48 protein-coding genes and 1 pseudogene (1 of these 49 cut by a window edge) are annotated in these 48711 nt (G+C 37.6%); 27 read left to right on the plus strand and 22 right to left on the minus strand.

Annotated features, from left to right (window positions below; translation table 11 throughout):
* Positions 1–12, minus strand: partial view of a divergent PAP2 family protein gene (locus tag ACQKOF_RS15005; RefSeq protein WP_427558483.1) — the 5' portion only. Its footprint begins 471 nt before the window's first position; 12 of the gene's 483 nt are visible here — the first part of the coding sequence; it begins with the start codon at positions 10–12; the stop codon falls past the left edge of the window.
* Between the two features lie 113 nt (positions 13–125).
* Between ACQKOF_RS15005 and ACQKOF_RS15010 the strand changes: the two genes are divergently transcribed.
* The 7 genes from ACQKOF_RS15010 to cysI all read left to right on the plus strand — a co-directional run bounded on the left by ACQKOF_RS15010 (position 126) and on the right by cysI (position 7748).
* Complete coding sequence (locus ACQKOF_RS15010) at positions 126–1634, plus strand: leucyl aminopeptidase (protein ID WP_427558485.1); 1509 nt, start codon at positions 126–128, stop codon at positions 1632–1634.
* Between the two features lie 68 nt (positions 1635–1702).
* Positions 1703–1909: a hypothetical protein gene (locus ACQKOF_RS15015; protein ID WP_427558487.1), complete on the plus strand. Its 207-nt coding sequence runs from the start codon at positions 1703–1705 to the stop codon at positions 1907–1909.
* A 268-nt stretch (positions 1910–2177) separates the two neighbouring features.
* Complete coding sequence (gene cobA / locus ACQKOF_RS15020) at positions 2178–2954, plus strand: uroporphyrinogen-III C-methyltransferase (protein ID WP_427558490.1); 777 nt, start codon at positions 2178–2180, stop codon at positions 2952–2954.
* A 12-nt stretch (positions 2955–2966) separates the two neighbouring features.
* Positions 2967–3707 (plus strand): sirohydrochlorin chelatase, encoded by a 741-nt coding sequence (locus ACQKOF_RS15025; protein WP_427558493.1) that lies wholly within the window; start codon positions 2967–2969, stop codon positions 3705–3707.
* Positions 3707–3856, plus strand: a complete 150-nt coding sequence (locus tag ACQKOF_RS15030) for a YezD family protein (RefSeq protein ID WP_370042262.1) — start codon at positions 3707–3709, stop codon at positions 3854–3856. The genes ACQKOF_RS15025 and ACQKOF_RS15030 overlap by 1 nt, the downstream gene beginning before the upstream one ends.
* A gap of 74 nt (positions 3857–3930) precedes the next feature.
* Positions 3931–5718: an assimilatory sulfite reductase (NADPH) flavoprotein subunit gene (locus ACQKOF_RS15035; protein ID WP_427558495.1), complete on the plus strand. Its 1788-nt coding sequence runs from the start codon at positions 3931–3933 to the stop codon at positions 5716–5718.
* Between the two features lie 308 nt (positions 5719–6026).
* Positions 6027–7748, plus strand: a complete 1722-nt coding sequence (cysI, locus tag ACQKOF_RS15040; protein WP_427558498.1) for an assimilatory sulfite reductase (NADPH) hemoprotein subunit — start codon at positions 6027–6029, stop codon at positions 7746–7748.
* A gap of 41 nt (positions 7749–7789) precedes the next feature.
* Here cysI and ACQKOF_RS15045 read toward each other — a convergent pair whose 3' ends face one another.
* Genes ACQKOF_RS15045 through ACQKOF_RS15060 form a run of 4 tightly spaced genes read right to left on the minus strand, consistent with a single transcriptional unit; the run spans position 7790 to position 11659 of the window.
* On the minus strand, positions 7790–8860 hold the full coding sequence (locus ACQKOF_RS15045) for a sulfate/molybdate ABC transporter ATP-binding protein (RefSeq protein ID WP_427558501.1): 1071 nt from the start codon (positions 8858–8860) through the stop codon (positions 7790–7792).
* A gap of 16 nt (positions 8861–8876) precedes the next feature.
* Complete coding sequence (cysW, locus tag ACQKOF_RS15050; protein ID WP_427558504.1) at positions 8877–9755, minus strand: sulfate ABC transporter permease subunit CysW; 879 nt, start codon at positions 9753–9755, stop codon at positions 8877–8879.
* A gap of 9 nt (positions 9756–9764) precedes the next feature.
* Positions 9765–10598 carry a sulfate ABC transporter permease subunit CysT gene (cysT, locus tag ACQKOF_RS15055; RefSeq protein WP_427558507.1) on the minus strand — a complete coding sequence of 278 codons (834 nt, stop codon included), beginning with the start codon at positions 10596–10598 and terminating at the stop codon, positions 9765–9767.
* 11 nt (positions 10599–10609) lie between these two features.
* Positions 10610–11659 (minus strand): sulfate ABC transporter substrate-binding protein, encoded by a 1050-nt coding sequence (locus ACQKOF_RS15060; protein WP_427558509.1) that lies wholly within the window; start codon positions 11657–11659, stop codon positions 10610–10612.
* Between the two features lie 582 nt (positions 11660–12241).
* On the opposite strand from ACQKOF_RS15060, the gene ACQKOF_RS15065 reads away from it, so the two are divergent.
* The 5 genes from ACQKOF_RS15065 to ACQKOF_RS15085 all read left to right on the plus strand — a co-directional run bounded on the left by ACQKOF_RS15065 (position 12242) and on the right by ACQKOF_RS15085 (position 16536).
* Positions 12242–12943 (plus strand): phosphoadenylyl-sulfate reductase, encoded by a 702-nt coding sequence (locus ACQKOF_RS15065; protein WP_427558511.1) that lies wholly within the window; start codon positions 12242–12244, stop codon positions 12941–12943.
* Between the two features lie 12 nt (positions 12944–12955).
* Positions 12956–14020 (plus strand): inorganic phosphate transporter, encoded by a 1065-nt coding sequence (locus tag ACQKOF_RS15070; protein WP_427558514.1) that lies wholly within the window; start codon positions 12956–12958, stop codon positions 14018–14020.
* A 140-nt stretch (positions 14021–14160) separates the two neighbouring features.
* Positions 14161–15300: a sulfate adenylyltransferase gene (gene sat, locus ACQKOF_RS15075; RefSeq protein ID WP_427558517.1), complete on the plus strand. Its 1140-nt coding sequence runs from the start codon at positions 14161–14163 to the stop codon at positions 15298–15300.
* Positions 15297–15890 (plus strand): adenylyl-sulfate kinase, encoded by a 594-nt coding sequence (gene cysC / locus ACQKOF_RS15080; protein ID WP_427558520.1) that lies wholly within the window; start codon positions 15297–15299, stop codon positions 15888–15890. The genes sat and cysC overlap by 4 nt, the downstream gene beginning before the upstream one ends.
* A gap of 175 nt (positions 15891–16065) precedes the next feature.
* Positions 16066–16536: a GNAT family N-acetyltransferase gene (locus ACQKOF_RS15085; RefSeq protein WP_427558523.1), complete on the plus strand. Its 471-nt coding sequence runs from the start codon at positions 16066–16068 to the stop codon at positions 16534–16536.
* A 46-nt stretch (positions 16537–16582) separates the two neighbouring features.
* On the opposite strand, the gene mnhG is transcribed toward ACQKOF_RS15085, so the two are convergent.
* The 7 genes from mnhG to ACQKOF_RS15120 are packed head-to-tail and all read right to left on the minus strand — an operon-like array spanning position 16583 to position 22341.
* Positions 16583–16951 (minus strand): monovalent cation/H(+) antiporter subunit G, encoded by a 369-nt coding sequence (mnhG, locus tag ACQKOF_RS15090; protein WP_049669147.1) that lies wholly within the window; start codon positions 16949–16951, stop codon positions 16583–16585.
* Positions 16935–17216: a Na(+)/H(+) antiporter subunit F1 gene (locus ACQKOF_RS15095; protein WP_049669148.1), complete on the minus strand. Its 282-nt coding sequence runs from the start codon at positions 17214–17216 to the stop codon at positions 16935–16937. Before ACQKOF_RS15095 ends, mnhG begins: the two co-directional genes overlap by 17 nt.
* Positions 17213–17692, minus strand: a complete 480-nt coding sequence (locus ACQKOF_RS15100) for a Na+/H+ antiporter subunit E (RefSeq protein ID WP_427558525.1) — start codon at positions 17690–17692, stop codon at positions 17213–17215. The genes ACQKOF_RS15095 and ACQKOF_RS15100 overlap by 4 nt, the downstream gene beginning before the upstream one ends.
* A gap of 4 nt (positions 17693–17696) precedes the next feature.
* Entirely contained in the window at positions 17697–19184 is a 1488-nt protein-coding gene (locus ACQKOF_RS15105; protein ID WP_427558528.1) for a Na+/H+ antiporter subunit D, read from the minus strand.
* Positions 19177–19518, minus strand: a complete 342-nt coding sequence (locus ACQKOF_RS15110) for a Na(+)/H(+) antiporter subunit C (protein ID WP_053593262.1) — start codon at positions 19516–19518, stop codon at positions 19177–19179. The genes ACQKOF_RS15105 and ACQKOF_RS15110 overlap by 8 nt, the downstream gene beginning before the upstream one ends.
* Complete coding sequence (locus ACQKOF_RS15115; protein ID WP_376074882.1) at positions 19518–19940, minus strand: Na(+)/H(+) antiporter subunit B; 423 nt, start codon at positions 19938–19940, stop codon at positions 19518–19520. Before ACQKOF_RS15115 ends, ACQKOF_RS15110 begins: the two co-directional genes overlap by 1 nt.
* Positions 19927–22341, minus strand: coding sequence for a Na+/H+ antiporter subunit A (locus ACQKOF_RS15120; protein WP_427558531.1), 2415 nt, complete (start codon positions 22339–22341; stop codon positions 19927–19929). Before ACQKOF_RS15120 ends, ACQKOF_RS15115 begins: the two co-directional genes overlap by 14 nt.
* Positions 22342–22494: 153 nt before the next feature.
* On the opposite strand from ACQKOF_RS15120, the gene ACQKOF_RS15125 reads away from it, so the two are divergent.
* Positions 22495–23058, plus strand: a complete 564-nt coding sequence (locus ACQKOF_RS15125; RefSeq protein WP_427558534.1) for a DUF5366 family protein — start codon at positions 22495–22497, stop codon at positions 23056–23058.
* A 342-nt stretch (positions 23059–23400) separates the two neighbouring features.
* On the opposite strand, the gene ACQKOF_RS15130 is transcribed toward ACQKOF_RS15125, so the two are convergent.
* Entirely contained in the window at positions 23401–25251 is a 1851-nt protein-coding gene (locus ACQKOF_RS15130) for a transglycosylase domain-containing protein (protein WP_427558537.1), read from the minus strand.
* Between the two features lie 202 nt (positions 25252–25453).
* Positions 25454–26161 carry a hypothetical protein gene (locus ACQKOF_RS15135; protein WP_427558540.1) on the minus strand — a complete coding sequence of 236 codons (708 nt, stop codon included), beginning with the start codon at positions 26159–26161 and terminating at the stop codon, positions 25454–25456.
* Between the two features lie 478 nt (positions 26162–26639).
* On the opposite strand from ACQKOF_RS15135, the gene ACQKOF_RS15140 reads away from it, so the two are divergent.
* A complete protein-coding gene (locus ACQKOF_RS15140; RefSeq protein WP_370078011.1) occupies positions 26640–27227 on the plus strand; it encodes a peptidylprolyl isomerase in 588 nt (195 codons plus the stop codon).
* Positions 27228–27249: 22 nt separating this feature from the next.
* Entirely contained in the window at positions 27250–27462 is a 213-nt protein-coding gene (locus ACQKOF_RS15145) for a hypothetical protein (RefSeq protein ID WP_053484185.1), read from the plus strand.
* A gap of 227 nt (positions 27463–27689) precedes the next feature.
* Here ACQKOF_RS15145 and ACQKOF_RS15150 read toward each other — a convergent pair whose 3' ends face one another.
* Entirely contained in the window at positions 27690–28445 is a 756-nt protein-coding gene (locus tag ACQKOF_RS15150; protein ID WP_427558543.1) for an SDR family NAD(P)-dependent oxidoreductase, read from the minus strand.
* 54 nt (positions 28446–28499) lie between these two features.
* Complete coding sequence (locus ACQKOF_RS15155; RefSeq protein WP_427558546.1) at positions 28500–29285, minus strand: MerR family transcriptional regulator; 786 nt, start codon at positions 29283–29285, stop codon at positions 28500–28502.
* A 74-nt stretch (positions 29286–29359) separates the two neighbouring features.
* Here ACQKOF_RS15155 and ACQKOF_RS15160 point away from each other — a divergent pair.
* Positions 29360–29607: pseudogene (locus ACQKOF_RS15160) on the plus strand (IS3 family transposase); the annotation flags it as partial.
* 72 nt (positions 29608–29679) lie between these two features.
* Here the strand turns inward: ACQKOF_RS15160 and ACQKOF_RS15165 are convergent.
* Positions 29680–30852, minus strand: coding sequence for a MalY/PatB family protein (locus ACQKOF_RS15165; RefSeq protein WP_427558548.1), 1173 nt, complete (start codon positions 30850–30852; stop codon positions 29680–29682).
* A 72-nt stretch (positions 30853–30924) separates the two neighbouring features.
* Here ACQKOF_RS15165 and ACQKOF_RS15170 point away from each other — a divergent pair, with 72 nt between their 5' ends.
* Positions 30925–31185: a DUF1871 family protein gene (locus ACQKOF_RS15170; RefSeq protein ID WP_082337499.1), complete on the plus strand. Its 261-nt coding sequence runs from the start codon at positions 30925–30927 to the stop codon at positions 31183–31185.
* A gap of 262 nt (positions 31186–31447) precedes the next feature.
* Here the strand turns inward: ACQKOF_RS15170 and ACQKOF_RS15175 are convergent, their stop codons facing one another.
* On the minus strand, positions 31448–32782 hold the full coding sequence (locus tag ACQKOF_RS15175; protein ID WP_427558553.1) for a sodium-dependent transporter: 1335 nt from the start codon (positions 32780–32782) through the stop codon (positions 31448–31450).
* A gap of 230 nt (positions 32783–33012) precedes the next feature.
* Here ACQKOF_RS15175 and ACQKOF_RS15180 point away from each other — a divergent pair, with 230 nt between their 5' ends.
* The 3 genes from ACQKOF_RS15180 (at position 33013) to yugI (ending at position 35678) form a co-directional block, all read left to right on the plus strand.
* Positions 33013–33561 carry an RNA polymerase sigma factor gene (locus tag ACQKOF_RS15180; RefSeq protein ID WP_427558556.1) on the plus strand — a complete coding sequence of 183 codons (549 nt, stop codon included), beginning with the start codon at positions 33013–33015 and terminating at the stop codon, positions 33559–33561.
* Positions 33554–35215, plus strand: coding sequence for a hypothetical protein (locus ACQKOF_RS15185; protein WP_427558559.1), 1662 nt, complete (start codon positions 33554–33556; stop codon positions 35213–35215). Before ACQKOF_RS15180 ends, ACQKOF_RS15185 begins: the two co-directional genes overlap by 8 nt.
* An 85-nt stretch (positions 35216–35300) precedes the next feature.
* A complete protein-coding gene (yugI, locus tag ACQKOF_RS15190) occupies positions 35301–35678 on the plus strand; it encodes a S1 domain-containing post-transcriptional regulator GSP13 (RefSeq protein WP_427558562.1) in 378 nt (125 codons plus the stop codon).
* Between the two features lie 239 nt (positions 35679–35917).
* On the opposite strand, the gene ACQKOF_RS15195 is transcribed toward yugI, so the two are convergent.
* Positions 35918–37225 carry a sigma 54-interacting transcriptional regulator gene (locus tag ACQKOF_RS15195; RefSeq protein ID WP_427558565.1) on the minus strand — a complete coding sequence of 436 codons (1308 nt, stop codon included), beginning with the start codon at positions 37223–37225 and terminating at the stop codon, positions 35918–35920.
* Positions 37226–37370: 145 nt separating this feature from the next.
* Between ACQKOF_RS15195 and pruA the strand changes: the two genes are divergently transcribed.
* The 3 genes from pruA to ACQKOF_RS15210 all read left to right on the plus strand — a co-directional run bounded on the left by pruA (position 37371) and on the right by ACQKOF_RS15210 (position 41702).
* Positions 37371–38915: an L-glutamate gamma-semialdehyde dehydrogenase gene (gene pruA / locus ACQKOF_RS15200; RefSeq protein WP_427558568.1), complete on the plus strand. Its 1545-nt coding sequence runs from the start codon at positions 37371–37373 to the stop codon at positions 38913–38915.
* Between the two features lie 265 nt (positions 38916–39180).
* Entirely contained in the window at positions 39181–40374 is a 1194-nt protein-coding gene (locus tag ACQKOF_RS15205; protein WP_427558571.1) for an ornithine--oxo-acid transaminase, read from the plus strand.
* 83 nt (positions 40375–40457) lie between these two features.
* On the plus strand, positions 40458–41702 hold the full coding sequence (locus tag ACQKOF_RS15210) for a Glu/Leu/Phe/Val family dehydrogenase (protein ID WP_427558573.1): 1245 nt from the start codon (positions 40458–40460) through the stop codon (positions 41700–41702).
* 255 nt (positions 41703–41957) lie between these two features.
* On the opposite strand, the gene ACQKOF_RS15215 is transcribed toward ACQKOF_RS15210, so the two are convergent.
* A complete protein-coding gene (locus ACQKOF_RS15215) occupies positions 41958–42140 on the minus strand; it encodes a hypothetical protein (protein ID WP_427558576.1) in 183 nt (60 codons plus the stop codon).
* Between the two features lie 166 nt (positions 42141–42306).
* Between ACQKOF_RS15215 and ACQKOF_RS15220 the strand changes: the two genes are divergently transcribed.
* The 3 genes from ACQKOF_RS15220 to ACQKOF_RS15230 all read left to right on the plus strand — a co-directional run bounded on the left by ACQKOF_RS15220 (position 42307) and on the right by ACQKOF_RS15230 (position 45243).
* The gene (locus ACQKOF_RS15220) at positions 42307–42981 is read left to right on the plus strand and encodes a BTAD domain-containing putative transcriptional regulator (protein WP_427558578.1); all 675 of its coding nucleotides are present in this window, start codon (positions 42307–42309) and stop codon (positions 42979–42981) included.
* 66 nt (positions 42982–43047) lie between these two features.
* Entirely contained in the window at positions 43048–44211 is a 1164-nt protein-coding gene (locus ACQKOF_RS15225) for an iron-containing alcohol dehydrogenase (protein WP_427558581.1), read from the plus strand.
* 294 nt (positions 44212–44505) lie between these two features.
* The gene (locus ACQKOF_RS15230; RefSeq protein WP_427558584.1) at positions 44506–45243 is read left to right on the plus strand and encodes a hypothetical protein; all 738 of its coding nucleotides are present in this window, start codon (positions 44506–44508) and stop codon (positions 45241–45243) included.
* A gap of 73 nt (positions 45244–45316) precedes the next feature.
* Here the strand turns inward: ACQKOF_RS15230 and ACQKOF_RS15235 are convergent, their stop codons facing one another.
* On the minus strand, positions 45317–46309 hold the full coding sequence (locus ACQKOF_RS15235; RefSeq protein WP_427558587.1) for a cation diffusion facilitator family transporter: 993 nt from the start codon (positions 46307–46309) through the stop codon (positions 45317–45319).
* A 15-nt stretch (positions 46310–46324) separates the two neighbouring features.
* Entirely contained in the window at positions 46325–47041 is a 717-nt protein-coding gene (locus ACQKOF_RS15240; RefSeq protein WP_427558590.1) for an MgtC/SapB family protein, read from the minus strand.
* A gap of 495 nt (positions 47042–47536) precedes the next feature.
* Between ACQKOF_RS15240 and ACQKOF_RS15245 the strand changes: the two genes are divergently transcribed.
* Positions 47537–48442: a DMT family transporter gene (locus ACQKOF_RS15245; RefSeq protein ID WP_427558593.1), complete on the plus strand. Its 906-nt coding sequence runs from the start codon at positions 47537–47539 to the stop codon at positions 48440–48442.
* The last annotated feature ends 269 nt before the right edge of the window (positions 48443–48711 follow it).

Here is a 48711-nt window from a genome sequence, read left to right on the forward strand (position 1 = left end):
ACTCATAATCATCACAACCTTCACTTATAATTGCTTTTATTATAACATTCATTATTTTCTAAAAGCCAAATATTACGCGTTTTCTGAAACTTAGGTATAATAGAAAATTGAATGGAGGAATTTACATGCATATTGTAAAAGAAGCAAAAACATTTGAAATGATTTCTACTGAAGTGTTAGTAGTGGGAGTCACTAAACATCGTGAGCAAATGCAGGATTGGGCAAGCTTTTCATCATTTTACGGAGAATCCCTTGATGCGTGGATTGGTACAGGGGATGTATCTACTGAGCTAAAAAATATGACGAAATTGCCATTCTTGAAGGAACACGCAAGTCTTAAACGCATTTTATTTGTTGGTTTAGATGAACGTAAAAATTTAACAGAAGGCGATGTTCGTGCAGTATTTGGATTGCTTGGCAAGGAACTAAGAGCGTTAAAGGTTAAAGAATATTCAATTTGGCTTGAATCGTTTACGACAGAGTCGATTACAGTAACAGATGTTGCATTTTTAGCTGGTGAAGGAACAAGTCTTGGTTATTATTCAATTCCTCATTACAAAACAACATCAAATGAAGTAGATAAACGTATTGACGCTGTTCACCTTGTGACTACTGCTAATGATTTAGATGAAGTGGTGGCAAGCTTTGAGGTTGGCGCTATTTATGCAAATGCAGTAAATGAAGCGCGTAGCTTAATTAATTTACCACCAAACTTACTAACATCAACAGACTTAGCCAATTACGCAGAGTCCCTTGCTGTAGAGTACGATTTTGAAGTGGAAATTTTAGATAAAGCACAATTAGAGGAGCTTGGTATGGGTGGTATTTTATGTGTCAATCAAGGCTCCCATGAAGAACCTCGTTTAATCACATTAAAATATAAAGCGACTGAAGATTTTGATGATCCAATTGGCCTTGTCGGCAAAGGGGTTACGTATGATACAGGTGGTTATTCCTTAAAGCCAAAAGATGCAATGGTAGGCATGAAGGGTGATATGGGCGGTGCGGCAGCAGTGCTAGGTGCCATGAAAATTATCGGTGAAATACGTCCTAATAAAAATGTAGTAGCAGTTATTGGTTCTACCGATAATATGGTATCTGGCACAGCATTTAAGCCGGATGATGTTATTACGACATATAGTGGTAAGTCGGTAGAAGTTTTAAATACCGATGCAGAAGGACGTTTAGTATTAGCAGACGCTACTACATATGCTAAACAACAAGGAGCTACTTCCCTAATCGATGTTGCAACGTTAACAGGTGGAGTGATTACAGCACTTGGTATGGATAAAACAGGTGCACTTTCTAATGACGATGAATTCTTTGCTGCTTTTATGGAAGCTGCACAGGAGACTGATGAATTTGTGTGGCGCATGCCGTTAACAGAAAATGATAAAAAACGAATTCGTAAATCAGACGTCGCCGATTTAAATAACTCTCCTGGTCGTGATGGACATATGATCTTTGGTGGAGGCTTCGTTGGGGAGTTCGTTGGTGACACACCATGGATTCACCTAGATATAGCAGGAACGTCAGATGCGATTGCTGTTCATGACTTAGGCCCAAAAGGTGGCACAGGTGTAATGGTACGTACACTAGCAAATTTTGTGCAACGTTTAGGAGAAGAAAAATAGAGTAGGCAATAGACATGTGATAAATGCATCCTCCTACATAAGATAGAATAAAAAAAGGGAGGAAGCTTATGACATTCTTCGGAGGTTTTCCAGGAGGCTTTGGGCCAGTCGGTGGGCCGTTTTTCCGACCATTTCCGCCGTTTTTCGGACCGCCGTTTTTCGGACCACCATTTTTCGGACCACCATTTTTCGGACCGCCGTTTTTCGGACCACCGTTCTTCAGACCACCGTTTTTCAGACCGGGTCCACCATTTAGAGGTCCTCGTAGATTTTAATTCAAACAAGATAGATCTCAAAAAAACCAGATGTCAGCAAGTGACACCTGGTTTTTCTTTAATAGGTTAAAGTAAATAAAAATCATTATCTAGGCACAAAATAAACTGTTGACAGAATATACTATATTGTATATTATTCTTATTATATTACTAAGAATTAAATGCGTAGCTGACTAGCAAACTAGAGGCTCAAATTATTCACAGACATTGCTCTGCCTATGAATGATTTGAGTCTTTTTTTCTATCTGACAAGAGGGAGTGAAATCAAGTGGGAAAAGTTTTTATAGTGGGTGCTGGTCCTGGCGATGTGGATCTTATCACGGTAAAAGGATTGCGGTGTATCGAATGTGCAGATGTCATCCTGTATGACAGACTTATCAATAAGAATCTACTATCCTATGCTAAAAGAGAGGCTAAGCTCATCTTTTGCGGTAAGCTACCTCAGCAGCACGCCATGATTCAAGAGCAAATTAATCAATCACTTGTCAGCTATGCGCAGCAAGGATTGATTGTGACGAGATTAAAGGGAGGCGACCCATTCGTGTTTGGAAGGGGGGCTGAGGAAGCGGAGGTGCTAGCTCAGCATAATATTCCATTTGAAATTGTGCCTGGCATTACTTCAGGGATAGCAGCGCCTGCTTATGCAGGAATTCCTGTTACACATCGTGACTTAAGCTCAAGTTTTGCTATGGTCACTGGGCATATGAGAGAGGGCAAGGATGATACCATTCGATGGGAAAGTCTAGCAAAAGGGATTGATACGATTGCTATTTATATGGGGGTTGGTAACCTTCCCTATATCCGTCAGCAACTGCTTAAGTATGGGCGTGATAAAGAAACACCAATAGCGCTCATCCATTGGGGTACATTTTCTCAACAAAAAACAGTTACAGGTACTTTAGCTAATATTGAAGAACTAGTGCAGCGAGAAAATATTCAAAATCCAAGCATAATTGTAGTAGGAAAAGTTGTGACTTTGAGGGAAACAATTCAATGGTTCGAGCAAAACATTCCACAGCCACAGTTAACAGAAATTTCTGTGTAAGGATGTGGATTCATGCAAGCCATTTTATATATCGCTCATGGAAGTAGAGTAAAGGCAGGAGTAGAGCAAGCCGTAACCTTTCTAAAGAGCGTACAACAGGAGATTGAAATACCGATTCAAGAAATTAGTTTTTTAGAACTCGCGACGCCAACAATTGCTGAAGGTATAGCAAGCTGTATTAACCAAGGGGCTACAGCTATAGCCATCGTGCCTATTTTATTGCTAGCTGCTCAGCATGCAAAGCATGATATTCCAAGTGAGATTGATCAAGCAAAAAAACAGCACCCACAAGTGCGATTTACATACGGTGAACCACTTGGTGTCCATGAACTATTAATAGATACACTACAGACTAGAATTTTAGAGGCAAGGATAACTTTTAGAAATGCAAGTGTTTTACTTATAGGTCGTGGAAGTAGTGATCCTGAAGTAAAGAGTGATTTAGCCAAAATTGCGGCAAGATTACGTGATAAATATGCTTATGAAGCTGTAGACACATGTTTTTTATATGGAATGGGTCCTACGTTTGAAGAGTGGCTACAGCAAGAGAAGAATAGGACCAATCAAGTATTTATAGTGCCGTATTTGTTGTTTACAGGGATTTTGCGTCAACGTATAACAAGGCGATTACAAGATTATGAGAATAAGAACGTTATGTTATGTGAAAGTTTAGGCTATGACGACAATGTAAGGAAAGTTTTAGTGGAACGTATTTATCAATTATTAAGATTTACTAAGGAAGGTGTTTTGTAATGATAGATAAAAGGACTGAAAATGTAAATCTAGCATTAGATAATGTTCGCCAAATTTTAAATACTGTGAACCACGGATCAATTACATTGATTGTGCAAAATTCCTATGTGGTCCAAATTGAAAAGAAGGAAAAAATACGACTTCGATAACGTTTTTCAGCAATTGTTTTAGTCAGACAAATTAGCAAGAGTAGAAAATGATACGAATACGTGAGGTGGCATGATTGAAACTGCAAGTAGTAAATAGTCCATTTAATGAGGAGCAGGTAAAGCTGTTAAATGAGCTGCTTCCTAAACTAACAGGAGAACAGAGGGTGTGGTTAAACGGCTATTTAAGTGCACCACTAGCAACTATTAATTCTGTTGTCGAAGAAGCAACGCCGATAGTAAAAACAAGCACTAAGACAGTGACGATTTTATATGGTTCACAAACAGGTAATAGCCAGGGATTAGCTGAAAAATATGCCTCAGCCTTGAAAGACAACGATATGGACGTAACGATTTCGTCGTTAGCAACGTTTAAACCAAATAATTTAAAAAAGGTAACAAATCTTTTACTCATTGTTAGTACACACGGGGAAGGGGATCCACCTGATCAAGCGATACAGTTCTACGGATTTTTGCATAGCAAGCGTGCTCCTAAGTTAGAGCATCTTCATTATTCGGTTCTAGCCTTAGGAGATAGCTCCTATGAATTTTTCTGTAAAACTGGAAAGGATTTTGATGAGCAATTTGCAAAATTAGGAGCAAGTCAAATCGTTTCTCGCACAGATTGTGATGTTGATTATGATGACACTGCAGCACAATGGTTCTCTGTTGTTCAGCAGGAGTTGTTGCAACAGACCGATATAGCTGCTACATCGACTACACAAAATCAGATAGCACAAGGAGACACTACATATTCTCGTAAAAATCCGTTTTATGCAGAAGTACTTGAAAACATTAATTTAAACGGCCACGGATCAAACAAAGAAACACGCCATATTGAATTATCCATTGAAGGTGCAAGTTTCCATTTCGAACCAGGAGATAGTATCGGTATTCAACCAGATAATGATGAAAAGCTAGTAGATGCTTTAATCACAGCGTTACAGTTTGATCCACAAACTGATGTAAACGTCTTCGAAGAAACGCTACCATTAAAGGATGCATTACAAAAAAAGCTAGAAATTACAGTACTGTCTAAGCCATTGTTACAAAAAATTGGTGCCTATACGGTCCATCAGGAATTGACAAAGCTATTTGAAGACTCTAATTCCTGGAAGGACTATGCAAAAGGAAGAGATTTACTTGACGTTGTGCAAGACTTTGCACCATTTATATGGGATGCGCAGCAATTTGTAGATTTACTACGTAAAATTCCAGCACGTCTATATTCCATTGCTAGTAGTCAAAAGGCAAATAGTGAAGAAGTACATTTAACAATTGGGAAAGTAAGCTATGAGACGAATGGACGACAACGTCTTGGTGTTTGCTCCGGAAGTTTAGCAGAGCGTATTCAAATTGGAGATACATTACCGATATATGTTCATAAAAATCCGAACTTTAGATTGTCAGAGCATGAGGATATACCAATTATTATGATTGGTGCTGGTACAGGTGTCGCACCATATCGTGCATTTTTGGAGGAGCGTGAGGAATTAGGCGTTATAGGGAAAACGTGGCTAATTTTTGGTGATCAACATTTTGTCACAGACTTTCTTTATCAAACGGATTGGCAGCGGTGGCTCGCTTCAGGCACGCTAAGTCAAATGCATGTCGCCTTCTCACGTGATACAGATAGAAAAATATATGTTCAACATAAAATTGAGGAAAATGCTGCCGCCTTTTATGAATGGCTAGAGCAAGGAGCTGTCATTTACGTCTGTGGCGATAAAAAATCGATGGCTGCTGATGTTGATGCAACAATACTTCGCGTTATTGAACAACAGGGACAAAAAACGCCAGAGGAAGCGAAAGCCTTTGTCCAAGAGCTAAAACAGCAGAAACGCTATCAACGTGACGTCTATTAACTTCTTTCAGCAAATGTCTTATGTAGCGAAAGCAAAGCGTCAGGTACAGAAGTCTCCTACCTCTATAGGTGAAGGGATGAATGCAGTTTTAAGTCACTTTTCAGAGGGTGTCCAAACATCGGCTGAAAGAAGTTAAAAGCCTCTGGCGGATGTCACGGAATCGGAAAGGAATTCACATAGGATGTTAGCCTAAAATCATCGCATCCATGCGATAACGGCTAACTGACCTGCATCCTGCAGGCCTAAGCACAAAGCCGATTCCGGACGCAATTATGCCGAGGCATAATTGAATAAAGGAGCGATAACAAATGACAGGAAAAATTATTCTACCTCCACAACCAGGGAAGCCTAGTGATGTAGAACGTATTAAAACCGACAGTAATTATCTACGCGGAACATTAGAGCGTACGATGAATAATCCATTAAGCTCAGGTATTCCAGAGGATGATAATCGTCTAATGAAGTTCCATGGTAGTTATTTACAAGACGACCGCGATCTTCGTAATGAACGCCAGCGTCAAAAGCTTGAGCCTGCCTATCAATTTATGGTGCGCGTACGTACACCGGGCGGAGCAGCTACTCCAGCACAATGGCTAGTAATGGATGACATGGCGAGAAAGTATGGTAACGGCTCCTTAAAATTAACGACACGGCAGGCATTCCAAGTGCATGGCATTTTAAAATGGAATGTTAAAAAATATATGCAGGAAATTAATGAGGTGTTATTAGATTCTCTTGCAGCCTGCGGAGATGTCAATCGTAATGTCATGTGTAATGTGAATCCAAACCAATCCGCATTACATGAGGAAATCTATAATTGGTCTGCCAAATTAAGTGAGCACTTACTACCTAGAACACGAGCTTACCATGAACTATGGCTAGATGGTGAAAAGGTAGTTGATAGTCAGGATGAAGAAGTTGAACCTATATACGGTGCGCAATATTTACCTCGTAAATTTAAAATTGGTATTGCGGTTCCGCCAAGTAATGATGTGGACGTATTCTCACAAGATATAGGTTTAATAGCAATTGTTGAGGAGGATAAGCTAGTAGGCTTTAACGTAGCCGTTGGTGGAGGAATGGGCATGACACATGGCGATCATGAAACATACCCACAGCTTGCTCGCATAATTGGCTTTATCACACCTGATAAACTACTGGAAACAGCGGAGAAAATTATTACGATTCAGCGCGATTATGGGAATCGTTCGGTTCGTAAAAATGCACGTTTTAAATATACAATCGATGCAAGAGGGCTTGAATGGTTTAACGAAGAACTAACTCGTCGTCTAGGTTGGAATATCCAAGAAGTTCGTCCATTTACTTTTAATCGCACGGGTGATGAGTTTGGCTGGATTAAAGGTGCAGAAGGTCAATGGCATTATACATTATTTATTCAAAATGGACGTATTAAGGACTTTGAAAATTATGAGCTTCTAACGGGATTACGTGAAATTGCGAAGGTGCATACGGGTGATTTCCGCTTAACGCCAAACCAAAATTTAATGATTAGTAATGTAACGCCGCAAAAGAAGAAAAAAATTGCTGCTATTATCGAGCAATATAACCTTACAGATGGAGCGCACTATTCTGCATTGCGCCGAAATTCGATTGCTTGTGTATCGTTACCAACATGTGGTTTAGCTATGGCAGAAGCCGAGCGTTACCTGCCTTCTCTTATTACAAAAATAGAAACAATTATTGATGAAGCGGGCTTAAATGATACAGAAATCGTTATTCGCATGTCAGGCTGTCCGAATGGTTGCTCGCGTGCAGCAATGGCTGAGATTGGCTTTATCGGTAAAGGTCCAGGGAAATATAATATGTATTTAGGAGCAAGCTTTACTGGTAATCGTCTCAATAAAATCTATCGTGAAAATATAGGTGAGGATGAGATATTAGCGGAACTTCGTCCAATCCTACTCCACTATGCGAAGGAACGTCTAGATGGCGAACATTTCGGTGATTTTGTTATTCGTGCCGGTTATGTAACAGCTGTTCACGACGGACGAAATTTTCATCATAAATAAAATAAAAGCCTTGTAGCAAATTTCTTTGCTACAGGGCCTTTTTATATGGAAAAATCCTCGGGGATAAAGACTTTTAATTGCTTTGGTTTGATAAATACATGTTCACCAACCTTAAGCTGAAGATTAGTAAATTGTTCTTTAGTTAGTTCTGCCTCTAAAAATTCATCCATATCTTCACGACGTAGCTCAACCTGCACGATAGGTCCAAGCAAGTGGACATGGCTTACTTTGACAGGGACAGTGCCAGATACATTTGTTCTCTCAATATGAATATCATGGGGACGTACATAGCCTACTGCTTGATCCTCTGTATGTACCTGTACGTCAGGTACATCAATCGCAATTTCACCCTGCAGGAGCTTACCATTATGTAACCGTCCTTTAAAGAGATTCACATTACCTAAAAAATCATAAACAAAAGGGCTCTTTGGATTTGTGTATACGTCGTCTGGGCTACCAATTTGCTCTATCTTGCCGTTGTTCATCACGACAATTCGGTCTGCAACATCAAGTGCCTCTTCCTGATCGTGTGTGACAAAAATGCTTGTAATATGAAAATCGTCGTGAAGCTTTCGTAACCAACGACGCAATTCCTTGCGCACTTTAGCATCCAGTGCTCCAAAAGGTTCATCTAATAAAAGCACCTTGGGCTCCACGGCGAGAGCTCTAGCAAGTGCAACTCGCTGACGTTGCCCTCCTGAAAGCTGTGTTGGGTAACGATCAGAAAAATTTTCTAGTTTGACGAGTCTTAGAAGCTCCATCACTTTGTTCTTTATTTCTAATTTAGATGGTCTTGTTTTACGAGGGCGTACTTTAAGACCGTAAGCGACATTATCAAAAACTGTCATATGGCGAAAAAGCGCATAATGCTGGAACACAAAGCCTACATTGCGCTCCTTTGGATGGCGATCTATCATCGATTGACCGTCAAATAAAATCTCGCCAACATCTGACGTTTCAAGCCCAGCAATAACGCGTAATAAAGAAGTCTTGCCAGAACCAGATGGGCCGAGAAGGGCAACCAGTTCCCCTGATTGAATATGAAGAGAAACATCTTCTAAAGCTTGAAAGGAACCAAATTTTTTAGAAACATTATTAATTTGAATGCTCATGTTGACAATACCTCCTTTAAACAGATGATTTGGATTTCCAAGCAACAATATCTTTAACGATAAGTGTAATAATGGCGATCACGCTCATCAGTGAAGCAACGGCGAAGGCTGCTGCAAATTGGTACTCATTGTATAAAATTTCAATATGAAGGGGCATTGTATTTGTCATCCCTCTAATATGCCCTGATACAACAGAAACGGCACCAAATTCACCAATTGCCCGAGCATTACATAGTACAAGGCCATACAATAAGCCCCATTTGATATTTGGCAATGTCACATGCCAAAATGTTTTAAAACCATTGGCACCAAGTGAAATGGACGCCTCCTCCTCGGAAGAACCTTGTGTCTGCATAAGAGGAATGAGCTCCCTTGCAACAAAGGGCAACGTGACAAAGACAGTAGCGAGGACAATACCAGGTAGCGCAAAAACAATTTTAATGTCATGTTCAAATAGCCAATCCCCAAATAGTCCCTGTGAGCCAAATAACAAAATAAATACTAAACCTGCAATAACAGGAGATACTGCAAAAGGAAGATCGACAATCGTAAGTAATAGATTTTTCCCTTTAAAGTGGAACTTTGTTAAAGCCCAAGCAGCCATAACTCCAAAGATTGCGTTTATTGGTACTGCAATCGCGACGACAGTTAAGGTTAACTTAATAGCCGCCAATGCATCTGGATGTGTGATAGCTGCTACATATACGTCTACTCCTTTTTGAAAGGCAGTGGCAAAAATTGATACTAGCGGAAGCACGATGAAAAATGCTAAAAAAGCTAGCGCAATAAATATAAGCGTATATCGGACAAAACGTGGCTCTTGTAAGGCAGCAGACTTTGTCACTGCATTATTTTTTTCAGAAACAACTTGCTGAATAAATGTAGACTGTTCCATAAATACCTCCTAATGTACAAAGCGACGATTTGCCAACCATTGTATTAAATTAATGCTAAATAATAGGATGAAGGACGTGACAAGCATGATCACTGCAATAGCAGTTGCACCAGCGTAGTCATATTGTTCGAGCTTTGTCATAATAATTAAAGGTGTAATTTCAGTCTTCATCGGCATATTCCCGGCGATAAAAACAACAGAACCATACTCTCCTAGTGCACGTGCAAATGCTAATGAAAAACCTGTTAAAATGGCAGGAGCAAGCTCTGGAAAAATCACTTTACGAAAGGTTTGTAGACGAGTTGCTCCAAGGCTTGCAGAGGCTTCCTCAACCTCAGCACTAATATTTTGTAAGACAGGCTGCACAGTACGAACGACAAATGGTAGCCCGATAAATGTAAGGGTAATGATAATGCCGAGTGGTGTAAAGGCAATTTTAAAATTGAAAAATTGACCAATCCAACCATTTGGAGCATAGAGTGACGTTAAGGCAATCCCTGCTACAGCAGTAGGTAAAGCAAATGGTAAATCGACAAGTCCATCGATGATTCGTTTAAAAGGAAAGCGGTAGCGTACAAGCACCCAAGCAATGGTTGTTCCAAAAATAACATTTAGTAAACCAGAAGTGAGTGCAGTACTGAAACTTACCTTATAGGAAGCGACAGCACGAGGAGCGGTCACAATATTAACAAACTCTGTCCAGCTTAGAGACATTGTATGAATAAAAATCATCGATAGCGGCAATAGAACTAGCAAGCTAACATATAACATGGTGTAGCCAAGAGAAAGGTGGAAACCTGGAATAATGCGGCGTGTCTTTTTATTAACAGTTAAACTTCTCATGCCATGCCTCCTTATTGAGGTACATAAATTTCATCGAATGTACCATCATCTTTAAAATGCTTCGCTTGTGCTTCTGCCCAACCACCGAAATCATCGATTGAAACGAGTTCAAGTTTTGGGAATTGCTCTTGATATTTTGCTAGAATTTTTTCATTTCGTGGTCTATAGAAATTTTTCGCAGCAATTTCTTGACCACTGTCACTATATAAATGCTTTAAATAAGCCTCTGCTACTTTGCGTGTATCTTTTTTATCAACAATTTTGTCAACAATTGCCACAGGTGGTTCAGCTAAAATACTTAAAGAGGGTGTAATGATATCAAATTCGTCACCCAATTCTTTGAGCGTTAAATAGGCTTCGTTTTCCCATGCAATTAAGACGTCACCAATTTTACGTTCAACAAATGTTGTTGTAGCACCGCGTGCACCAGAATCCAGTACCTCTACATTGCTATATAGAGCTTTCATAAATTCTTTTATTTTTGCCTCATCGTTTTTATATAATTTCCCTGCATAAGCCCAAGCGGCTAAATAATTCCAACGTGCACCACCAGATGTTTTAGGATTTGGTGTGATGACGGATACATCGTCTTTAATTAAATCATTCCAGTCTTTAATACCCTTTGGATTGCCCTTGCGTACTAAAAAGACAATCGTCGATGTATAAGGTGTAGAGTTGTTTTCAAATTCTGTTTGCCAATCCTTATTTAATAGGCCTCGAGCTTGTGCAATCTCATCAATATCGTAGGCTAGTGCTAGTGTCACAACATCTGCCTCTAGACCATCAATTACAGCTCGACCCTGTTTACCAGAGCCCCCATGTGATTGTTTTATAGTTAAATCCTGACCGGTTTCATCCTTCCATTTTTTTATAAAATCTTTGTTGAATTCATCGTAAAGTTCACGTGTTGGATCATAGGATACGTTTAATAGTTCCACAGATTTTTTGGTATCCTGAGCACCTGTATCTTTTTCAGAAGAACTGCTACCACAACCTGTTAATGTCAGTGTTAATGCAGATATAAGTGCTAACGATTGGAAAAGATGTTTCCTTTTTTTCATAAAATATCGCTCCTTTTTTTGTCTAGAGAATACAAAAGGCCACCTACCAGTACGATTTATAATCGTCATAAGTAGATGGCCTTCAGATCCTCTGATCAGCATTTTATCTTCATTCAGCAAACATTTTTTTATTAAAGCGCAACGGTAATTGCAGCAGAATCCCACCTGTTCCTTTTCAAAGGGTGTTCAAACACCTGCTGAATGAAGATATAGCCTCCGGACGCAATTACGCCAAGGTGAAATTGATTGGTTTGGTTCAAAGCTTAGTTATACATTAAACATATATTTCCTATTAGTCAACAAGGAATTAAGAAAATATTGCTTTTGACTATCATCATATGCAAGAATACAGTATAAAAACTTGGGCTCATTGAAATAAATTTTTTGTAAAAAGCCTAGTTGACTACTAGGTGTACTTTAGTATATATTTGGTAATAAGAAAAAATGATTGTAGAACGAGGTAGCCAATACTAGTGAACAATCATTACATAAGCTGGCTAGTCAAACTAGAGGCGTTTTAACAAAGGCATGTTTGTATATGTCTTTCGTTAGAGCGCCTTTTTTCGTTACGAGGGGGATTATATGTTAACATATGCAACTTGGCATGAGCCAACATTGAATTTTCAGGTAGATGAAACTTATAAGGCAGCACTGGAGGTTTTACAGTGGAGTTATGCTGAATATGGCGAGGATATCGTCTATGCATGTAGCTTTGGGATTGAGGGAATTGTCTTGATTGACCTTATTTCAAAGGTGAAGCCCGATGCTATGATTATCTTTTTAGATACAGATGTTCATTTTAAGGAAACATATGAAACGATTGATAAAGTAAAAGAAAAATATCCGCAGCTTAACATTATTATGCAAAAACCAGCACTTTCACTCGAACAACAAGCAACTGAATTTGGTGATGAATTATGGAAGTCTAATCCAAATAAATGCTGTGAAATTCGCAAGATTGTGCCGTTACATGAAGCGTTAGCGGGCGCAAAGGCTTGGATTTCAGGCTTGCGTCGTGAACAATCACCAACCCGACAAAATATGAACTTTATCAATCCTGACGATAAATTTAAATCTATAAAAATTTGTCCACTCATTCATTGGACATGGAAGGATGTCTGGCGGTATGTTTCAAAGCATAATTTGCCGTACAATCCATTGCATGATAAAGGTTATCCAAGCATTGGCTGCGAGCATTGTACAAAACCAGCATTTACAATGGATGATTTACGTTCAGGCAGATGGCAGGGGTCTGGTAAAACTGAGTGTGGATTACATGAGTAAAGGAGTTTTGCCATGCTTGAATATGTAGCAATAGCGATTAGTTTATTTTTTGCGATGAATATTGGTGCTAGTGGAGCGGCAGCCTCAATGGGTGTCGCTTACGGAGCAGGTGCCATCAAAAAAGCTTGGCAAGCACTGCTCATTTGCTCAGTGGGTGTTTTTACAGGGGCAGTTCTTGGAGGTGGGGAGGTAGTAAAAACAATTAGCTCCGGTATAATGCCAAAGGAGTACATAACAGTAAAGATTGTCATAATTATTTTAATTTCTGCGACAAGCTCACTATTTATCGCTAATCTTTTAGGTATTCCATTATCGACGAGTGAAGTGACAGTCGGAGCAGTTGTAGGTGTAGGGATTGCCTATAAAGCGCTATATATTAAATCAGTGCTTGTCATCGCATCATTTTGGGTAATAGTGCCAATCATAGCGTTTGTCATTGCATTTGTCTTTGGGAAGTGGCTGTATAAATTACGAGTTAAGGGCTTGTTAAAAGATCATCCAATATTAACGATTCTCCTTGTGTTTGCTGGATTTTTCGAAGCCTTTTCAGCAGGGATGAATAACGTTGCAAATGCAGTTGGGCCTCTTGTTGGTGCAGGAATGATGAGTGTAACAACTGGAATATTGCTTGGTGGGGCATTTGTGGCGCTTGGCGCGATGCTACTAGGAAAACGAGTGCTTGAAACAAACGGTAAAAAAATTATGCGCTTTGAGAAGGCAGAAGGGATACTAATATCGAGTACAGGTGCACTCCTAGTCAGTATAAGCTCTATCTTTGGGCTTCCCGTGCCTTTAACACAAGTAACATCCTCTTCGATTATCGGAATGGGGGTGGCCAAAGACGGGAAACAAATTTTCCATAAGCATATTGTGAAAAAAATAATCCGTATTTGGATTGTCTCGCCAATCCTTTCTTTAGCCATCTCCTATTTTTTAGTACAGCTATTTTTAGAGAAAGATTTCTATGCCATCGTATTAATTGGCAGTATTATTGTTGGAACACTTGGTGTCATTAGCTTAATGCGAACAATGCGTGAAGAAGAGCGCTCAATATACGATGCGGGTGAAGGAATTTAAATACCCGGATTACTTTTGAGGGAAGGCCGATCAAATCAGAGGAGAACCTGATCACATTTTGAACCCAGTCTATCCAATCAATATGCAAATAAACTTAAATATAAAACAAAGTATTTCAATAAAAATAGGGGGAGATTTTGATGAGTTTACAACCACATGGTGGACTATTAGTGCAAGCCTTTAATCCAGAGAAGGATGTAACGCATATAAATAAAGTTATCGAGCTTGATGCCATTGCACTTAGTGATCTAGAGTTAATTGCTATCGGTGGTTACAGTCCGATTGAAGGTTTTTTAACGCAGGAAGATTATGAGTCAGTTGTTGAACATACACGTTTAGCGTCAGGCGTGGTGTGGAGTATTCCGATTACATTACCTGTTGCAACGGATGAAGCGGCAACATTGCAGCCGGGTGATGAGGCAAAATTAGTATACGGTGATGCTGTTTATGGCGCTATCGAAATTGTCGATATTTATGAGCCAAATAAACGGAAAGAGGCATTGTTAATATACGGCACGGAGGATTTACAGCATCCAGGTGTTAAAAAGTTGCATGAACGTCCAAGTATTTATGTGGGCGGAAAAATTACATTAGTAAAACGTCTAGAGCAAAAGTTCCCTGCCTATTCATTCGATCCGCTTGAAACCCGTCAGCTTTTTGCTGAAAAGGGTTGGAAAACAATTGTTGGCTTCCAAACACGGAATCCTGTGCATCGAGCACATGAATATATTCAAAAGGCTGCACTTGAAACAATTGATGGATTATTTTTAAATCCGCTAGTTGGGGAAACGAAGTCAGACGATGTTTCAGCTGCAATTCGCATGGAAAGTTACGAAGTTTTACTACAAAATTATTATCCTGAAAATCGCGTGCAATTAGGCGTGTTTCCAGCTGCAATGCGTTATGCAGGGCCAAAGGAAGCTATCTTCCATGCACTTGTACGAAAAAATTATGGCTGTACGCACTTTATTGTTGGGCGTGACCATGCAGGTGTTGGTGATTACTATGGCACATACGATGCACAAAAAATCTTTGAACAATTTACGGAAGATGAATTAGGAATTGTTCCATTAAAATTTGAGCATAGCTTCTATTGCAACATATGTGAGGGCATGGCAACGACGAAAACTTGTGCACATGATAGCTCAGCACATGTCATTTTATCGGGTACTAAGGTTCGTGAAATGTTACGTAATGGCGAAGTACCTCCAAGTACATTTAGTCGTAAAGAGGTTGTAGATGTACTAATTAAAGGAATGCGTAAGGAGGTTTTAAAGTGAGTTCAAACATCGTTTGGCACGAAGCGTCCATTACGAAAGAGGAGCGTCGTACACAAAACAAGCATCATAGCTTTATTTTATGGTTCACTGGATTATCAGCTTCAGGAAAATCTTCTGTGGCGAATGCCTTCGCACGCCGACTCTTTGAACGTGGCAATCAAGCATTTGTCTTAGATGGTGATAATGTTCGCCATGGCTTAAATAAGGATTTAGGATTTGATGAAGCTGGTCGAAAGGAAAATATACGACGTATTGGAGAGGTCTCTAAGCTTTTTGTGGAAAATGGCCAAATTGTTCTGACTGCCTTTATTTCACCTTACCGAGAAGATCGTCAAGTTGTCCGTGAGCTTGTGGAAGCAGGGGAATTTATAGAGGTCTATGTGAAGTGTTCAGTTGAAACGTGTGAGAAGCGTGATCCAAAAGGTCTTTATAAAAAAGCACGTAATGCGGAAATTCCTAACTTTACGGGTATTAGTGCTCCATATGAGGAACCAGAACATCCAGAAATAATTTTAGATACAGAACTCAATTCTATCGAAGAATGCGTAGACCTGCTCACAGACATATTAATTTCAAAAGGATATATTTAGGCTTATCAACCACACGTTATCGTGAGGAGCTTATATTTAATAAATTTGCTTTCATAAAGAATCTGCTTACTTTTGAGTGGCAGATTTTTTTTATGGAAAATTAATGTATTTTTATAGAAGGTTACCAAATGCTGTGAGATGATTAAATCATCAAATGTTATAGGAGATGAAAGAAATGAACATACATATTCAACTATTAACCGTGGATGGTGTAAACCAGAAATTACTAAATGAAATATTGGAACTTTGGAATAAAAATGCCATAGAAACTGTAGATTGTGAATTAGGGGAGAGTGAAAGGAAGGGAATTCAAGAACAGCTAGAACGATATATTGAATCAAAATATGGGGCCATTTATATAGCAACGAATGAAAATAATGAAATGATTGGTTTTGGAATGGCTTCGATCAAAGGGGATTTTATTTACGATATGAACTATGGTCAAATAGACGAAGTTTATGTAGTACCAGTATATAGAAGACAGAAGGTTGCTAAACGTCTAGTAGATGATTTAGTGAATTGGTTTAATGACGAGCATGATACTTCAGTAGTAAATGTTTATGTAGATTTAGAAAATGACTTAGCACTAAATTTTTGGGAAGGCATTGGTTTAGAAAAAGAATTTTTTATGCTATCAAACAATTAAAAAAGTGGCCAATGAAGTCTATTCATTGGCCACTTTTTTTGAAAAGTTATTTAATGCCTTGTTCCTTTTTCATCCGGTCAATTTCGGGTCCAAGCTCGTCGTGTATTGTGCCTTTCCAAGGTTTTACGCCAGCGATGTATGAGGAGCGAGTCATAATATGCCCACCAACAGGACCTGTGATGAACAGGAACAGTATACCGAGCAAAATGCGGGGATTAAAGTGATCTTCAATCAGCCAAAAGTGAAAGAATACGCCAATGAGTATGCACATGACACCGAGCGTTGCACTCTTTGAAGCAGCGTGCGCACGTGTGTACAAATCAGGTAAACGAACAAGACCAATGGCTGTCACGACTATAAATAGCACCCCTACAGAAATGAAAAAGATAACTAAACTATTAGCGAGAATTGTCACGTTTAATGATATCTCCTTTCTCTATGAATTTAGAGAAAGCAACAGTACCGATAAACGATAAAATCGCTAACAATAATATAATCTCCAGGAAGAAGCTTGTTTCAACCAGTACTGAAAACAGTCCAATTAGCGAGATTACTGATACACCCAATGAATCCAAGGCTACCACACGATCGGACGCAGAAGGTCCTTTAACCATTCGATAAATGACTGCAATCATCGATAAGCAAATCACTACAATTGCAGTAATAATAAACGTTGTCATGATTTACTCACCTCCAAAATCGCTTTCTCAAATGAATCTCTAATTGCTGTAATCGCTTCATCGACATCACTAATATCGATAGCATGTACATACAAAGTTTTTGCATCATCTGACACGTGCACTACTACAGTACCAGGTGTTAACGTAATGAGACTCGATAATAACGTAATTTCCCATTCTTGTGTTAAAACAGTAGGATAGGCAAAGAACGCAGGCTGCATATCTAACTTTGGCTTTAAGACCACTCGAAGAACTTGTATATTCGCTAACACTAACTCCTTTAAAAAGAGTAAAGTCAGTTTAATGATTGCCCATATACGGTAGACGTAAAGACGAGTAGTAAAAAATCTACGCATAATAATGAGTAATACAATACCGAGAATAAACCCAATGATAAAGCCTGTTGCTGTGTAATTAGAAGAAAGGAACATCCAAACGAAGGCAAGTACAACATTTAAAATAATTTGAAATGCCATATCTCTAATCCTCCTTCAATACAGCATCTATATAAATAGATGGATCACTTAATAGTTTTGCCGCATCGTCCATAAATGGTGTAATCCATTCAGAACCAACACCATACACTACGGTAATGAGCACTAGAAGAACAGTAGGCACGAATAGTGTACGATAGACTTTTTTATCGACAGTACCCGTTGTTTCTTTTTCCTCACCCCAAAAGGCATAAAGGAAAATACGAATAACGGACAATAACACGAGAAGTGACGAAGCTAAAATAAAAATACTACTCCATTTACTACCTGCTTCAAAACCTCCCTGAACAATTAGCAGCTTTCCAACGAAGCCACTAAGTGGAGGAATCCCTGCTAAACCAAATGCTGCAATTAAATAGCACCAACCGAGAGCAGGGTATTTATTCATAAGCCCGCCCATTTTTCGTAAATCAGATGTACCCGTAATGTAAATCACTATACCTATTAACATAAAGAGCGCTGCTTTTATAAGCATGTCATGAATTAAATAGAACATAGCGCCTTTTAGGGAAATTTCATTCATTTGAGATACACCGAATAAAATAACACCTACAGCAATGACAATATTATAGATAATGATGAGCTTCACATCATGGTAGGCAAGTGCACCAATACAGCCTGCAATAATTGTTGCAACTGCTAATGCCATTAGTAGATCATGTGTATATGATAAATCATGAACAAAGAACAATGTGTATGTTCGAGTAATCGCGTAAATACCAACCTTTGTTAATAGTGCACCAAATAGTGTTAGCACTGGTATTGGAGCTGCCGCATAAGAAGTTGGAAGCCAGAAGTAGAGCGGGAAAATAGCCGCTTTTAACCCAAATACCATTAAAAACAGTACAGCTATAACAGTAACGATTCCTGGCTGATTAATGTCAGCAATTTTTACTGCAATATCTGCCATGTTTAATGTACCTACTACAGAGTAAAGGAAGGCAACTGTTATAACAAATAATGCAGATGAAATAACATTAATTAAAATATATTTAATGGAACCTTTAAGCTGTCTTTTTTCACCACCGAGAACAATGAGTAAATAAGAGGCCATTAATAATACCTCGAAGAACACGAAAAGGTTAAAAATATCGCCTGTCGTAAATGCCCCGTTCACCCCAGTTAAAATAAACATGATCCCAGGATAATAGAAGAAGCGTTCACGTTCCTTTGTGATGGAACCAAAGCCATACCAAACAACAAAAAGGGTGATAAGCAACGTTGTTGTGACAAGTAGTGCGGACACCATATCAGAAACCATCGTAATACCATACGGCACAGGCCAATCTCCGAACGTCACCTTTTGTATACCGTCATTCTTCACCTTAATAAGCAGTGAAATTGCTGATATAAGAGTGAGCCCTATACCAAGTAATGCGAATGAACGCTGGTATTTTAAGTTTTTTTGCCCAAACATCAAAATCATGCCGAAGAAAAACGGAATGATAATAGGCAGTAGAAGGAAGTTATTCATCCTCATCACTTCCTCTCATTAAGCTTATATCATCTGTCTCGAGCTCTTGATAAGAACGGTAAGCAAGTACAAGGAAGAACGCCGTTACCCCAAAGCTAATAACAATGGCTGTTAAAATAAGCGCCTGTGGTAATGGGTCTGCAAATGTTTTAGCCCCTTCCTTTAAAACAGGTGGTGCTTCTCCACCAAGCCCGCCCATCGTTAAAATGAGAAGATGAGCACCGTGACTTAAAAGACCTGTCCCGATAATAATACGCAATAAGCTTTTGGATAAGATTAAATAAACTGCTGCCATAAACAAAAAGCCTATGACAAACGCCATTATTATTTCCATTATTCATCCTCCCCAATCGTTTGAATAATGGTCATTGTAACGCCGACAACAACCAAATAGACACCACTATCAAAAAGCATAGCCGTGTGTAATGACTGTTTGCCTAGAAGCGGTAAATCGAAATTATCAAAGAAATGTGTGAAAAACGGTTTACCTACAAACATTGGGAAAGCGGCTGTTGCAAGGGCTAGTAGTAAGCCAATTGCAGTTAAATACGTATAATTTATAGGTAAAACCTTACGAACCGTATTTAAATCAAAGGCAAGGACTAAGAGCACGATCGCACTCGATGTTAAAAGCCCACCAACAAAGCCGCCTCCAGGTGTGTAATGACCAGCAAGAAAAATATGAATGGAGAAGAAGAAAATAATGAAGAATACAATTTTTGTTGTAAATTGTATAATGACATCATTTGTTTTCATGTGTTTTCTCCTTTCTATTCATGCGTAGCTTTATCATTGCTAAAATGGCCATTCCAGCAATAGCTAACACTGTAATTTCAAATAATGTATCAAAGCCACGGTAGTCTACTAAGATAACGTTGACAATGTTTCCACCGCCGGCCTTTGAATAAACTGTTTCCTCATAATACTTCGAAATAGTTGGAATCAATTTTTGTGAATGTGCAGACAATGCTAAAAGCGTAACCATAACACCAACTGCAATGGAAACAATCGCGCGATTTAATTGGAATCTCATACGCTCTTCTCGTTTTCCAAGCTTAGGCAGGTGATAAAAGGCTAGTAAAAATAGTGCAACAGAAATCGTTTCAATGACAAGCTGTGTTAATGCTAAATCAGGAGCATTAAAAATAACAAAGAATAATGCTACTGTGTAGCCCACAGCACCAAGACCTATAATGGCTGTTAAACGTGATTTTGCCAAAATAGTAATGGCTGTTCCAATGACTAACACCACCACTAAAATGATTTCGTAAGGACGAATAGGTGCAGTGTCTTGGAAGGAGACTGTAAAGGCATTCTTCACAAATAAAGAACCGATTACAATCGCCGCAATGCTACTAAACATATACAGCAGGTAGTGACGCATAGAGCCCGTCATATAAAGACGTGATACACGATTTAACCCAACATCTAGTCCGAGCATAATCTTGTCATATGCATTATTTAACGTTAAAGCTCGTGGGAATTTTTGATAAATACCCTGCCATTTTGGTAATGCTACAAATAATAGAAACCCAACAAGTACTATGCCAAATGTCATGAGTAATTCAGGTGTAATTTCACCATGCCAAGCAGCTACATGAATATCAATATCCTTTGGTGAATCATATAAGAATGGCTGAATAGCTTGTACCGCTGGCTTTACAAAAGTATCCCCAACTAGGTTCGGAATAAAGAATATTGTTACGACTAATGCTGCTAAAATCATCGGTGAAATTAGCATGCCAATCGGTGCCTCGTGTGGTTTATGCGGTAATTTTTCTGGTTTATATTTACCAGTAAATGTTCTGAAAACAAAATAGAAGCTATAGATAAATGTAAATATACTAGCAATCCAAGCAACAATCGGGATGAGTGCTCCCCATGTATCAAAGCCGAAAAATTCAAAATTTTGCAGTGCAAGCATTGCAGTTAAAAACATTTCCTTACTTAAGAAGCCGTTAAATGGCGGTAGACCAGCCATTGATAAGCTTCCGATTGCCGCTACTGTAAAGCTAAGCGGCATAATACTCATTAAGCCACCGAGTTTACGAATATCACGTGTACCTGTTTCATGATCGACAATACCAGCAATCATGAATAGGCTTCCTTTAAACGTTGCATGGTTGATAAGGTGGAAGATCGCCGCAAAGGCAGCAAATTTAATAGTATCTGTTGGCCCGTTGCTATGAAACGCTAAAGCACTAGCGCCAAGCAATGACATAATAAGTCCAAGCTGACTCACTGTTGAGAAAGCAAGAATTCCTTTTAAATCTGTTTGCTTCACTGCGAAGAACGAACCCCAGAATAGCGTTAAGATACCTACGCCTGTAACGAGCCATATCCAAAGCTCAGAAACGGCGAAAATCGGTGTAAAGCGAGCAACTAAATAAATACCTGCCTTTACCATTGTTGCAGAGTGTAGGTATGCACTAACCGGTGTTGGCGCTTCCATTGCATCTGGTAACCAAATGTAGAATGGGAATTGGGCAGATTTCGTAAATGCACCTAGAAGTATTAAAACAAGCGACCAGGTGAACAGCGGATGCTGCACTAAATTAGGTGCCATGACAATAAGTTCACGGATTGAATACGTTCCTCCCATTAAATAAAGAAGAATGAATCCTCCTAACATCATTAAGCCGCCACCGACTGTAATCATCATTGATTTAAGTGCACCAAAGCGAGAGGCATCACGAGAATACCAGTAGCCGATCAGTAAAAATGATGAAATTGATGTTAGCTCCCAAAAGAAGTACAGAGTAATTAAATGATCTGACTGTACTACTCCGAGCATTGCGGTCATAAATAGTAATAAGTAAACATAAAAATTATGTAATTTTTCTTTATGTTTGTCTAAGTAAAAAATAGAGTAAAGTACGACCAATGAGCCAATTCCAGTAATTAGCAATGAGAATAGCAAGCTAAGTCCATCTAAATAAGAAACGACAGAAATATCAAGCGATGGAATCCAAGGAAGCTCTTTAAGAAATACTTTACCATCTGCTACTTTTCCGATATATGATGCGTAGATAATCGCGAGTGTAGCAGGTACTGCAAGAACAAACCAGCCTGTGTGAATATTTTTAATGCTTTTATATAAAAATGGCACAAATATTGCAGCAAGCATTGGAATGAAAATATAAAGTACTTGTAACAAAAAAATCCTCCTTTATGCAGATAAGTATGTTAATTATAACGCACTTCTTGTATGAATGCATATGCACTCATAGGATTTGGCTTGCGATAGTGGAAGAATTTTGGCTATATTATAAATAGGAAGTTATCAATAATAATAGAGGAAAAAAATTTTATGAAGAATCCTTATATTTATGGTTATCTACCATTAATTACGATTTTATTGTTTAGTTTGACATTTGGGATGTATGCTGTAAGTGAATCGTTGCAAGTTTTCCGTGCAATTGGTGTGTATTCCGGCATGCGGGAGTTTTTATCCGATTTCGAGCTCCGTATTTTTTTGCTAATTGTCTTTGCTGGGATCTTTTTTATGCTATTTTCAGCATTAAAATTAGTAGGGGAAACTATTCATGAGCTAGGAATGTTATTTTTCTCCAAGGATAATGATGGTGCGACAGTTAATCAAGCACGAGGCGGATATATCATTTTATTGGTTGGTGCAATATGTTCAGCCTTTGCTATTCAATTTATTTACGTTTTAGTAGGTATTTTTGTCTTAACCGTTTTTATCTACTTTATTTACCTTATCTATAAAATGAGTCATTTTATGTCGATGGGTGGAACGATTGGCTTATTAGTATTTGAACTTTTTATGTGGACTATACTATTATCGCTATTAGTTTATGTTGTTTTAAAATTGTATAATGGCATCTTAGCAAGCTTACCGTTTGCTCATTAAACGCCGCGGTTTATATTACGTATTTATTAAATTACATAGTAACCTTAAACAATGAAAGGAGCAGCCCTGAGTGAAATTCTTCACACTAGGGCTGCTCCTTTTAACTTCTTTCAGCGGGTGTCTAAACATCTGTACCTGTCGCTACGCTTTCGGTACAAAAGACATCCGCTGAAAGAAGTTAAAGCCTCCGGCGGATGTCACGGAAGGAGTTCTTAAAGGATGTTAGCCTAAAATCATCGCATCCATGCGATGATTTTAGGCTAACTGACCTGCATCACGCAGGCCTAAGCACAAAGCCGATTCCAGACGCAATTATGCCGAGGCATAATTGATCTTTTTACTTTATTCCAGTAAAACATTAAATAGCTTGTGATGAATCTTATACGCTTCTAAACTCTCCATAGATTGTGGCTTATCGTAGCCAAGCCATACTGCTGAAGTGTATTCATCATTTAATCCAGCGAGCCAGTAGTCACGATAGTTGTTAGTTGTTCCCGTTTTGGCACCGACATAGTTACTTCTACTATAAACGCCTTGTCCTGTACCTTTAGTAACAACATCTGCAAGCATCGAACGCATATACTTAACGGTTTTCGGTGACCAAATTTGATCGCGTTCTGAATCCCAGCTGTAAAGCTCCGTTCCATCAGCTGCTGTCACTTTACGGATGCTATGGGCCAGTACGTATGAGCCGTCTATAAAACTTGTATAGGCGTCCGCTAGCTCAAGTGCTGTAACACCATACGTTAATCCTCCCAAAGAGGCAGCATAAGTATGGTCTTTTGCCACGATAGAGCGGAAGTGAAAGCGATCTAAGTAACTAAAGGCAGTTTCAATTCCAACTGTATTAAAGAGCCGAAGAGCCGATGTATTGTAGCTATATCGAAATGCTACTCGAATTGGTACATCACCGTATTTAAAGCCTCCATAGTTTTGTGGACAAAATGAACCGACACAATAACTGCCACCACTAACTATAGAATCAGGTGTGTGTGCTGTCGTTTCAAAGAAAGGAGCATAGACCGCTAACGGCTTAAATGCAGAGCCTGGTTGACGCGTACCTTGAAAGGCACGATGATAGCCAAACTTTTCATAGTTTTTTCCAGCATAAAGACTAACAACTTCACGGGTTTTATTATCAATAACTGCTCCGGCGGCTTGTAATTTGCCTGAACCTAGAATTGCAGTCATTTTCTTTTCATCATGTGCTTGTTTGTCTGGATTTAGCGCGGTATAAATCGTTAATCCGTTTTGAAATAATGTATTGAGTCGATTGTCTAACTGCGCTTTGATTTTTTTCTTCTCTTCCTCGTTTTGTGTATTTGCAAGTCGATCTGAATAACCTTCTTTTTCTGCAACTAACCATCTAAGCTCTTGTAAGACGTAAGTGCTGTACATTGGGTAGCTTTGCGCTTTATTCTTTACATGTAACGTTATCGTTTCAGCTTTATATGTAATGGCATCTACTTTTGTTATAGCGCCACTTGCTGCTAGTGTATCTAATAGCCGCTCCTGTCTCGCCTTTGTTTTATCAAAGTTTTTTAAAGGATTATACAATGAGGGGTTATTTGGAATGGCAGCAATAAATGCAATTTCAGCTATAGATAATTCTTGGAGTGGTTTCTGAAAATAATATGTAGCTGCTCCACCGATTCCATAAACCTGATTGCTAAAATAGGCTTCATTTAGATACATCGTTAATATCGCGTCTTTATCAAATTCTTTCTCAAGCTCATAGGAGTAAAAAACCTCTGTTAATTTTCGTTCATATGTTTTTTCATCGGATAAATAACGCATACGAACGAGCTGCTGTGTAATGGTGCTAGCACCTTGAGAAGATGAATTTGTGCTTGAGTTAGCAACAACTGCACGGATGATAGCACTGAAGTCAAAGCCGATATGCTCATAAAAATGAGCGTCCTCACTTGCGATGAAAATTTCCTGGGCAATTTTTGGGATTTCCTGTAATGTTAAAGGTTGCCGCCATTCGACATATTCCTCGCTAAATGTTTTGTCGTTTTGATCAATAAGTGTTACTGGAAGCTGTGGCTGTACTTCCGGTAAATGAATAGCGCTAGCAATTTGCTCCTCATGCGCTTGTGCCATATTGATTTCTGTCCTAATGTTTGTAGTAATCCACCAAAGGACAGGTAAGGATAGTAAAATGATAAAAAAACCAAAAGCCTTTTTCATGTGTGCCTCCACTCTAAATATGAGTCACTCAACAGAATAACATAATTTGGATAGTTTCCAAATACGCGTTCCGACCTATTTGTATTTATCAAATAATTTTGCCATGAAGTTGGAGATGACGTTTGTTAAAACGTATGCCATATATAGGTTGATGTGCAACTCCTTGCGATAGAGGAACGAAGGCTAATAGCATCAAAATAGTTTACGCTTTGTTTTTTTGTCTGTTACTTATGAAAAGAGGAATTATACATAACAATCCAAGGAGAATGAACAGGATTAAGGTGTTGATTGGATTATCATTTACTTTTGTATCTTCTTTGTGTTTTTTTTCAAATTCTTTTACTTCTTCTGTTTTATTTACTTTATCGTTTGGAACAAATTCATTTTTATTTACATCATAGTAATAGAATCCGTGTTTGTTAAAGGTGAAAAAGTCATCTCTAACCGTCTTATATGAACTTGAAATCATCGCTAAGTTCACTTTTTCCGTATCAATCTTTGTTTTTACATATTTTTCACTTTCTGCTTTAAACAATTCTTTTTCTTTTTTTAATAAGTTGGCTGCATCACTTTTTACTTTTTCTACATCTTGAAGCGTTGTTGCTTTTTTCAATCCCTCTTCAATAAAGGCTATTTGTTCCATTTTCATTTTTTCTTCAAATTCTTTTGTTTTTTGTTCTAATAATGATTTATCTTCTCTTACTGTTTTAATCAGTACCGTTTTTGTTTCTTGTGCTAATATTTTGGCGGAGTCGTTTTTGTAATAATGAACTTCTTTTTTATTATTATTATTTACTGAATTCAGGTGCTCATCTGTAACGATTTTTGTTGCCATGCTGGCAGATGAAAATACGATACTCAACATACATACCGACAGTCCGATTACACTTATTTTTTGTATAAATTTCATTTCAATTCCTCCGTTTTTCTATTATTATCCATTTAATCCATTTTTATTATCAATCAAGGGGATATATGAACAATCATAAAAAATATACTAAGAGGGTTAATATGAAAGAATATTTCTTAACCGAAGAACAGTACTGTGATAACGCCTTCGTGACCAACATCGCTGTTGCCGCTGTCGCTCCGCTTTCGCGCAGATAAAACCCTTTTGCTGTTTCGCACAGACAAAACCCGTTGTTGCTGCCGCTTCGCTTTCGCGCAAAAAACACTTATTGGCCCAAGCGGCTCATCGGACGCCCCCAGCCGAAACGGAAATCAACCCCTTGGTATGGTGATAAGCCCAAAAATTAAAAGTGCAAAAAATCGTCAATACTTTGGTGAAGAAAACCAGTAAGAAGTATGTTAGACTAAAATAAGGTCAGAAATGATATTATTATCATTTTCATTAAAACTGAAATTTTACATTTAAAGGAGAGACTTCAATGTTTCCACAATTAACAACAGAAGTACTAGAAGGCGAAGTACTTGTAGAAATGAAAACAACATTAGGTGCCATCAAAATTAAATTATTCCCAGAGCACGCACCAAAAACTGTTGAAAACTTCTTAGGCCATGCAAAATCAGGATACTATGACGGCATCATTTTCCACCGTGTCATCCAAGACTTTATGATTCAAGGTGGTGACCCAACTGGTACGGGTATGGGCGGTGAATCAATTTGGGGTAACTCTTTCGAGGATGAGTTCTCTGAAAACGTATTTAATCTTCGCGGTGCCCTTTCAATGGCAAATGCGGGTCCAAATACAAATGGTTCACAATTCTTTATCGTACAAATGAAGCACCTTCCAAGTGATATGCTTCGCCAATTACAAGGTGCTGGCTTCCCAGAAGAAATTATTGAAGCATATGCTCAAAATGGTGGTACTCCTTGGTTAGATCATAAACATACAGTATTTGGTCATGTTGTTGAAGGAATGGACATTGTAGACAAAATTGCAGACGTAGAAAAAGACATGCGTGATAAACCAGTAGAAGATGTGAAAATCGAGTCAATTACAGTTTTTGAATAATAATTGTAAGGACGTGTAAAACATGAAACATTTAATGTATCAATTTTTATATTTCCCTGAAGATAAATCAGGCTATATTCCTGCAGCTTTTGAATTTTTAATCATGCTTATTTTATGTATTGTTGTCTTTACTGTTTTCCGTAAGATTTCTAAGAAACAAGAAATGAAATCAAAGGAAATCGAAGCACGTATTCTTTCAGAGAAAAATAATACAAACAATCAGCAAAATATTTAAAAAACACGCTTTTCGTGGAAAGCCAGATGCCTCGCAGCCGTTAAGGACTGCGGGGTATCATATTTTCTCATGAACTCATGCAAAACACTGTAGCTTTGTAATAAAGTTTGACTAAATAACGATATTAACCTGGTTATGAGAACCAATTTTAAGAGCATGTTTTTAATATAAAATTAATGATTCTAATCTCTAAATGAATCAGGTCTCTAGTTAAACCAGTTACCTAACTACAGATGACTTCCACCAGTTACATCCATATTATGCCCAGTAATAAAACTCGCTTTTTCACTTGCTAGAAATGAAACAACATTTGCAATTTCTTCGGGTTGACCTTCTCTTTTTAAAGCACTCATATTCTTTGCATTTTCCTGACCTTCTTCAGTATGCAGCCAGTTAGCAGTTGAATCCGTATCAATGATTCCAGGCATTATGGAATTAATCGTAATTCCTTTTTCACCCAATTCCTTTGCTAGTGTAAACGTCATTGTATTAATTGCGCCTTTTGTCATACTGTATACCATCATATGTGGAAACGCGATACGTGTAACACCCGATGATAGATTTATTATCCTACCATTGGATTCGATAAATCCGATTAAAGATTGTGTGATAAAATATGGTGCTTTAACATTTGCATTAAATAGTCGATCGAACTCATCATAGTCCACATCTCCAAATCCATTTGATGTAGCATGTCCGGCATTGTGAACAATTGTATGCAATGATACATTAGTATCTTGGATTATCAAATTTTTGATTTTCTCGATAAATTCTTTAATCCCTTCACTGGAATTGAAATCACCTTGAATTAAATGTGCTTGTCTGCCAATTGATTCAATTTCTGCTTTGACTTGATTAACTTTTTCAGCATTTTGATTATAATGTAATATTAAATTGAATCCATCATTTGCAAGTTGGATTGCGATTGCCTTTCCTATACCTCTAGAAGCTCCTGTTACCAATGCGTAATCATTTTTTTTCATGTATTATACCTCCCTTTAAAGAGTAAGGGTTAACCTAAGGGGAAGGTCAATTACTTAATACTTAGACGGAAAAATAAATTCCGAAAGGCGTTTGGAGGAATATAGATAATCATCCGGGTTCAATATACGTTCATAAATATATGGTTCGGATAATTCTATTTCGTTATTTTTCATGATCTCATTTATTTTTAATACTGATTCTTCTTGATAAGGATCAATTTCATAGAAAAACTTTTGCGTTTGAAAACCAAAATAACTTGTGATTCCCAATTGATTCAATTCGTGATTTTCCAATTGTAAAGCGATACGAATAGGGCGAATTTTATTATCTATCAGTTTATATTTGATGATTTTTTCAATCTTTTTAATATTAAGTCCGCTAACTAATTCCTCGATGTTATTCAGCGCTACACATATATTGTCGTTTGGTAATAATTCATATTCATATACAAACAATGATTCTAAATACTCTTTTTGGACTTCATTATTTAAAATCATAATTGCTGGATTCAGGTCTTTTAATTTATTTATTCTTTGATTTGCATCTTTTATCTTATTCATTTCCAATTGAAGCTTTTCTTCTATCAAATTATTTATTTCATAATCTGATAACTTTCTATGGATGATTTTACTGATTTCATTTAAGCCAAATCCTGCTTGTTTTAATAAATTAATTCGTTTAGCAGTTAGTAACTGATTCTTGTCATAATATCGATAATCATTATTTGGATGAATAAACGCAGGGTTCAAAATATTATGTTCATCATACAGATACAAAGCTTTTCGTGATAAGCCCGTCAAGTTGCTAAAATCCTTTATCAGAAGCAAATTATTATTCACTAATGAATCACCTACTATCTATCTTATTTGGATTTATAATATCTATTATAGAATTTAAGTTCAATCTATGTGGATTCCAAGACTTAGTGAAGAAAATTGGCTTAGGACAGTCCATGTCACGTCGAGGAAACTGTTGGGAGCGCCACAAGAATCATTCTTTGGGCATTTTAAAGATGAAACAACTATTAGAGCATGTGAAACGTTAGAAGAAGTAAAGAAAGAAATTAAGAATTATATGATTTATTACAATCATTATCGAGGGCAATGGAATTTAAAAAAGCTACCGTCTGCAAAATACAGACAGCAGCTTCAAAAAGTTGCCTACCCTTTATATAAATGTCCTTTACAAAGGGTACATTTCAAAAAACTTAAGATATCCTTCACTATTTACTTCCTATTGCTGAAGTGCTTGCTTAAAGCGCTGAACACCATCTTTTACTGTGTCAAATGAGCAAGCGACGTTCATACGTAGGAAGCCGTGACCCTCTTCGCCATATTTTGATCCTGGCTCTAATGCAAGTTTGCCATTTTCCAGCAAGCGTTTCATGATTTCTTGTTCATCAAGTCCTAATTCTCGATAATCAATCCAAAGTAAATAAGTGCCCTGAGGTTTTTTAATATGGATACCAGGTAATTGACCTAATTCAGCAATCACATAGTCCATATTATTTGAAATGTAAGTAAGCATGTCATTTAACCATGGGGAACCCTCAGTATAAGCAGCCTGAAGTGCAACTGAAGCAAAGGTATTTAATGAGCCTTGCCCACTAGCCATATGAACCGCTTCTAGTAGCATACGCTTTTTCTTATCCGTCACAATCATATAAGCAACTTGAATACCAGCTAGATTAAATGTTTTTGTCGGTGCCATGCATGTAATAATACGATCAATTTCGTCACCAGCGATTTTTGCTAATGGTGTATGTTTTGAGCCATCTAACATTAAATCTGAATGAATTTCATCGGAAATAATCACTACATCATATTTTGCACATAGTCGTACGATTTCCTTTAATGTAGCTTCATCCCATACATAGCCTCCTGGATTATGAGGATTACACAATATGTAGGCTTTCACGTTTTGAGCAAGTGCTTGTTCAAAGGCTTCAAAGTCATAGACAAATGCCCCATCTTTTTCTACTAGAGGACAATTAACAATCTCTCGACCATTACTTTTCGGGATGTTATAGAATGGAGGGTAGACAGGTGAGGAAATAAGTACTTTATCTCCTGGATTTGTCAGTGCTTTGATACTATCCGCTAAAGCAGCAACAACACCGTTACAGAAAACAATTGATTCTTTGTCAATGTGCCAATCATGATGAGCATTTTGCCAGTCTACGATCGCCTGCACGGCTTCATCGCTAACAAAGCTATAGCCGAAAACAGTCTTTTCAGCATGCTCTTGTAGCGCTTTTGATACTGCTATTGGAGCAGTAAAATCCATATCAGCTACCCACATTGGAAGTATGTCTGAAGCATCTTGTAGCCCATAGACGTTTTCCATTGCGTCCCATTTTACCGAGTTTGTACAACAACGTTTAATAGTTTGATCGAAAATAGACAAGCAAATCACTCTTTTCTTTTTTATTTACTATGGTATCATACGAGTATGATAAAAGGATAATAGGTGAGTATTTTGGAAAATATAAAAATGAATCAAGCGGCCGTACACCTGCTAGAGGAGTGGGATCCATTCCATTTAGGTCCAGATCATTATGATACTGAAACTGCAGATGTTGTAGCAGCATTGCAAGGTATTGATGATCCATCTACTCTTGCAAAGGTTATTCAAGAAACATATGAGCATTCGTTTGAAGAATGGATACCATATGAAGATTGTGTAGCCATTTCTTACAAACTTATCGCGATAAAATTTGAAGCAAAATGCATTATTTAACTTCTTTTAGCGGGTGTCCAAACATCCTTTAAAATAGAGGAACTCAGTCTAAGAACGCCACGTCCTGTGGTAACGACTAAGTGACCAACATCATGTTGTTGCCGCTACGCTTTCGCGCAAAAAACATCTGCCGCTGACGCTACGCTTTCGCACAAAAAACATCTGTTGGCCTAAGCACAAAGCCGAATCCGGACTAAATAATGCTTTTGCTTTTCTATAGAAAACGAGGTTGTCATTCAATTTTGAGGCAACATCGTTTTTTTTATTTAAACAACGGTAAAATTCCCTGAATGAAAATAATTAATATCGCTATCGGAGAAACATAACGAATTAAAATGTACCAAATATTGAACATCAGACTAGATGTTGCAAGCTCCTTACGAGAAATGTCCTTTGTATAATAATAGCCTGCAAAGATAGAAATCATTAAGGCACCAATTGGCATACCAATACTATTGGTCAAAAAGTCTACAAAGTTGAAAATAGAGAGATCTAAAATTTTCACATCAGATAAGATGCCGAATGATAGTGCACTTGGAATACCAACGATAAAAATAATAATACCGCCAATCCAAGCGATTTTTTTACGCTTTTCAGGCTTATCTCCAATTGCGATAGCCACGACAATTTCTAACATGGAAATGGAAGAAGTAACTGTTGCAAATAGTAAGAGTACAAAGAAAATCGTTAAGAACAGTCCACCAAGAGGTAATTGTTCAAAAACAGCAGGTAAAATAATAAATACAAGGCCAGGACCTTGATCTGGTGTATAGCCAAGTGCGAACACTGCTGGGAAAATTACTAGACCTGCAAGTAAAGAAATAATGATATTCATCGATGCAACATTGATGGCTGAATTGCCGATCTTTTCTGATTTCGATAAATAGGAAGCATATGTGATCATTACCGCGATCCCAACACTTAACGAGAAGAAAGCTTGTCCAAGCGCCTTTAAAAATGTTTCAGCATTTAAATAGGACCAATCAGGGACGAACATAAATTTGATGCCTTCCATTGCACCGTCCAATGTTAAAGAACGTATAACTAATACGATGAAAAAGATGAATAACAGTGGCATCATCCATGTACTAGCTTTTTCAATACCGCCTTTAATACCTGCTGATACAATTACTACAGTTAACAACATAAATAACCCTTGTACAAGCACTGCTTCAAATGGGCTTGAAATGATGTTACTGAATAAATCAGCATAATTACCATTTGAACTATTGAGATGGAATGTTATGGAGCGGCCCAAATAGCTTAGAATCCAGCCACCAACAACACTGTAGAATGAAAGTATTAGACCGGCAATAATCATGCCACCCCATCCTATGAAGTACCATGGTTTTCCAGGTGCTTGTTCCTTGAACGACGTGACAGCATCCTTTTGCCCACGACGACCAATCATAAATTCTGCAATTAACACCGGCAAACCGATGAAAAATGTACATAGGATGAATAGAAAAATAAAGACACTTCCGCCGTTAGTACCCGCCATGTAAGGAAACTTCCAAATAGCTCCTAACCCTATAGAACTTCCAGCGGCAGCTAAAATAAACCCAATTTTAGATGTAAATTGATCTCTCGAAGACACGAAAATAAATCCTCCTTATACTAAAGTTTCATTTTACCGCAATATTCTAGTTACACAAGCAAATTTCAGAAAATGATCTATAGATATTCTAAAATAATTTTGTTTGTACAGCGGAGATAATTTTAGCGACGTAATTAGTGTTTGGAGCTATTGTTAAAAAAGTAAAATCCATTTAAATATGTAACAATTAGGAGAAATGATTCGTTACATGTGCAAAAGGGGGGATGACTGTGACAGAAACTGAATTAATAGAACGGGCTCAGCAAGGGGACAAAGACGCCTATATAGAGCTGATTCGAATACATCAACGAACGGTTGAAAAATTTGCCTTTCAATGCGGCGTACATAGTAATGATTTAGCAGATGTTTCACAGGAGGTATTTGTGAAGCTCTATCGTTTTTTACATCAATTTAAGCAGGATCGTTTTACGACATGGCTCTATAAAATCACATTGAATGCATCGCGTGATTATTATCGCAAAGAGCAACGAGAGCAGGCAAAAGAAGAAAGGCTAAGTGCTCAGCAACAAATGCCCTCATCTTCAGCAGAAAAGCATGTCCTTAATTTTGAGGAGGATAGGCTATTACATAATGCCATTAAAGAACTGGATGAAAAATATCGTTATCCTCTTATATTATTTTATTTCCATGAATTAAAGTATGAGGAGATAGCCGAGGTACTAAATATTTCGTTATCAACTGTCAAAGTTCGTATATTACGTGCAAAGGAAAAGCTCAAAGCGGTGTTATTGCAGGAGGGGAGTGTTGAAAATGGATGATAAACAATTTGAAAAACGAATGGAGCTTCTAAAAAGATCCTATGATCGCATGGAACCACAGTTAGATCCAGAAGCCGTTTTCGCACAAATCGAGGCAGAAAATGCAACACAGCAAGCGCAAGAAACAGTAACAACTCAAAAGCCCCCTTCAAAATGGCAAAAGCCAGCTGTCTGGATAGCAAGCATTGCAAGTGTACTTTTATTAAGTGTTCTTGTTTCGTCGTATGTCATTGATCCATCGACATTTGTTCAAACAGCGGAACAAGAACAGGAACAAGAACAAGAAAAAAAATATGACGAATGGGTTTCAAACTTTACAAAAAAATATCAAGAAAAACGTGAGCAGATGCGTAAAGAGCTCGACATACCAGAGAAAGAGTTTAGTGAAATATCAAAAGTTCTAATTGCAGATACTGAAATTTATTCTTTACCTAAAAGAAAAGAGATGTTTATAGAAATACAGAACACCAATAATAATGACTTTTTAAAAAGTTTAGAAAAAGATGCATTGGATGATCTACAAACGCCACGAGAGCGAATACAGAGTATCGAAACTTACGAAAATCCTATGTCGTTTGAAGAATCTTATTACTTTTATAGTATATATTCTAACTCAGTAGAAGATATTGCAGGCTATTATTCCGATAAACTTGCTCCGTATGAAAAAGTTTTATCACAAAAACCAAAAAGTCTCCCTGCAGACCTAAATAAATTAATTGCTACGGCTAAAAAGCAATATCTGGAATTGCAATATAATGGACAAAGTTATAGTTTTCGACCTAATCCTGTATTCGGAAAAGACGCACCCGAATATTTGGACCGCCTTCACCCAAACGTATTAGGTTATTTTAAATACTTGGCTACAGGCTCTTTGCTTGTTGGCGGAGATTTACTTTATTCTATAGAGGATTCTGCCACTATTCTGCGTCTCTATGAAAAAACACTTGTAGCAGATCAATCTACTGAGCAGGTTAATTTTAACGTATTAAAGGGAGAGTTTGAAAATACGTGGCTTGCCATTTTTAAAGGAACTGACAACAATCCAATTCGCACAAAAACTGGTCAATTTAAGCCTGAATACATGGATTTATTAACAATCATTGCGAATGGCGAATATGGTGAGGCAATGCGCAAAACAGCTCAATTAATACTAGATGAAATAAAGTTGACTGGGCAATCCAAAACTCTAGAACAATTAACACCATACGATATATGGATGGAGATTTTATATGCGCGAGAAGACACATATATGCAGACGGAGGATGGGACAACAAGTATAGCAATTAATCCTGATTGGATTGAGCAAACTAAATCTCTTTATAATTCGTATGTTGAGACGAGAGACGAGACAATTATTGACACATTAAATCCAATAAATATCGTTAGTTTATTTTTATATGCTCATGGGGTTGGCGATCGAGAAGTAGCTCAAAGACTATTAACTGATGATTTGGATATAGATAAAGTTGTTCAGTTTGATGGGATGGGGAATTTTAAATCTCTTCATGAAATAGAGGGTTACTCACTTCATATTGGAGCCACTGTAAAAAGTGCGGCACATGGAGTAATTGGACAGCAATTATCCTTTAAATTAACCTCTGTAGTAACTAAAAATGGTGAACAGCATTACCTAATTAGTGCTATTAACGAATAAGGAGATTTTTTGCCCCACTAATACACGTATGTTATAATTTGTGGTGATATATACGTAGCAAACAAAAAGAAAGTGGGCAAAGGTTATGGGACAAAAATATGAATTAGGGGACGTGTTGAGCGGAAAAGTTACAGGTATACAGCCGTATGGTGCATTTGTTGCGCTTGATGAAGATACACAAGGCCTTGTGCATATTTCCGAAATTACGTACGGCTTTGTAAAGGACGTTAGTGAATTTTTGTCAGTTGGGCAAGAGGTAGAAGTGAAGATACTAGAAATCGATGAAGATGCCGAGAAAATTAGTTTATCGATTCGAGCTTTGCAAGAGCGCCCAGCCACATTGCGTAAAAAAGATGCACTACCACGAAAATCATTGCAGGACCGTGTAGATGAATCGGATGCGAATGGTTTTAATTCCCTAAAAGATAAATTACAGGACTGGATCGAGCAGTCAGGTCAATAAAGTGAAACTTTAATCAATGATCTCCACTGATTATTAGTTTTCACCGATTGGGCGTTTACTGGCAGTTATTTTGCTTCTTTACTTTTGCTGAATATTGAGGTGGGAGTCTTGTACCTGACGCTTCGTTTTCGGTACAGATAAATTACTGAAATTACTGCCAGTTAATGCGGGATAAAAAACGAGGATACTTTCTAATATGAAAGGTATCCTCGTTTTTTTGTATTCATTTATAGATAAAGTCATTGATTTTTTATTTTTCGAATTCGATATTGTAGATTTTGACGACTCATACCAAGTGCATTAGCGGTCTTTGTAATATTGCCTTCATATAAATTTAATACGTTTTGCACATAATATGATTCGGCTTCACGTAAATAAGCATCGAGCGGCATAACATCATTTTGTTGCTGGAACATAAAGAATTCCGGCTCATGATTGGTTGTGTCTTGCTGTTGTACCTTGAAGCGGAAATGCGTTGGAAGGAAATCTGAGGTAACTGTTGATTCAGTGGTCATAAACGACACAATTTCATCTAGTAATAGCTCAAGCTCCTTTAAATTTCCAGGCCAATCATACTGCAAAAATAAAACCTGTACATCAGGTGCTAGTTCAGCAACATTTGAAGCAAATCTTTCTCGATGGCGGCTAAAGTAATCATCTACAAATGGAAGAATATCTTCTTTTCGATCTGTTAGATTTGGGATAGTAATGGCCATTGTTGCAAAGAAATAATACAGTGATTTTGAAAGTTTCTTTTCAGCAATTAATGTAATGGGATCGCTTCCTACACTCCCTATGAGCATGTATTTAGACTGAGGAAGAGATTGTAATACTTCTAATAGTTGTTCTTGGATATCTAGGCTTAAAAAATCAATGCGTTCAAAGAAAAAAGTGTATGCTTTGTCATCCTGTAAAAGCTCCTGTAATTTGTCTAAAACAGATTGAGCAGAACGACGACTCACTAGAGTTACAAATGCTTCAGGATCAGTCGATGCTGCATGGTGCATACCCTCTGCGACTAAATCCTTGCCTGTACCCGATTCACCAATTAGTAATACTGGTAATTTCACAGCTGCTGCTTTTTTGGCATTTGCGATAACTTGTCGCATCGATTCGGAAACAGCTGTAATCATATCGAATGTTAAAGGTTCACCATATCGACGAAGGGGCTGATAAACTAGCTTTTCGAGTGATGTAATGTCACGTGCAAATTCAATCGCTCCAATTAGTTTATTTTCAACATAAAGTGGGAAAGTATCATTAATAGTTGTAATTTCATGACCATTTTTATTCCAATAAGTTTGTTTTACATTAATTTCTTTTTTGCCTGTTTGTAATACACGCATTAAAGTACTTTCATGCTGGCGAAAGGAAAACATTTCAATAACAGAACGATCTGCTAATTCATCAAAATGAAATCCTTCAATTTCTTTCATCTTGGTATTATAAATAATTGTTTTACCAGAAAGGTCTACAGCATGAATACCAACAGTTACATTTGTTGCAATAAACTCATAAAAAGGGAGTAAGGGTTCAAAAATTTTCATAAAATGTGCACCTCAAAAATTTTTTACTTGAAATATGCAACGAAATTTTGCATTATAATAAGTGTAAGAATATTCTAAACGCAAAGATATTTTGCGTCAATGTTTTTTGCACACTTAAAACACATCTCACGAGGGAGGATAAAGTATGATTTCATACAAACACGAACCATTCACAGATTTTACTCAAGAGGCAAATTACAACGCATATTTAGAAGCATTAAATAAAGTAGAAGGTTATTTAGGTCAAGACTATCCACTTATTATCGGTGGTGAACGTATTACTACAGAAGATAAAATCGTTTCATATAATCCTGCAAAGAAAACAGAAGTAATTGGTCGCGTATCAAAAGCGAACAAAGAACTAGCTGAAAAAGCGATGCAAGCTGCAGACGAAACATTTAAAACTTGGAAAAAAGTAGATCCAGCTATTCGTGCAGACGTACTATTCAAAGCAGCGGCAATTATCCGTCGTCGTAAACACGAATTCTCTGCACTTTTAACAAAAGAAGCAGGTAAACCGTGGGCTGAAGCTGATGCAGATACTGCAGAAGCAATTGATTTTTTAGAATACTATGGTCGTCAAATGCTACGTATTAAAGAAGGTCAACCTGTAGAAAGCCGTCCTGGTGAATACAACCGTTATGACTATATTCCATTAGGTATTGGTATTGTTATTTCACCATGGAACTTCCCATTCGCAATTATGGCAGGGACAACGGTTGCTGCTTTAGTAACAGGTAACACTGTATTATTAAAACCAGCTTCAACAACACCTGTAGTTGCTTATAAATTTATCGAAGTACTAGAGCAAGCTGGTCTTCCAGCAGGTGCTGTGAACTTTGTACCAGGTTCTGGTGCAGAAGTAGGTGACTACTTAGTTGATCATCCAAAAACACGCTTCATCAGCTTCACTGGATCCCGTGATGTAGGCTTACGTATTAACCAACGTGCATCTGTATTAAATGACGGTCAAATTTGGATTAAACGTGTTATCGCTGAAATGGGCGGTAAAGATACAATCGTTGTTGATAAAGAAGCAGATCTAGAACTTGCAGCACAATCTATCGTAAAATCAGCATTTGGCTTCTCTGGTCAAAAATGTTCAGCATGTTCTCGTGCTATTATCGTTGAAGATGTCTATGACACAGTTGTTAATCGTGTAATTGAGCTTACTAACACGTTAACAGTTGGTGATCCATCAGACTTCAAAAACTTCATGGCGACAGTTATTGACCAAGCAGCATTCAATAAAGTGACAGAGTACATTGAAATTGGTAAAGGAGAAGGTCGCCTTGTTGCAGGTGGTACAGCTGATGATTCAGTTGGTTACTTCATCCAGCCAACAGTATTTGCAGACGTAGATCCTTCTGCACGAGTTATGAAAGAAGAAATTTTTGGCCCGGTTGTAGCCATTACAAAAGCTAAAGATTTCGATCAAGCAATTGATATTGCAAATGATACTGAATACGGTTTAACTGGTGCAGTTATTACAAATAATCGTATGAACTTAGAAAAAGCACGTGAAGATTTCCATGTAGGTAACTTATACTTCAACCGTGGCTGTACTGGTGCAATCGTAGGTTACCAACCATTCGGCGGCTTCAATATGTCAGGTACAGACTCAAAAGCAGGTGGCCCTGACTATCTACAACTTCACATGCAAGCAAAAACAACTTCTGAAATGCTGTAACTTCTTTAGGTTGACTGAAGAAGTTATGCTTCCGGACGCAATTTTGCTGAGGCATAAATTATAAGAGAATCTGCGAGGCTCCTCCTGGTAAAGTGAGTCCGGCAAGAACCGCAGGCGCTAATGTCGAGGCGGCTTACCTAGGAGTAGTGAGCAGATTCTTGCTTTTTATATTCAGAAAATGCTGAAATCATTCTATTGATTTTACTTATAGAGAAACATAGTCTTCCAAAGATTTTTCATCATGAAAGTAAGGAGAGAATACTATATGACAAAAACAGATCAAGTTATCGAACAAACTCAAAATTTTGGTGCTGCAAACTATCACCCGCTACCAATCGTTATTTCAGAGGCTGAAGGTGCTTGGGTAAAAGATCCAGAAGGTAACAAATACTTAGATATGCTATCAGCTTACTCTGCTGTGAATCAGGGACATCGTCATCCAAAAATTATCGCTGCGTTAAAAGAACAAGCTGATAAAGTAACATTAACTTCTCGTGCATTTTATAGCGAAAACCTTGGTGAATGGTATGAGTTAGTTGGGAAATTAACGAATAAACAAATGGTATTACCGATGAATACAGGTGCAGAAGCGGTAGAAACTGCATTTAAAGCAGCTCGTCGTTGGGCATATGATGTAAAAGGTGTAGAAGATGGAAAGGCTGAAATCATTGCATGTAATGGTAACTTCCATGGTCGTACAATGCTTGCAGTATCTTTATCATCTGACGAAGAATATCGTCGTGGCTTCGGTCCAATGTTACCGAATGTTAAGTTAGTAGATTACGGTAATCTGGAAGCATTAAAAGCTGCCATTACGCCTAACACAGCAGCGTTTTTAATTGAGCCAATCCAAGGTGAAGCTGGTATTGTCATTCCAACAGAAGGCTTCTTAAAAGCTGCTCGCGAGCTATGCCGTGAAAACAATGTTTTATTCATTGCAGATGAAATCCAAGCTGGTTTAGCACGTACAGGTAAAATGTTCGCATGTGATTGGGAAGAAGTAGAACCTGATATGTACATCTTAGGTAAAGCTTTAGGCGGCGGTGTATTCCCGATTTCTTGTGTAGCTGCAAATCGTGAAATCTTAGGTGTGTTCACTCCAGGATCACACGGTTCAACTTTCGGCGGTAATCCGTTAGCATGTGCAGTATCTATTGCTTCAATTAAAGTATTACTAGATGAAAAATTAGCAGAGCGTTCACACGAACTTGGTGAATACTTTAAAGGGAAATTAAAAGAAATTAATAACCCAGTTATTAAAGACGTTCGTGGTCGTGGTTTATTTATCGGAATGGAATTAACAGAGGCAGCACGTCCATACTGTGAAAAGCTTAAAGAATTAGGCTTATTATGTAAAGAAACACATGATACAGTCATTCGATTTGCGCCACCACTTGTAATTTCACAAGAAGATTTAGATTGGTCAATCGAACAAATTGAAAAAGTATTTAATCTTTAACAAAATGTTCACATTTTAATTCGGAAGTATGTTACAATGATGCCGATATACTATCATTAAAAAAAACAAAGAGGCGATTTAATATGTCTGAAAACTTAAATCTGTTCACATCAACTCAAGAAGTTATTCAAGAGGCTCTAAATAGACTTGGCTATGACGAAGCTATGTATGAATTATTAAAAGAACCGCTTCGCATGCTACAAGTACGCATTCCAGTGAAAATGGATGATGGTACAACAAAAGTATTTACTGGTTACCGTGCACAACATAATGATGCTGTAGGACCAACTAAAGGTGGGGTACGTTTCCATCCGGCTGTATCTGAGGAGGAAGTTAAAGCGCTTTCAATGTGGATGACATTGAAATGTGGTATCGTGGATCTACCTTATGGTGGTGGTAAAGGCGGTGTCATCTGTGACCCTCGTCAAATGTCTATGGATGAAATTGAACGTTTAAGCCGTGGATATGTACGTGCAGTTAGTCAAATCGTAGGACCAACAAAAGATATTCCTGCTCCAGACGTATTTACGAATGCACAAATTATGGCTTGGATGATGGATGAATACAGCCGTATGGACGAATTCAACTCACCAGGTTTCATCACAGGTAAGCCACTAGTGCTTGGTGGTTCTCAAGGTCGTGACCGTGCAACTGCACAAGGTGTAACAATCGTTATCCAAGAAGCAGCAAAAAAACGTGGCATTGATATTAAAGGTGCGCGCGTTGTTATTCAAGGCTTCGGTAACGCAGGTAGCTTCCTTGCGAAATTCATGCATGATTTAGGTGCAAAAGTAATCGGTATTTCAGATGCTTATGGTGCACTACATGATCCTGAAGGTTTAGATATCGACTACTTATTAGATCGTCGCGACAGCTTCGGTACGGTAACGACATTATTTGAAAACACAATTTCAAACAAAGAATTACTAGAACTTGATTGTGATATTCTAGTGCCAGCTGCTATCGAGAACCAAATTACTGCTGACAATGCAAACAACGTTAAAGCAAACATCGTAGTAGAAGCAGCAAACGGACCAACAACTGCTGAAGCAACTAGAATTTTAACTGACCGTGGTATTTTACTAGTACCAGACGTATTAGCATCTGCTGGTGGTGTAACAGTTTCTTACTTCGAATGGGTACAAAATAACCAAGGTTATTACTGGACAGAAGAAGAAGTTGAAGAACGTCTATACAAAAAAATGGTTGATGCATTTGAAAACGTTTATACAACAGCGACAACACGTAACATTAACATGCGTTTAGCAGCGTATATGGTAGGTGTTCGCCGCACTGCAGAAGCTTCACGCTTCCGTGGATGGGTTTAACTTCTTTCAGCTGAAAGAAGTTAAAGCCTCCGACAGATGTCACGGAAATCGGAAAGGAGATGTTAGCCTAAAAACATCGCATTCATGCGATAACGGCTAACTGACCTGCATCAGTGCCGCTGCCGCTACGTTAGCACTGCGCTTTCGCACAAAAAACATCTGCAGGCGCCTAAGCACAAAGCCGATTCCGGACGCAATTATGCCGAGGCATAATTGATTCAATAGATAAATACAAAACGAGTCATTCCTAAGTAATTAGGATGACTCGTTTTTTTCTTGTGGCGATTTGTATTTATTCGTTTGGATAAGATGCTCCAGCCGCTTTTCTAATATCACTTTTCTTTCTTTCCGCTCCTTTTGTATAAGCATATATTTCAATAACCCTAATCCACCGAAAATAACAACAAACCAAACAATTACAATATTTAACAAAAACATAAGCGAGATTCCTTTATTTTATGTACTGTCTCTACTATACAATGACTACCTAAACAAAATCTAAACATATGGATAGATTATGTGTGCAGGTAGATAGAACTGAAATGAAGGTGTAAAAGAAAGTGCTGGGAATTTAACACATTGGGCTGATCAATCTGTAGCACCAGTGAATTTTACACTTGATATTCCAACAGGACAAGAAGCGAGAACACCGAAGTATAACGTCAATGGTGTGAACTTTAACCCAAGTGTAAAATTTGATAACCCAAGTGGAGCAGCTCACTATAATCAATCTGTTAAATTAGTAGGAGATAAACAGATTACTTTCCAGTCTATTTACCAGTTAAGGAAGCACCTTAAAGAAAAAGGTATTCAAGATCCAATTCGATTGGTCAATAATCATTATCAATTAAATGTGGAAATTGCTAGTGATTATGATAAATTTATTTATTTGCTAGAGCAGAAAAGGCATGATGAAATATCCATCCAGCAGCTTTTAAATTACTATGAAGGTGATTTTTTAGCGGAGGAGGAGTACTCTTGGGCTATTCAAACCCAGCTGCGCTTAAAGCAAGGGATCTTACATGTACTCGAAATGTATATTACTACTACAATTTCTATTAATTCATTACTAAAATTAAACTGTTTACAAAAGATGCTAGAGCTAGATGAGTTTAACGAAAACTATATGTTTCTACTACTAGAATTTTTAATTGGGCAAAACAAAAAACAGGATTGTATAAAGTGTTATGAGAGGATACAAGAAAAATTATCGGAAATTGGTATTTCAGTACCAGAGAAAATTCTTAGTATTTATAATGCTTACATGATTCATGTTTAGGGATCTTTATTCTTTGCTTTCTCCAATATAAATATGAGAAAATCCAAGTAGAAAGGGGCGAATTGAATGGATTCATTTACATTTTATAATCCAGTGAAGTTACATTTTGGTGAAAATGCACTGGAAAAGCTATCAAATGAGTTAGCTCTGTATGGCAAAAAGGTGTTAGTTGTTTATGGTGGAGGTAGCATTAAGAAAAATGGTGTATACGATGCTGTCATCGAGAAGTTACAAGAAGCGGATAAAACAATATTTGAACTAAGCGGTGTTGAGCCAAACCCACGTGTAGAAACAGCAAGACTTGGTATTGATCTTTGTAAAAAAGAAGGAATGGATCTAGTACTAGCTGTTGGAGGCGGTTCCGTAATTGACTGTTCTAAGTTAATAGCCGCTGGTGCAAAATATGATGGCGATGCTTGGGATATTGTAAAGCGTAAAGTATTTGTGCAGGACGCTTTACCGCTTGGAACGGTATTAACGCTAGCTGCAACAGGCTCCGAAATGAACTCAGGCTCTGTTATTACAAATGCGGCTACTGAGGAAAAACTAAGCTGGGGTAGCCCTGCTGTATTCCCGGAATTTTCGATTTTAAATCCAGCGTATACAGTGACAGTACCAAAAAATCATTCAGTTTACGGTATGGTTGATATGATGTCGCATGTACTTGAACAATATTTCCATAATACGACGAATACACCGATTACAGATGAAATGTGTGAAGGAGTATTAAGAACGGTCATTGCAACAGCACCTAAATTAATAGAAGATTTAGAGAATATTCAGTTGCGTGAAACGATTTTATTAGCCGGAACAATTGGGTTAAATGGATTCTTATCAATTGGCTCTCGCGGTGATTGGGCGTCACATAATATTGAGCACGCTGTATCTGCAGTGTACGATATTCCACACGCAGGTGGTTTAGCAATATTACAACCACATTGGATGCGTCTAAGTGTACCCGTAAATCCAGAGCGTTTTGCAGGCATTGCAACACGCGTTTTCGGTGTTGACGCAACAGGGAAGTCTCCAGAAGAGGTTGCATACGAAGGGATTGATCGTTTATCGGCATTCTGGTCTTCACTGGGAGCTCCAAGTCGCCTAGCAGATTATGAAATTGACGATACAAAATTCCATCAAATTGTAGAGCATGCTATGCAAAATGGACCCTTTGGAAACTTCAACAAATTGCAGGAAGAAGATGTGCGAACTATTTTGCAAAACTCACTTTAACTTCTTTCAGCAAACATCCGCTGAAAGAAGTTAAAGCCTCCGGCGGATGTCACGGAATCGGAAAGGAGTTCTTTGTGCAAGCACAAAGAACTCCTTTCCGATTCCAGACGCAATTATGCCGAGGCATAATTGATAGATGGACATGAGGCTACGCGTTGTAGTCTCATGTTTTTTTGTTGTGCCAATAACTAGCCCTTTGTCGAATGTTCTCGTTAATTGTAGAATTGTTCAGATTTTGTTCAGCTATGTTTATTAAAATAAAGATAATAATAAACTAGGATGGAGAGGGAGCAAATGTTGAAACAAATGCTTGAAGATCGCGATGTCACATCGGGTTGCATAAAGACGTCATTTCAGCAGCATGTTTATAAAATGCAAAATTGTATAGAAGTATTGGGGATTGAAACGAAATCACTGCAAGTTGAGAATGACCAAATTGTCACTGGATATATCGTTGATCAAAGTATATTTTTAAAAAGCTTACAATGTGGCAAAACGAATATTGCCTTTACAGATGGTGTAAATAAAGCAACTGTACAAGTTTTTGTACGTCCTTCTGGGGAAATCGTAGTAGAAGCGAAACCTTATTTAGGGGATGCTGAAATAGTGCTAGTTTATTATCGAACAATACTAGCAGATACAGCTATTGCGATTGATTTAAAAGGTGCTTTAAAACATTATTTGGTGACTCATCAAATGATGAATAATGATGATTCAATTGCAGAGGTACATTACCAATCTATGCATCCTAAAGTATTGAAAGATTCTTATGCTGGTAATTTCATATTAGGTTGCTATCCAGATGGAAGAGAGATTACAAATGCAGAAGAATATGCATTAGCTAATCGATTGGCAACATTAAAATTCTCAAAAATCGTTATTCAACAGCAAGGTATAAAAAAGATGATCGTATTAAAAATGTTATTAACTTTTATGATAACAGATCATGTTTTTGTAAATAATGAAGAGATTCTAGATTGCTTAATAGAAGATACAATTAAACAAGAACCAAGCCATCTAATGCTGGTATAAAAAATAGCCAACTGCCTGAAATAAGGCAATTGGCTATTTATCTTATTTAGAAATAATATTTAGGATAATGATGTTATTGTTTGAATGTTGAGTTTTCCGGCCTTTCGCCAATATGCACCCAATCTAGTTTCCCATCATCCTCATCAAATAAAATTGCCACTTTGGATACGCCCTTTTGACTTAAAATGACCTCTGTTAAATGATCGCGTACATCATCTAGAAAAGCGAGTGAAAGGTTGGGATCAGCTTCGGCAACTAATTCCACATGTAAAAATTCACCTTCTTTAACGACCTCTAAGCGAACGATATCTTTAATGTTTGGGTCATCCATAACAAGATGTGCAATATGATTCAGCATTTCTTCATCTGTTTCACCAATAACTCCACGTGCATTATCAAGGAAAACTTTTGCTACTACATAGAACATCATACAGCCAATAACCATTGAAACAAGTCCTTCAATTCTTGTCCAGCCTGTAAAGTGTGCGATTAAAATTGCAGCGAAGGCCAAGACATTCCCTCCTGTAGCAACTAAGTCTTCCATAAATACTAATTTTGTTGCTGGTTTTGCACGATGCAAAAAGCCAAAAGCTTTAGGAATTGATGTTATTCCAGCTTTTTCTTGACCGGCTTCATGTAGTATTTCGACGGCAGCTTTTGCAAGAACTGATCCCTCTAAAACAAAACCGATAAATAATACGCCAAGTGCAATGAGCATACCTTTAGATTCTCCGGCAGGATGCATAAAATGATGCAAGCCTTCTTTTACCGTTTCATAAGAAAGGATAGCTACAATAATAACAGCAAAAAGGCAAACTAAATTTACAATTCGGCCAAAGCCTCCAGGAAATTGTTTTGTCGGTGCTTTTTTCGAAAGCGCTGAGCCGATATAAACGAATAATTGGTTTGCTGCATCCCCTAGAGAGTGCATCATTTCTGCAAACATGGCAATATTACCTGTAAAGAAGAAGGCAGCCCCTTTAATAATTCCTAAAAAGGCATTGACACCCGCTGCCAACAGGGAAGGTTTATTACCGTTCTTTAATAATTTCAATATTTCTGACACGAAAGAATCCTCCAACTAATTTAAAATTTCCATTTCGATTTTTTCTATATAGGGCAGTGCTCGTAACGAACGATAAAATGACAGTAAGTTATCAGAGACTATTAATGATAAGCGTAAATCTAATTCGTGAAAAACATGATCATGATTCGGAACATCTAGAATGCGTATGTTTTCGATAATGATATTGTTTTCCTTTAGGAATTGTAAAAAGGATTCACTATTTTCATCATTGTTAATCTGAACTTTCAATGATATTTCTCGCATACGAATTCTTTTTGGCCCTATTTTCATTAGAAAAGGCGATAAAACCTCAATTCCGAAGACGATGATAATAACAGCTAATGTAGCATCTATATAGAAGCCTGCACCAACAGCAATTCCTATCCCTGCAGCTCCCCAAATCATTGCTGCAGTTGTTAAACCTGAGATACTATCATTTCCCCGTCTTAAAATAACACCAGCTCCAAGAAACCCAATTCCACTAACAATTTGAGCAGCCAGGCGAAGGGGGTCCATTGTAATATTGATTCCTGACCTAGGGGGTGTTGAGTAGGCAGTTTCAATCGAAATAATAGTTAATAAACAGCTAAATGTAGCAATAACTAAGCTCGTTTTTAATCCTACAGGCTTCTTTTTTAATTCCCTTTCAATACCGATTACTAAACTTAATGTGGCTGCAATTACTAATTTTATGCCAACTTCATATGTAATCATATTTTCCAAGGTTTCCATACGCAACCCTCCACTGATATTTCGTATTGCTAAGAGATATGCAAGGTGTCATTATTATATGTACATTACTTTGTTGTATTGTACATCACGATAGTAATGAAGTATAAGTATTTTTAACTTCTTGAAAGCAATTGTTTTCTGTAGCAAAAGCGAAGCGTCAGCTACAAATGTTTTTGGTAGCGAAAGCGAAGTGTCAGCTACAAATGTTTTCTGTACCGAAAGCATTGCGACAAGTCCAGAAGTGTCTCATCTCTATAGGTCGTGAGATGAATGCGGGTATAAGTTAAAACCTCCGGCAGATGCCACAGAACTGGAAAGCAGTCCTTAAGGATGTTAGCCTAAAATCATCGCCTCCATGCGATAATGACTAACTGACCTGCATCATGTTGTTGCTGATCTGCCGCTGCGCGCAAAAAAGACCTGCAGGCCTGAGCGCAAAACCGAATCCAGACGTAATTATGCCGAGGCAAAATTGATTATTGGAGGTTAGATTTAATGGAGAAACCAAAAATTCATCCATACATTCCTATTTTTATTGGCGTAATTTCTGTATCCCTATCCGCCATATTTGTAAAATTAGCAAATGCAGAAGCAGGGGTTATTGCGTTTTACCGTATGTTCTTTTCAGTGTTAATAATGGCACCTCTGTTTTTTTGGAAGTACACTAACGAGATAAAGGAATTAAGAATACGTGATTGGCTATTTTCTTCTGTTGCAGGCATATTTTTAGCCTTCCATTTTATTTTGTGGTTTGAATCGCTCAATTACACTTCAGTAGCAAGTTCTACAGTATTGGTTACATTACAGCCATTGTTTGCATTTATAGGTACATATTTTTTCTTTAAAGAGAACATTACTCTAAAAACCATTTTTGCAGGAGTTATTGCTATTGTCGGTAGTATTTTAATTAGCTGGGGAGATTTTAAACTTAGCGGTACTGCATTTTATGGAGACATGCTTGCTCTTGTCGCGTGCGCACTCGTTACAGCTTACTTTTTATTTGGACAAGATGTACGGAAAAGATTATCTCTTGTGACATATACGATGATTGTTTATGCTGTTAGTACAATTACTTTATTGATCTATGTTCTTATTAAGGGGGAATCGTTCGGCCCTTATTCTACTATGGACTGGATATGGTTTATTTTATTAGCGATAGTTCCTAATTTATTTGGCCATACTCTATTTAATTGGTCTATTAAATACGTTAGTACAAATGTAGTCTCCATCGCGATATTATTTGAACCAATTGGCGCGGCCATTTTAGCTCTTCTAATTTTTAAAGAGTATTTAATAGCCACACAAATTATTGGTGGATTCATTGTTATAGTAGGAATTCTCTTGTTTGTAGTCGACGAGAAAAAGATTTTTAAGTTTTTTTCAAAAAAGCTTGATTTTTAAAATGCTATATTATATATTATTACTTGTCCTTAACAAGAAGGACGACTTGAAAAAAATGAAAAAAGTTATTGACTTCTTGTTGAATACGAGTTATGATAATAAAGTCGCTGAAAACAACAGCAACTAAATGAACTTTGAAAACTGAACAAGCAAAACGTAATCAATAAAGTTTTTAGTAGCTAACCTTGAGTTGGTGAACGAAACAAAATTTTGGACATCAAACATGATGCCAGCAAAACAATTTGAGCTAATCAAATTTCTTTTATGGA

This window comes from Lysinibacillus sp. NPDC093190 (assembly GCF_050280425.1).
Classification (GTDB): domain Bacteria; phylum Bacillota; class Bacilli; order Bacillales_A; family Planococcaceae; genus Lysinibacillus.

Bases quoted from the DNA above. Each gene is read 5' to 3' on its own strand.
- ACQKOF_RS15010 (WP_427558485.1), top strand. From the start codon at position 126: ATGCATATTGTAAAAGAAGCAAAAACATTTGAAATGATTTCTACTGAA.
- ACQKOF_RS15015 (WP_427558487.1), top strand. From the start codon at position 1,703: ATGACATTCTTCGGAGGTTTTCCAGGAGGCTTTGGGCCAGTCGGTGGG.
- ACQKOF_RS15025 (WP_427558493.1), top strand. From the start codon at position 2,967: ATGCAAGCCATTTTATATATCGCTCATGGAAGTAGAGTAAAGGCAGGA.
- ACQKOF_RS15030 (WP_370042262.1), top strand. From the start codon at position 3,707: ATGATAGATAAAAGGACTGAAAATGTAAATCTAGCATTAGATAATGTT.
- cysI (WP_427558498.1), top strand. From the start codon at position 6,027: ATGACAGGAAAAATTATTCTACCTCCACAACCAGGGAAGCCTAGTGAT.
- ACQKOF_RS15045 (WP_427558501.1), bottom strand. From the start codon at position 8,860: ATGAGCATTCAAATTAATAATGTTTCTAAAAAATTTGGTTCCTTTCAA.
- cysW (WP_427558504.1), bottom strand. From the start codon at position 9,755: ATGGAACAGTCTACATTTATTCAGCAAGTTGTTTCTGAAAAAAATAAT.
- cysT (WP_427558507.1), bottom strand. From the start codon at position 10,598: ATGAGAAGTTTAACTGTTAATAAAAAGACACGCCGCATTATTCCAGGT.
- ACQKOF_RS15060 (WP_427558509.1), bottom strand. From the start codon at position 11,659: ATGAAAAAAAGGAAACATCTTTTCCAATCGTTAGCACTTATATCTGCA.
- ACQKOF_RS15065 (WP_427558511.1), top strand. From the start codon at position 12,242: ATGTTAACATATGCAACTTGGCATGAGCCAACATTGAATTTTCAGGTA.
- ACQKOF_RS15070 (WP_427558514.1), top strand. From the start codon at position 12,956: ATGCTTGAATATGTAGCAATAGCGATTAGTTTATTTTTTGCGATGAAT.
- sat (WP_427558517.1), top strand. From the start codon at position 14,161: ATGAGTTTACAACCACATGGTGGACTATTAGTGCAAGCCTTTAATCCA.
- ACQKOF_RS15085 (WP_427558523.1), top strand. From the start codon at position 16,066: ATGAACATACATATTCAACTATTAACCGTGGATGGTGTAAACCAGAAA.
- ACQKOF_RS15095 (WP_049669148.1), bottom strand. From the start codon at position 17,216: ATGACAACGTTTATTATTACTGCAATTGTAGTGATTTGCTTATCGATG.
- ACQKOF_RS15100 (WP_427558525.1), bottom strand. From the start codon at position 17,692: ATGGCATTTCAAATTATTTTAAATGTTGTACTTGCCTTCGTTTGGATG.
- ACQKOF_RS15105 (WP_427558528.1), bottom strand. From the start codon at position 19,184: ATGAATAACTTCCTTCTACTGCCTATTATCATTCCGTTTTTCTTCGGC.
- ACQKOF_RS15110 (WP_053593262.1), bottom strand. From the start codon at position 19,518: ATGGAAATAATAATGGCGTTTGTCATAGGCTTTTTGTTTATGGCAGCA.
- ACQKOF_RS15115 (WP_376074882.1), bottom strand. From the start codon at position 19,940: ATGAAAACAAATGATGTCATTATACAATTTACAACAAAAATTGTATTC.
- ACQKOF_RS15125 (WP_427558534.1), top strand. From the start codon at position 22,495: ATGAAGAATCCTTATATTTATGGTTATCTACCATTAATTACGATTTTA.
- ACQKOF_RS15130 (WP_427558537.1), bottom strand. From the start codon at position 25,251: ATGAAAAAGGCTTTTGGTTTTTTTATCATTTTACTATCCTTACCTGTC.
- ACQKOF_RS15135 (WP_427558540.1), bottom strand. From the start codon at position 26,161: ATGAAATTTATACAAAAAATAAGTGTAATCGGACTGTCGGTATGTATG.
- ACQKOF_RS15140 (WP_370078011.1), top strand. From the start codon at position 26,640: ATGTTTCCACAATTAACAACAGAAGTACTAGAAGGCGAAGTACTTGTA.
- ACQKOF_RS15145 (WP_053484185.1), top strand. From the start codon at position 27,250: ATGAAACATTTAATGTATCAATTTTTATATTTCCCTGAAGATAAATCA.
- ACQKOF_RS15150 (WP_427558543.1), bottom strand. From the start codon at position 28,445: ATGAAAAAAAATGATTACGCATTGGTAACAGGAGCTTCTAGAGGTATA.
- ACQKOF_RS15185 (WP_427558559.1), top strand. From the start codon at position 33,554: ATGGATGATAAACAATTTGAAAAACGAATGGAGCTTCTAAAAAGATCC.
- yugI (WP_427558562.1), top strand. From the start codon at position 35,301: ATGGGACAAAAATATGAATTAGGGGACGTGTTGAGCGGAAAAGTTACA.
- ACQKOF_RS15195 (WP_427558565.1), bottom strand. From the start codon at position 37,225: ATGAAAATTTTTGAACCCTTACTCCCTTTTTATGAGTTTATTGCAACA.
- pruA (WP_427558568.1), top strand. From the start codon at position 37,371: ATGATTTCATACAAACACGAACCATTCACAGATTTTACTCAAGAGGCA.
- ACQKOF_RS15205 (WP_427558571.1), top strand. From the start codon at position 39,181: ATGACAAAAACAGATCAAGTTATCGAACAAACTCAAAATTTTGGTGCT.
- ACQKOF_RS15210 (WP_427558573.1), top strand. From the start codon at position 40,458: ATGTCTGAAAACTTAAATCTGTTCACATCAACTCAAGAAGTTATTCAA.
- ACQKOF_RS15215 (WP_427558576.1), bottom strand. From the start codon at position 42,140: ATGTTTTTGTTAAATATTGTAATTGTTTGGTTTGTTGTTATTTTCGGT.
- ACQKOF_RS15225 (WP_427558581.1), top strand. From the start codon at position 43,048: ATGGATTCATTTACATTTTATAATCCAGTGAAGTTACATTTTGGTGAA.
- ACQKOF_RS15230 (WP_427558584.1), top strand. From the start codon at position 44,506: ATGTTGAAACAAATGCTTGAAGATCGCGATGTCACATCGGGTTGCATA.
- ACQKOF_RS15240 (WP_427558590.1), bottom strand. From the start codon at position 47,041: ATGGAAACCTTGGAAAATATGATTACATATGAAGTTGGCATAAAATTA.
- ACQKOF_RS15245 (WP_427558593.1), top strand. From the start codon at position 47,537: ATGGAGAAACCAAAAATTCATCCATACATTCCTATTTTTATTGGCGTA.